This is a genomic window from Nonomuraea sp. ATR24 (assembly GCF_041950485.1).
In the GTDB taxonomy this organism is placed as follows: domain Bacteria; phylum Actinomycetota; class Actinomycetes; order Streptosporangiales; family Streptosporangiaceae; genus Nonomuraea; species Nonomuraea ceibae.
The window spans coordinates 1-55,596 of record NZ_JBGNUU010000031.1 but is presented as its reverse complement, the minus strand read 5'-3'; the positions used below and the strand labels follow the sequence as shown (position 1 = coordinate 55,596).

Genomic DNA, 55,596 nt, shown 5'->3' with positions numbered 1-55,596 from the left:
CACCCTCACGGGCCGCACCGCGTACACGGCCCAGGTGGGCCGCACCCCGGCGGCGGTGCCCTGCGGCGACCGGGCGTACCTGGCGATCCTCGCCATGACGGAGCCGGCCGCCGCCAACGGCCCCCAGATCCGCGAGGTGCCCGTGGACGGCCCGCCGTGCCCGACCCGCACCCCCGCCACGCCGTCCCCGTCGCCCGCCACCACCCACCCGACGCCGGAGGCTGCCCCGGCCACCGGCTGAGGCCGGGCACACAGCAGGATGCGGCGGCGCGCCCGGACGCCGGATGCTGGGAGCACGACCAGCTCAGGGGAGGCCAGTGTGAGGCTCGGCAACGTGCTGATTCCCGTCACCGATCTGGACCAGGCGATCGCGTTCTACGGGCTGCCGGTGCGGTTCCGGGACGGCGACAGGTTCGCGGCGCTGGACGCGGGCGGGGTGACGATCGCGCTGGCCGGTCCGGCCGAGCACGTCACCGCGTCGGCCGCGCCCTCGTACCGGGTGGACGACACGGCGGCGGCGGTGGCGGAACTGGCGGCGCGCGGCGCCGAGGTGGTGCGGGAGCCGGAGGCGGGGCCGCACGAGACCCGGGCGGTGCTGCGCGACCCGTCGGGCAACGTCTTCGTGCTCTATTCGCCGCTCTGAGCGGCGCCCCGGACCGGCAGCCCGTCGCGCACCCAGGCGGCGGGGGTGACGAACAGCCCGGCCGCCTCCACGAGCACCGTGCCGTCGGGCGCGCTGATGCGGCCGCCGGCCCAGTTCTTGCGGCCCTCCGACCGCGTGTGCTCGGCCGTGGCGACGACGGGGGCGCCGTACGGGACCATCGCCCGGTAGGTCATGGTGAGCGAGACGGTCACGCCCGCGAACCCGGCGGCGGCGTTGGCCTGGCCGAGCAGGTGGTCGAGCACCATCGCGCTGATGCCGCCGTGGACTCCGCCGGGCGGCCCCTCGTGCAGCGGCCGGAACGTCACCTCGGCCCGCACCCCGGCCGCTGTCCGCTCGACGACGAGCGGGAGGGCGAACGGGTTCGCCGCGCCCACGACGGCGTTGCCGAGGGCGCGCAGGCTGCCGTCGGGGGCGATCTCGTACGGGTGCGGGGCCTGGCCGCCGGATCCGCCGAGCCGCCCGGTCAGGGCCTCCAGCTCGGCGGCGACGGCGGCCAGCTCGTCCGGGGGCGCGCCGGTGGTGGCCACGGCGTCCATGAGGCGTCTGGTCCGCTCGGCCAGCTCGGTCAGCGCCTCAGCTCTGGCTCCGTCGGTGGCGGCCTCGATCGTCATGATGGTCCACGCTACCGAATTCCGTTCTAAACGGGAACGACACGCCCGGTTCGGTAGATCTTTTGAGGTTTTATCACCTTTGTCGTGACACTTCCGTAACATAGCTGACCTGCGGTATCGGCCATGGGCAACGGATGGCAGTGTCTTTGCGCGTGCTTGACCTGCCGTTACGTGCCGGTAGCCTCCTGCATCACGGACGAACACAGGTCTCCGGTTCGTCACGACCGTCCCAGGACTACCCCTGGTACCCCGGGACGCTCGTGCCGAAACCGGCCCGGCTCGGAAGGGTTCCCCCGCACTTCCATGACGACCCCAGAGATGAAGAAGTTCATCGATCTTCTCGAGAGCCAGCTCGGCTACTCGGAGAAGGCCGGCGCGTACACCAAGTTCGGCGACTGGTACGGCTCCAACGTCGAGTTCGACGCCGACTACACCGGCGCGCCCTGGTGCGACATGTTCCTCTCCTGGGCGGCCACCAAGCTCGGGTACGAGGAGTGGATGGGGCAGTTCGCCTGGACCGTGGCGCACGCCAAGTGGTTCAAGCGGCAGGACGCCTGGGGCACCAAGCCGCAGCCCGGCGCGTTCGTCTTCTACGACTGGAGCGGCACCAACGACATCGACCGCATCGACCACGTCGGGGTCGTCACGCGCGTCGAGGGCGGCCGGATCTTCACCATCGAGGGCAACATCGACGGCGGCGTCGCCAAACGCAAGGAACGCGACACCAGCAAGGTCGTCGGCTACGGCTACCCGTGGAAGATCAAGGAACGGCTGGACGAGAAGGAGGCCCAGCGCGTCCTCAAGGAGGCCGGCACCCGATCCGCCGAGGCCGGCACCTACCAGCCGTCCGAGCAGCTCACGACGCTGATCCCGCGCGCCGAGAGCGACCTGCGCATCCCCCTCGCCGCCCCCACGCCCGGCGCCCGCACCGGCTCGCTGCAGAACCTGGAGATCGCCTCGCCCGACTCCGGGCGGACCGAGTCAGGGCGGGCCCAGCCCAAGACCGAGTCCCGCACGCGGCCCGACGCCCCCGCCACGGCCGCCAAGCCGGCCAAGGACGCCAAGGCCGCCACCGCGCCGCAGTCCCAGGTGGGAGCGCCGTCCACCGACGGCAAGGCCGCCTCCGCCGCGCCCAAGCCCGGCAAGCACGCCAAGCACTCGACCGCCGACACCAGCGCGGCCACCACCGGGCCGATGCCCGCCATCGTGGACGCCTCCATCGCCACCCCGGCCGCGCCCGCCGACTCCACCACGCTGGTCACCTCCGCCCTCGTCGCGGCGCTCGCGGTGCTGGCCATCGCCAAGACCAGGAGCCTGCGCCTGCGCCCGGCCGGCCGTGCCATCGCCGCTGTCGCCGCGCCTCCCGCCGCTCCGGCCCACCGCCGCCGCAAGCCGCGCAAGCGCGTCTCCCTGTCCGCCAGGCGCGACGCCGTCGAGCTGGCCGCGCCGCCCAAGCTCCTGGACGCCGCCGAGCCCGTCAGCGCGCTCCGCTCCCTCCAGGACACCGCCACGCCGGTCACCACCCCGCGTGAGCCCCTCGTCGTCGCCACCGCCGCACCGGCGACCACAGGGCCGTTCGAGCCCATCGTCATCCCGGTCACCGCCTCGGTCGCCCCCATCGTCATCCCCCCGGCGACGACCCCCTTCAACGCCTTCACCCGCCTCCCGGAAACCACCGGCGAGTTCGCCCCCATCCCGGCGACGACCGGGGAGTTCGGCCGCGTGCCGGCGACGACCGGGGAGTTCGCGCGGCCGGTGTTCTCGGACGGGGCCGCGCTCGTGCCGGGGGGCAGCGCCGATACGTTCGACGCGTTCGACGCGTTCGCCCGGCCGCCTGTCCGCCAGCACGGTTACGCCGGGCGGCGGCGGCGCTACGAGCACCCGATCGAGGAGCCGGGGTTCGCCGCCGACGCTCCCCCGCGCGGGCGCCGGCACCGCAACGGGGGCGTGTCGCCGCAGTACCTGGAGCCGTTCGCGCAGGACGCGCCGCTGCGTGGCCGTCGCCACCGTACGGCCGCCCAGCAGGCGCGTACGGCGGCGCACCAGCAGATGGCGCTGACGGGCCCGCCGCAGCGGCAGTCGTCGGAGGACACCGCCCCCTCCCGGGGCGGCGGCGCCCGCCGCACGGCCCACCAGCGCCGGGGCCGTCACCGCGCCTGACCGGACCCCCGGGCCGGAGGGCGGGCGACGGGCCCGCCCTATGCTCGGGAGGACCACGAGCCGCGAAGGAGTCTCATGTCCTACCCCGAACCCCGCTATTTCGGCGAGAGCGGCGAGCGGAACGCCGTGCTGCGCCCCGCCGACGCGCCGCCCGACCTGCAGATGGGCGGCGGAGGCGCCGCCCACTACCTGGGCACGGGCGCGAGCACGAACGGCGCGTTCGGGCTCTACCGGTGGGAGATGGGGCCCCGGCCGTCAGGCCCCGCGCCGCACTTCCACCGGACCATCACCGAGTCCTTCTACGTGCTGTCCGGCACGATCCGGCTCTACGACGGCACGACCTGGATCGACGGGAAGCCGGGCGACTTCCTGTTCGTGCCCGAGGGCGGCGTCCACGCCTTCCGCAACGAGTCCGGCGAGCCGGCGTCGATGCTGATCCTGTTCACGCCGGGCGCGCCGCGGGAGGCGTACTTCGAGGAGAGCGTGGCGCTGATGGCGAGCGGCCGGCAGCCCAGCGCCGAGGAGCTGGCCGACCTCTACCTGCGCCACGACCAGTACATGGTCTAGATGAGACCCAGGGCGAGCATCGCGTCCGCCACGCGGCGGAAGCCGTCGATGTTGGAGCCGGCGACGTAGTTGCCGGGCATGCCGTACTCGTCGGCGGTCTGCAGGCAGCGGCCGTGGATGTCGCGCATGATCTCCTGGAGCCGGTGCTCGGAGAACTCGAACGTCCAGGAGTCGCGGCTGGCGTTCTGCTGCATCTCCAGGGCGCTGGTGGCGACGCCGCCGGCGTTGGCGGCCTTGCCGGGGCCGAAGGCCACGCCCGCGTCAAGGAAGATCTTGATGCCTTCTGGCGTGGTGGGCATGTTGGCGCCCTCGCCGACGGCCAGCAGGCCGCCTTCGACGAGGTGGGCGGCGTCGCGGCCGGTGATCTCGTTCTGCGTGGCCGACGGCATGGCGACCTGGCAGGGCACCTCCCACACGCTGCGGCCGGGCACGAACGAGACGTGCTCGCCGCGGCGCTCGGCGTAGACGTCGAGCCGGGCCCGCTCGACCTGCTTGATCTGCTTGAGCAGCTCCAGGTCGATGCCCTTGTCGTCGAGGACGTAGCCGGAGGAGTCGGAGCAGGCCACGACCGTGCCGCCGAGCTGCTGGACCTTCTCGATGGTGTAGACGGCGACGTTGCCGGAGCCGGAGACGACGACCCGCTTGCCGTCGAACGACGTGCCGCGCGCCTTGAGCATCTCGTCGACGAAGAAGGCGCACCCGTAGCCGGTGGCCTCGGTGCGTACCTGGGCGCCGCCGTAGGCGAGGCCCTTGCCGGTGATGACGCCGGACTCGTACCGGTTGGTGATGCGCTTGTACTGGCCGAACAGGAAGCCGACCTCGCGCCCGCCGACGCCGATGTCACCGGCGGGGACGTCGGTGTACTCGCCGATGTGGCGGTAGAGCTCGGTCATGAAGCTCTGGCAGAAGCGCATGATCTCGCGCTCCGAGCGGCCCTTGGGGTCGAAGTCGGAGCCGCCCTTGCCGCCGCCGATGGGCAGCCCGGTGAGGCTGTTCTTGAAGATCTGCTCGAAGCCGAGGAACTTCACGATTCCCAGGTAGACGGACGGGTGAAAGCGCAGGCCGCCTTTGTACGGGCCGAGGGCGCTGTTGAACTCGACCCGGAAGCCGCGGTTGATGTGCACCTCGCCGCGGTCGTCCTCCCACGGCACGCGGAAGATGATCTGCCGCTCGGGCTCGCAAATACGCTCTATGATCTTCGATTCGGCGTATTCAGGGTGCTTGCCGAGCACTGGGCCGATGCTTTCCAGCACCTCGCGCACCGCCTGGTGGAACTCGATCTCCCCAGGATTGCGGCGCAGGACGTTGTCATAGATCGACGACAGTTTCTCGTGCAACACGGATTCTCCCCACTCATTTGCATTCGCCCCTCACCTTAAGAGGTGCGCATTTGTGAGAAGTCGCCGGGACCCCGAAACAGGTCGCACGCTGCGTGACGGACTCTTACTCTGTGTGGCGAACGCGAACCCCCACGAGGAGACACGATGATCCGCGACTTCGCCCTGGCCGCCCTCGCGGGCGCGGCGCTCGGCACCGCCTCCCCCGCGCAGGCGACCGACGTGCCCGCCTACACCTGCGACAACCTGCGCGGCGACCCGGCGACGACCGTGCTGTACGGCTCCTGCGAGGCCACTCCTGGGGCGGTCACCTCGGGTGAGTTCGCCGGCGAGGTGACCGGCCAGACCCGGCAGTACGCGATCCGCATCCGGTGCACCGGCGGCGGCCGGGCGGCGCTGCCGGGCGAGGTCCTGATGCAGGACTGCACCCGCGTCAGTTAGCCCCCGGCGTGGGCGCCCTCGACGGGCCGGCGGCCTGGCAGCAGCCGGACGAGCCCGCAGCAGGCCACGAGGGCCGCGGCGACCACCGTCAGCCCGGCGGTGACGCCGCCGGCGGTGTGGAGGTAGACGGTGGTGACGGCGGCGGCGCCGACGCTGTTGGCCAGTTGCTGGCTGGCCGACAGGGCGCCGCTGGCGCTGCCCGACTCCCTGGCGTCGACGCCGCCGAGCGTGACCTGGTAGACGCTGCCGAAGCAGGAGCCCAGGCCGAGCCCGATGACGAGGACGGGCGGGACGAGCGCCCAGACGGCCGGTCTGGTGCCCAGCGCGAGCAGCCAGAGCGCGCCGGTGAGCGTGATGAGCAGCCCGGTCAGGATGAGCCGGCGGCCGAGGCGGTCCAGCAGCCGGTGCGAGGCGACGGAGGCGACGACGATGCCGGCGGCGAGCGGCGCCAGGCTGGCGGACGCCTGGGTGGGCGTGCGGTGCAGCGCGTCCTGGAGGAAGAGCGCGAGCAGGAACAGCAGGCCGGAGACCGCGGCGTTGAACACCAGGCCGAGGGTCAGCCCGGAGACGAAGCCGCGGTTGCGCAGCAGTGAGGGTTCGATGAGCGGGCTCGGCGCGGTGCGCTGACGCCGTGCGAACAGGACGAAGAACACCGCTCCCGCCGCCAGGCAGGCGGCGGCCCGGGGCGTCCAGCCGTGGCCCGCGCCGTCGATGAGCCCGTACAGCAGGCCGAGCATGGCGGCGGCGAGCAGGCCGGAGCCGGGGCCGTCGACCTTGACGGCGCGCTCGCCCTCGTCGCGGGGCAGCAGCCGGACGGCGAGGACGACCGCCAGGCCGCCCAGCACGATGTTGATCAGGAACATGGCGCGCCAGCCGAGGCCGAGCAGGTCGGCGTCGATGAGGACGCCGGCCAGGATCGGCCCGCCGATGGACGCCAGGCCGAGGGCGGGGGCGAAGACGCCGAACGCCTTGCCGAGTTCCTCGCGGGGGAACACGGCGCCGAGGATGCCGAACCCCTGCGGGATCAGCAGCGCCCCGAGCGCCCCCTGGAGCAGCCGGAAGACGACGATCGAGACCGGGTCCCAGGCCAGGCCGCAGGCGACGGAGGCGAGGGTGAAGCCGGTGACGCCGACGAGGAACAGGCGGCGGCGGCCGTACTTGTCGCCCAGGCGGCCGCCGACCACGAGCAGGACTCCCATGGACAGCGCGTAGGCGCTGCCGAGCCATTGGATGAGGGGCTCGCCGCCGGACAGGTCGGCGGCGATGGTGGGCGCGGCGAGGTTGGTGATCGTCGCGTCGAGGAGGTCGAGGATGGCGGCGAACAGGACGACGGCCAGGACGGCCCAGCGTCTCCGGCCGGTGGTCACGGCTGTGGACAAGGGGGTTCTCTCGTTCAGCGCCGGGTGAAGGCCGCGGCGTTCTCGGCGGCCCACTGGCGGAAGGTGCGGGCGGGGGTGCCGAGGAGGGTCTGGGTGGTGTCGGCGATGGCGGCGGGCTGCCGGGAGGCGGTGGCCCACCAGGCGAGGAGCGATCCGGCGGACGCCGCCGGCATGTAGCGGACGAGCTGGCGCTCGGCCTCCTCGTGGGTGATCCGGACGACGGGGATCTCGTGCCCGGCGACCTCGGACAGGATGGCGAGCTGCTGCCTGAAGGTGAGCCCTTCGGGGCCGGTGAGCGTGATCGCGCGGCCCCGGAGCCGGGTGCCGGTCAGCGCCTCGCAGGCGACGTCGGCGATGTCGGCGGAGTGGATGGGCGCGAGTTCGGCGTCGGGGTAGGCGAGCTGGACCGGCCGGCCCTGGCTGATGTCGTACGCCCAGCCGAGGGCGTTGCCGGCGAAGGCGTCCGGCCGCAGGAACGTGCTCGGCAGGCCGGAGGCGGTCAGGGCCCGCTCGACCAGGAGGCTGTGGCTCGCCATGGGGTCGGTCTCGGCGTCGGGGCCCAGCACCGACGAGGACGACAGCAGGACGACGTGGCCGACGCCGGCGGACTGGGCGGCCTTGGTGAAGGCGTCGATGCCGTCGGGGTCGGGATAGAGGAAGACCTGCTCGACGCCGTGCAGGGCCGGGCCGAACGTCTCCGGCCGGTCGAGGACGACCTCGGCGGTCTCGATCCCGGCGGGGACGGTGAGCTCGGCGGGGCGGGCGCTGGCGGCGCGGACGGGCAGCCCGGCGGCGTGGAGGCGGGCGACGAGCGCCTGGGCGACCTGGCCGCGGGCGCCGGTGACGAGGATGGTCATGGCCACTCCATTCGTTGACTGAAGACACATGCATGACAGCATGCATATAAAATCCTGTCAACATGTGCCCTCGGAGGTACGATTTACAAATGACGGACGATGAGCTGCTCGACGCCGTGGGTCCCGCGTTCTCCAAGCTGAGGCGCACCTCGCTGCTGGAGGTCGAGAACCCGATCTCCGCCAAGGACCTCAGCCGGACGCTCGTGCTCAACGTCGTCCTGGAGCACCCCGGCGAGGAGGTCACCGTCGGCGGGGTGGCCGACCTGCTCGGCGTCGACCCCTCGGTGGCCAGCCGGATGGTCAGCGACAACATCAAGGCCGGCTACCTGGTCCGCGCCGCCTCCCAGCAGGACGGCCGCCGCACCGTCCTGCACCTCAGCCCGGAGGGCCGGGAGCTCATGGCCCGCTTCCGCCGCCACCAGCGGGCCGCCTACGAGTTCATCACCGCCGACTGGTCCGAGCGCGACCGGCTCGACTTCGCCCGCCTCATGCTCAAGTACGTCGACTCCCTGGCCACCCTCAGCGCCCGCAGGGCCCCGGACCCCCGGTAAAACCGCTGGCCGCGACGGCATCGGGCTGGCACACTTCCGACGATGCGCGCGTACGTCGAAGAGATGGCGGCCAGGCTGGCCGAGGTGCCCGGGGTGCGGGGCGTGATGCTCGGCGGGAGCCGGGCGCGCGGCGAGCACGGGCCGGGCTCCGACTGGGACCTGGGCGTCTACTACCGGGGCGAGCTGGATCTCGGCGCGCTGCGGGCGCTGGCCGGGCCGGGGGTCGAGGTGGCCGGGCCGGGCGGCTGGGGCCCGTGGGTGAACGGCGGCGCCTGGCTGACCGTCGGCGACGTCGCGGTGGACTGGATCCTGCGTGACCTGGACCGGGTGGAGCGGGTGTGGGCCGACTGCCGGGAGGGCCGCTACGAGGTGGCGATCCAGGCCGGGCATCCGCTGGGCTTCTGGTCGCCGTGCTATCCGGGCGAGGTGGCGCTGGGCCAGGTGCTCGCGGACCCGTCGGGCGAGCTGGCGCGGCTGCGCGCGGAGGTCGCCGTCTATCCGGAGCCGCTGCGGCTGGCGCTGACGGCGAGCGCGTGGGAGGCGGAGTTCCTGACCGGGATCGCGGCCAAGAGCGCGGCCCGCGCCGACGGGCTGCACGTGGCGCTGTGCCTGTCGCGGGCGTTCGGCGTGCTGGCCCAGGCGCTGTACGCGGCCGACCGGCGCTGGTGCCTCAACGAGAAGGGCGCGCTGGCGGTCGCCGGGACGCTCCCGGCCGCGCCCGAGGGGTTCGCCGGGCGGGTGCGGGCGATCCTGGGCGCGCTCGGCCAGGACGCGGAGCCGCTGGCTGCGGCGGTGGAGGAGGCGCGGGCCCTGGTGGCCGAGACCCGCGCCGCCCTGGAGTGAGCCTCAGACGGTGACGCGCTCGGGCTCGCGAGCGGGCTCGGCGGGCCGCTCGTCCTCCTCGCCCTCCACCGACAGGTTGGGCAGCAGCCGGTCGAGCCAGCGCGGGCACCACCAGTTCCACCGCCCGAGCAGCACCATGGTCGCCGGGACGAGGAAGCCGCGGATCAGCGTGGCGTCCACCGCGATGGCCACCGCCAGCCCCACGCCGAACGTCTTGACCATCGGGTCGGGGTAGGCGATGAACGCGGTGAACACCGCGACCATGATGAGCGCCGCCGAGGTGATCACCCGCCCGGTGGAGCCGAGCCCCTCGGCCACGGCGCGCCGGTTGTCACCATGCTTCAGGTACGCCTGCCGCACGGCCGTCAGCAGGAACACCTCGTAGTCCATCGACAGCCCGAACAGCACCGCGAACAGCAGCAACGGCACGTACGTCTCGATCGGCACGCTGAAGAACAGCGTCTCCAGGTACGAGGCGCCGGCCGGCGGGTCCATGCCGACGAGCCCGCTGCCGAGCCCGATGGAGAAGACGAGCGCGAGCGCCCCGAACGCGGTGCCGAGCGACACCAGGTTCATCAGCGCCGCCTTGATCGCCACGATGGGCGCCCGGAAGGCCAGCAACAGCAGCAGCGCGCTGAGCAGCACGACGACGGCGATGACCAGCGGCGTGCGCTCGGAGATGCGGTCACCGGCGTCGGCGAGCGCGGCCACCTCGCCGCCCACGTGCACCTCGAACCCGGGCAGGTCCAGCCCCCTGATGGCCTTGACGACCTCCAGGGCCTCCGGGTCGCTGGGCGCGTGGTCGGGGATGACCTGGACCATCATCACGGTGCCGGACTCGCCGATCTCGCCGTCGGACACGTGGCGGACGCCGTCGACGGTCTCGATCTCGTCCCGGAGCCGGTCCAGGTCGGCGTCCGTCGCCGCGTGCGGCACCGTCGCCACGACGCTGACCGGCCCGTTGCTGCCGGGCCCGAACCCGACCTCCATGAGCTCGTACGCGCGCCGTCCCGGATCGTCCTTGGCCCCGTAGCCCTCGTCGAGCGGCCCGAGCTGGAGCGACAGCGCGGGGGCGGCGAGCGCGCCGAGCAGCAGCACGCTGCCGATGAGCACCCGCCAGGGCCGGCGGGCCACCCACGCGCCGAGCGACCCCCACCCGGACGATTCGGGCCGCCTGCCCAGGAACGGCACCTTGAGCGCGTTCACCCGGTGGCCGAGCAGCCCGAGCTGGGCGGGGACGAGCGTGACGGCGGTGAGCACGGCGGTGACGACGGAGATGCCGGTGACCCAGCCGAGCGTGCGCAGCAGCGGGAAGCCGCCGAACATGAGCGCGCTGAGCGCGATGATGACGGTCCCGCCGGCGAACACCACGGCCCCGCCGGAGCTGGACACGGCGCCGCGCACGGCCTGCCGGACGGTGAGCCCGGTGGCGAGCAGCCGCCGGTGCCGCGACAGCAGGAACAGCGCGTAGTCGATGCCCACGCCGAGGCCGATCATCGTGGCCATGATGCCGGCCTGCTTGGGCACGTCCACGACGTGGCCGAGCAGCCCGATCACGCCCAGGCTGGAGGCGACGCTGACGAGCGCGGTGAAGATCGGCACGAGGGCGGCGGTGAGCGTGCCGAAGGCGAAGACCAGCACGAGCAACGCGCACACGACGCCGATGACCTCGCTGGGCCCGGTCTTGATCTCCTTGTCGGCGGGGTTGCCGCTGGCGGCGGCGACGACCTCCAGCCCGGCCTGCCTGGCGGGCTCGGCGGCGTCGGACAGCGCCTGCGCGGTGGCGGCCTGCTGGGTGCTGTCGTGGCCGCTCAGCCGGACGGTGATCAGGCCGATCTGCAGGCTGGGCGACATCCCGGCGGCGCTGTAGGGCGTGCTGACCTCGTCGACGTGCGGCTGCTCGCGCAGCCGGTCGAGCGCCCGCTCGACGGCCGCCTTGCGCGGCTCGTCCAGCAGCGACCCGTCCGGCGAGTAGACCAGGAGCTGTACGGTGCCGCCGACATCGTAGCCGGGGCCGAAACCCGCGCGCATGAGGTCGTGGGCCCGCTGGCTGTCGGTGCCGGGGATGGCCACGTCGTTGCTGACCGGGCTGCCGAACACGAGGCTGCCGCCCATGAGCGCGGCGGCGGCGATGACCCATAATGCCAGGACGAGCCGGCCACGCCTGGCACACCATTCGCCCAGCCGGCCCAGAAAACGTGACATCTCGCCTGTTCCCCCGTCCTGTACGCCCGTACAGGGATTTACGATAAAGCAGGCACGCCCCGGTGGAAATGAGACGATGACCACACCTGACGACACCCGCAGCCGCATCCTGGCCGCCGCCAGGGAGCTGTTCGCCGAGCGCGGCTACGCCCGCACCTCGCTGGCCGACATCGCCGCCGCCGTGGGCCTGACCAAGACCGCCGTCGCCTACCACTTCCACCCGAAGGACCGGCTGGCCACCGAGCTGCTCGCGCCGTGCGTGGAGGACATGCTCACGCTGCTCGGCACCGAGTTCGGCGGCGACAGGCGGGCCTTCGCCGAGGCGCTGACCGGGTTCGTGGTGCGCCACCGGGCGGTGGTCCGGCTGTTCATGGAGGACCTGGGCGGCGCCGACGACGCGCCGCCGGGCTCCACCGGCGAGGCGGTGCGCACGTTCCGCGACGAGCTGTTCGCCCGGCTGACCGGCCCCGACCCGGACGACGAGGCGCGGCTGCGCGGCTGGGCCGTGCTGGGCGCGCTGCAGCTCGGCGTCACGCAGACGATGGACCTGCCGGAGGAGCGGGTGCGCCGGTCGCTGGTGCGCGCGGTGCTGACGCTGGCCGGCTAGAGCCCGAGCACGTCGCGTTCGACCCGGTCGAGCGCGAGCCGCACCGCGCCCAGGGCCACGCCGTCGTCGCCGAACGTGGAGGTCACCACCTCGGGCCCGCTCAGGCACAGCTCGGCCAGGTGGCGGCGGAGCGGCGCCAGCAGCACGTCCCCGGCCTGGGAGTAGGCGCCGCCGATCACCAGCAGGTCGGGGTCCACGGCCAGCACGAGCGCCGAGGCGCCGATCGCCAGGTTCTCGGCGTAGCGGTCGACGGCGCGCAGCGCGGCCCGGTCACCGGCCACCGCCCCCGCGAACACCTCCTCGGCGCTGCCCTCCTTGACCAGGGAGGTCGCGGCCTCCTCCCAGCCGACCTGGCGCAGCGTGCCGATCTCACCGGCGGCGCCGGAGCGGCCGGGGTGCAGCCTGCCGCCGATCAGGATGCCCGCGCCAAGCCGGTGCCCGGCCAGGATGTAGACGACGTCGGAGGCGTGCTGGGCGCTGCCGCGCCAGTGCTCGGCGAGCGCGGCCAGGTTCGCGTCGTTGGCGGCCAGCGCGGTGCAGCCGAACCAGCGCCCGGCGATGCCCGCCAGGTCGACGCCGGTCCAGCCGGGCAGCGTGAGCGACAGCGACACCCGGCCCGAGCGGTCGACGATGCCGGAGGTGCCCGCCGCCAGCGCCCACACCCGGGTGCGGGCCACGCCGGCGCCGTCCACGCAGGCCAGGCAGGCGCGGCGGGCCACGTCGAGGCGTTCGGGGGCGGGCGCGCCGGCGGCGACGGGGACGCGCTCGCAGGCGACGACCTCGCCGTTGAGGTCGGCCAGCGTGACCACGACCCGGTCGCCGCTCACGTCCACGCCCACGACGTGGCCGGCGTCGGCGCGGAAGCCGAAGCGCCGGGCGGGCCGGCCCATCACGCCCCCGTCGGGCGGCACCTCCCGGACCCAGCCGCGCTCCCCCAGCTCGTCGAGCACCGCCTCCACGGTCTGCCGGGACAGCCCGGTGATGCGGCCGAGCTGGGTCAGCGTGGCCACGCCCTCCCGGCGCAGCGCGCGCAGCGTCACCTGGGTGTTGACCTTGCGCACCAGCGACGCGTCACCCGGCCGGAGGTCGGTCACTTACGAGACCTCTTTCCATAAGTTTCCTATTGACGAGTATGAGCCCGGATCCTAGCATCGGCCGACATACGTTAATCGGTTACATATGTGGAGGCGCACATGGTGACTCTCGCCGTCGTCGGCGCGGGTTCGCGGGGGAGCGCGTACGCCCGCCACGCCGTCGACTCGGGCCTGGCACGGGTGGTCGCGGTGGCGGACCCCGTGGCGAGCCGGCGCGACAGGTTCCCCGGCGCCGCGCCGTACGGGGACTGGCGCGAGCTGGCGGCGCTGCCGCGCCAGGCCGACGCGGTCATCATCGCCACCCAGGACCGCGACCACGTCGAGCCCGCGGTGCGCTTCGCCGAGCTGGGCTACGACATCCTGCTGGAGAAGCCGATGGCGGTCTCCGAGGACGACTGCCGGGCCATCGTCGCGGCGGCCGAACGCTCCGAGGCGATCTTCGCGGTCTGCCACGTGCTGCGCTACACGCCCTACACCCGGGCGCTCAAGGCGCTGCTCGACGCCGGGCGTATCGGCGAGATCGTCAGCGTCCAGCACCTGGAGCCGGTCGGCTGGTGGCACCAGGCCCACTCGTACGTGCGCGGCAACTGGCGCCGGGCCGACGAGTCCACGTTCATGCTGCTGGCCAAGTCCTGCCACGACCTGGACTGGCTGGTGCACCTGACCGGCAGGCAGGTGCGCAGGGTGTCGTCGTTCGGCGGGCTCAAGCACTTCCGCCCGGAGAACCGGCCCGCCGGGGCGACCGCGCGCTGCCTCGACTGCCCGGCCGAGCCCGGCTGCCCGTACTCGGCCCGGCGCATCTACCTGCCGCTGGCCGGGCAGGACCGCTGGCCGCTGTCGGTGCTCACCGACGACGTCTCCGAACAGGGGGTCCTGGAGGCGCTGCGGACCGGCCCGTACGGCAGGTGCGTCTACGACTGCGACAACGACGTGGTCGACCACCAGGTCGTGAACATGGAGTTCGAGGGCGGCGCGACCGCCTCGTTCACCATGACCGGTTTCACCCCGGCCGCGCACCGGCAGACCCGGATCTTCGGCACCCGGGGCTCGATCGAGGGCGACGGCGAACTGCTGACCGTGCACGACTTCGTCACCGGCCGCGCCGAGACCGTCGACACCCGGGCCACCGGCGACGGCACCGCCGCCGGCGGGCACGGCGGCGGCGACGAGGGCCTGGTCAGGGCGTTCCTCGCCGCCGTGTCGAGCAGGGACCGCACGCCGATCCTGTCGTCGCCGGGCGAGAGCCTGCACAGCCACCTCATCGCCTGGGCCGCCGAGAGGTCGCGGCTCGACGGCGAGACCGTCACGCTGGAAGGAACCCCCACATGAGAACACGGCAGATCACGGCCCTGCTGGCGCTCGGCGCGAGCCTCGTGGCCTGCGGCTCGTCCGACCCGGAACCGGCCGCGCAGGGCGGCGGCGACGGGCGCGGGCCGATCACGTTCGTCGGCGGCAAGTTCGAGGCCGAGTCGGTCCAGAAGATCGTCGACGCCTGGAACGCCGCGCACCCGGACGAGAAGGCGACCGTGGTGCTGCTGCCCGAGGCCGCCGACGAGCAGCGCAGGAAGCTCGTCCAGAGCGCCCAGACCAAGTCCGACACCGGGGACGTGATCCTCATCGACGCGGTGTGGACCAGCGAGTTCGCCGCCAACCGGTGGATCGACGAGCTCAAGCTGGACACCTCGGCGTTCCTGCCGCCCACGGTCGAGACCGGCAAGTACCGCGGCAAGCTGTACGCGATGCCGATGTTCACCGGCACCGGGCTCCTCTACTACCGGACGGACCTGGTCAAGAAGCCGCCGAAGACGTGGGACGAGATGAGGCGGATCTGCGACGAGGTCCTGCCCGAGCAGAAGGGCATGGCCTGTTACGGCGGCCAGTTCGACAAGTACGAGGGCCTGACCGTCAACTTCTCCGAGGCCGTGCACTCCGCGGGCGGCGAGCTGGTCGACGCCTCCGGCAAGCCGCAGGTCACCGGTGACGGCGCCAAGAAGGCCGCCCAGTTCCTGGCCGACGGGTTCAAGAGCGGGATGATGCCGAAGGAGGCGATCACGTACAAGGAGGAAGAGGGACGGGTCGCCTTCCAGGACGGCAAGCTGCTCTTCTACCGCAACTGGGCCTACGGCTACGAGGCCGCGCAGAAGACCGACGGGTCCAGCAAGGTCGCCGGCAAGACGGACGTGGCGCCGATCCCCGGGCTGGACGGGCCGGGCGCGGGCACGCTCGGCGGCAACAACCTGGCCGTGTCGTCCTTCTCCAAGAACAAGCAGACGGCCAGGGACTTCGTCGCGTTCATGACCAGCGCCGAGCAGATGCGGGCGTTCGCGCTGTCCAGCTCGATGCCGGTGGCCACGGCCGCCGTCTACGACGACCCGGAGCTGATCAAGAAGTATCCGTATCTGCCGGCGCTCAAGGAGGGCATCCTGGCCGCCAAGCCGCGCCCGAGCGCGGTCCGCTACGGTGACGTGACCGCCGCCATCCAGGAGTCGGCCTACGCCGTCGTGACCGGCGCCAAGCCCGTCGACCAGGCCATGACCGAGCTGCAGGCGGCGCTCGGCCCGCTGCTCCAGCCGTGATGAGCAGGCCGCGCGGGCAGTCGTGGCTGGCGGCCGCGATGCTCTCCCCCACGATGATCGTGCTGGCGCTGGTGGTGTTCTACCCGCTGGTGGCGGCGATGCGCGAGTCGTTCTACACCAGCGGGCAGACGCTGGACGCGGACGGCTTCGTGGTGGAGGGCGAGCGGTTCGCCGGCCTGGCCAACTACGCCGGCGTCGCGGGTGAGCGCTTCCTGAACGCGGCGCTCAACACGACGCTGTTCACCGTGGTCACGGTCGGCCTGGAGGTGGTGCTCGGCGTCGCGATGGCGCTGGTCATGCAGCGCGCCTTCCGCGGCCGGGCCATCCTGCGGGCCAGCATCCTCATCCCGTGGGCGGTGCCGACCGCGGTCGCCGGCCTCATGTGGAAGTGGATCTTCCAGGCCGACGGCGTGGCGAACGCGCTGCTCGGCACCGAGATCCTGTGGACGGCCGACGGCCCGTGGGCCAAGCTCGCCGTGGTCGTCGCCGACGTCTGGAAGACCGCGCCGTTCGTCGGCCTGCTCGTGCTGGCCGGGCTGCAGATCATCCCGTCGGAGGTGTACGAGGCCGCGCGGGTGGACGGCGCCTCGGCCGGGCAGCGGTTCCGCCGGATCACGCTGCCGCTGGTCAAGCCCGCGCTGCTGGTGGCCGTGCTGTTCCGGCTGATGGACGCGCTGCGGGTGTTCGACCTGCCGTACGTGCTCGTCGGGCCGCGCAAGCACTCGGTCGAGACGCTGTCGGGGCTGATCTGGGACGAGGCCACCCGGGTGCACTACGGGCCCGCCTCGGCGTACGGGACCGCGCTGTTCGTCTACATCGCGGTGATCGCGTTCGTGTTCGTCAAGCTGCTGGGGGCCGACCTGCTGAGCGACGTGCGGCAGCGGCGGAAGGAGGCCCGCGATGTGGGGTAGGGCCGGGATGATCGGCATCGCGCTGTACTGCCTGGTGCCGTTCTACTGGATGGTGGTGTCGAGCTTCCGCCGCACCTCCGACATTTACGAAATTTCGCCACTTCCCAGCCCGTGGTCGCTGGAGAGCTACGACGCGGTCTTCGCCGAGGGCATGGGGTTCGGCCGGTCGCTGGTCAACAGCCTCGTCGTCGCCGGCACCACGACCGCGGTCACGCTCGTCATCGGCACGCTGGCCGCCTACGCCCTGGCCCGGCTGCGCTTCCGGGGCAAGAACGTGATCCTGGCCCTGGTCATCGCGGTCTCCATGTTCCCCGGGGCGCTGCTCATCGTGCCGCTGCTCAAGCTGTTCACCTCGATCGGCTGGATCAACAGCTACCAGGCGATGATCGTGCCGTCGATGTCGTTCGCGCTGCCGCTGACCATCTGGAACCTGACCACGTTCTTCCGGCAGCTCCCCTACGATCTGGAGCAGGCCGCGATGATCGACGGCTGCACGCCGTTCGCCGCCTTCCGCCGGGTCATGGTGCCGCTGGCCGCGCCGGGCATCTTCACCACGGCCATCCTGGCCTTCATCGCCACCTGGAACGAGTTCATCATCGCGGTCACGATGGTCAACGACCAGGACGTCCAGACGGCCACCGTACGCATCGCGCAGTTCACCGGGGCGGCCAAGTTCGACACGCCGTTCGGCACCCAGATGGCCGCGGGCGTGCTGGTCACGATCCCGCTGGTGCTCATGGTGCTGTTCTTCCAGCGCCGCATCGTCTCCGGGCTCACCGCCGGGGCCCTCAAGTGACTCTGCTACCTTTGTCCACTTCTTTCTGTTAAGTCGGTTGTGGAGGTGCGGGGCATGCGGCGGCGGCACGGAACGGTCATCGGCGGCGTCCTGGCGGCCTGCCTGGTCGCGGGCTGCTCCGGACTGCCCGGCCCCGACCGGCCCGCCCGTCAGCAGCCCCCCTCCCCGTCCGCCGCCCCGGCGGCCGTGGTCTCCCCCCAGGAGGCCGCCGCCGTCCTCGACGACTACGTCAAGCGCAACAACGCCGCCAACAAGGCCAGGAGCGACGAACTGCTCGCCGCGTACGAGGCCGGCTCCAGCTACGCCATCGACCGCGCCGCCTACGCCTCCAGCCGCGCCCTCTCCAGGACGACCGAGTACGTGCCCTTCGGCTACACCCGGCCTGCCTTCCACGCGCCCACGCCCACCTGGTTCCTGACCACCGCCCTGTGGAAGGGCCGGACGAAGACCGCCGACACCCCCACGTACCTGCTGTTCACCAAGGAGGCGGACGGCTGGCGCCAGGTGTACGCGCCCGACGTCTTCTCCGGCATCGGCGGCGCCCCCGAGCTCGCCACCCCCGCCGCCGAGGTGAAGCCGGCCGACGCGACCGGGCTGCTCATGTCACCCGCCGACTTCGCCAAGAGCTACGCCGCCCACCTCGGCGGCAGGAGCTCCACCCGCTTCGCCGCCGACGAGCTCACCACCTCCGCCGCCAGGAACCGCCGCAACATGGCCCCGTACGCCAAGCTCAAGGAGGTGGTCCGGCCCGCGTCGCGCTACCCCTCGTACGCTCTGCGCACCGCCGACGGCGGCGCCCTCGTCTTCACCACCTTCCAGCGCGCCCGGCGCTACGACGTGCGCCAGGGGCCGCAGCGCAACTACGTGTTCCAGAAGGACAACGGCCTCATCAAGGGCAAGTTCTACACGTACATGAACGTCACGGACCTGCTCCAGGTGGCGGCCCACATCCCGCCGAAGAGCGACGAACCCGCGCAGGTCAAGGTGATCGCCTCCTACACCGGCATCATCACCGGCGACGGCCGCTGACCCCGCCCGGGGTTCAGGGCTTCGCCCGGGCCCCGGGGGCGGCCGTCGGCTTGTCGGCCGGCTTGCCGGTCGGCTTGCCGGTCGGCTCGGACGGGTCCGGGCCCGACTGCGGCGCCAGCCCCACCGTGACCACCACCGCCGCCCCCTTCCTGGCGCACCCGCCCGCCTCCAGCGACTGCGCGATGGCCAGGTTCACCTGCGACTCGTCCGCCACGACCTGGCCCTGCACCGTGACCTCGAACCCGGCCCCGCGCAGCGTGCCGGCCGCGTCCTCCCGCGACCGGCCGATCACCGACGGCACCTCGACGCCCCGCCGCGACACGGTAAGAGCCACCGGCGTACCGCCCGCGACCCGGCTGCCCGCCTCCGGCGAGGTGGACAGCACCCGGCCGTCCGGCTCCGGCCCGCACTTCCTCATCACCGGCCCCACCGCCAGCCCCGCACCGGCCACCGCCGCCTCCGCGGCCTCGCGGCCCATCCCGGCGAGCGACGGCACCGGCACCCCCGCCGACACCCGCAGCGACACCGCGGCCCCCTTCTCCACGGCGACGCCCGCCCCGGGCCGGCTCCCGAGCACGAGGCCGATCTTCCGCCCCGAGTCCACCAGCGACACCTGGCCCGCCACCAGCCCGGCCCGCTGGAGCGCCCGCACCGCCGCCGCCCGGCTCAGCCCCGCCAGCGGCGGCACCGGCACCCGCGCCGGCTTCGCCACCGGCGGATCCGGCTCCCCCGGGCCGCGCCGCCCCTCGTCCTCCGGCGGCGTGGCCTCCTCCACCGGCGACACGGTCGCCGCCGTCGCACCCGGCCCCGCCGCGCCGCCGCCCTGCGGCATCCGGTCGTCCCGGCTGAGCGCCGGCCCCAGCAGCATCCCGAGAATCGCCACACTCACCACCAGGGCGCCCGCCACCGCCACCCCGGCCCGCCGCGCCGCCCGCCGCCCGCCACCGGACGGCGCAGGGGCATCCGGGGTGACGGGCAGCCGGTAGCCGGAGGCCGCGCCCGTGGCCTCCGGCTCGGCCAAGGGCCTCGACCGGGCGACGCTCCCTCCCGTGGGTCCAGGTCCTTCCGGTCCTTCAGGTCCCGAGATGTCCGTACGGGGCGCCGGGACGGCCACGCCCGAGGCGCTCAGGACGTGGGCCGGCGGCGACCGGAGGACCGAATCGGGCAGCCCTCCGGAGTCCCCCAGCAGCGCCAGCAGGAGGTCCCTGCTGCTGGGCCGGTTACGCGCGTCCTTGTCGAGACAGGCGGCGACGAGCACGCGGAGCTGCCCGTCGAGCAGCCCCAGCTCGGGCGGCGCGGTGAGGATGCGGTGCAGCACCGGCGCCACCGAGTCCTGCCCGAACGGCGCGGCCCCGTTGGCGGCGAAGCACATCGTCGCCCCCCACGAGAACACGTCCGCCGCCCCCGTGACCGCCGACGCGGTGATCTGCTCGGGCGCCATGTACGCGGGGGTGCCGACGCCCCGCCCGCTCACGGTGGCGGCCGCGTCCAGCGCCCTGGCGAGACCGAAGTCGATCACGCGCGGGCCGTCGGAGCCCAGCAGCACGTTCTGCGGCTTGAAGTCGCGGTGCACGATCCCGGCCCGGTGGATGGCGGCGATGGCGGTGGCGGTGCCGACCGCGAGCCGTTCGAGCGCCCCGCCGCGCCGCGGCCCGGTGAGCATGACCTCGCGGGCCAGCGACGGCCCGTCGACGTACTCGCTGACGATGTACGCCCTGCCCTCGTCGAACCCGGCGTCGACCACCTGGGCCGTGCAGAACCTGGCCACGTGCTTGGCCAGCTCCACCTCACGCAGGAACGCCGCCCGCTCGTCCCCCACGGGGCCGTGCAGCAGCTTGACCGCGTAGGTGTCGTCGTCCCTCGTCCCGAGGTACACCACACCCTGGCCGCCCTCGCCCAGCCTCCCGGCCAGCGCGTAGGGGCCGAGTGTGCGCGGGTCCCCCGTTCTGAGGGGCTGCGCCGTCGGCACGGGTAGCCTCCCCTCGCCGCCACCCCTGTTTCCCTTCCACTGAAGGCAACCGGTGCCGGGGAGTCAACGGTGACCGCGCCATCGCCGCCTGACCGTGACACTCCGGCTCACGGAGTGCGCGAGACCGTGCCCGAATACGTCACATCATGCTGTCCCTGGCGGATGACCGAGATGCCCATCCGGTCGGCGTCGGAGGTGGGCAGCAGGTGGAGGGTGCCGGGGTGGCACTCCTTCCCGGCGACGTCGCCCAGCGTGAACACCAGGCCGCGCGAGGTCGGGCTGAGCTCCCCGGTGCAGTGCAGGTCCGCGCCCCAGCGCATGCGCGACTCGCGCTCGCCGTCCAGCCTGATCTCCACGGGGAACACCCGGCCGGCCGTCGGGTGCCGCGCCGACCCGGTCCAGGTCCCGTCCACGGGGGTCGCGCCGTCCATCCCCATCCAGTACGTGACCCCGGCGGCGGCGAGCACCACGGCGGCCACGCCGATCCCCCACCGCGGCCAGCGCCCCTTCCGCCCCCGCTTCCCCACAGCCGGGAACCCCCCGGCGGACCCGGAACCACCGGCGGACGAGCCGCCCGATCCGTCCCCCCGCACGAACCCACCTGAGGCAGCCCCACCCGACGCGGACCCACCCAGCGCGAGACCGCCCGACGCGGCGTCCCCGGCCGCATGTCCGCCCGGCCCGCCGCCATCGCGCGCAAAGCCCCCCGAGGAGGCCCCGGACGCGGCCCCCGAAGGAGCGACCCCGGGCAGCGGCGCGGTGGGATCGACCAGAGCGGCCAGCGCGCTGCGCCCGGCCCCCCGCCGGCTCCGCCCGCCCGGCGTGCGCCCGCCCTCCGTCACCTGCGCCCCCGACAACGCCCCGCCGGCCGGCCTCAGGGCCGACCCCGTCAGCGACCCACCACCCGACCCCGAAGCCGGCCCCGTCAGCGGCCCGCCACCCGACCCCAGGGTCGGTCCCGTGCCCGGGTCCGTCGTGTCGTCGGGCATCTGCCATTCGAGGGTCTTCCCGTCCGGCTCCGGACGCACCCCCGGGTCGACGGCGGCCATCGCGCCGGTGGTGAGCACGTCGCCGCCGGTCAGGTCCTGGCCGAGCAGCAGCCCCAGCACCTCCTCGGCGCCGGGCCGGTCGGCCGGGTCGCGGGCGAGGCAGGCGTCCACGATGTCACGGAGCCGTCCGGACAGGTTCCCCAGGTCGGGCCGCCCGTACAGGATCCTGGCCAGCACCTCCTGGTGGGTCCCGCCGGCGAAGGCGTGGCGGCCGGTGGCGGTGTAGGCGACGGTGAGCGCCCAGGCGTACAGGTCGGCGGCGGGCCCGGCGGGCAGGCCCTCGATGCGCTCGGGCGCCAGGTAGGCGGGCGTGCCCATGGGGATGATGCCGGTGGTGGCGGTGCCGTCGGCGAGCCGGGAGACGCCGAAGTCGATCACGCGGGGCCCGTCGAGGCTGAGCAGCACGTTGCCGGGCTTGAAGTCGCGGTGCACGACGCCGGCCCGGTGGATGGCGACCAGGGCGGTGGCAGTGCCGATGGCCAGGCGGTGCAGGGAACCGCCGGTGCGCGGCCCGGCGGTGAGGACGTGCTCGCGGAGGGAGACGCCGTCGACGTACTCGCTGACGAGGTAGGGCTGGTCGCCTTCGAGGTCGGCGTCGAGGAGCTGGGCGGTGCAGAAGGGCGCGACGCGGCGCAGCGCCTCGACCTCGGCCAGGAACCGGCGGCGCACCACCGGGTCGGCCGACAGGCTGGCGTGCAGCAGTTTGACGGCCACCTTGGTCCCGTCGCCGGAGTGGCCGAGATAGACGACGCCCTGGCCGCCCTGGCCGAGCCGCCCGGAGATCCGGTACGCGCCCAGCCGGCGCGGATCATCGGCACGGAGCTCGGACATAGCCCGCCATTATGACAGGGGTGAGATAAGCCTCGCGTACTCGCCCTGAGCCGCCTCACAATCGGGAAGCCCGGGGCGTCGGGGCTGCCACGGGCTGCCACGGGCTGCCACAGGGCATCCCACGGGGCGCGATAGCCTCGGGGGCGTGCTGGAAGAGATCGCGGCGACGCGTTACGTGACGCCGCTGCGCGAGGGCGGCTCGCTGCCGGGGGTGGTCGAGGCCGACGACCTCGGCACCTATGTCGTGAAATTTCGTGAAGCAGGCCAGGGCCGCCGGGTGCTCGTCGCGGAGATCATCTCCGGCGAGCTGGCCCGCCGCCTCGGCTTCCGCACCCCCGAGCTGAAGGTCATCGACCTCGACCCGCAGCTCGGCGTCCGCGAGCCGGACGAAGAGGTGCAGGACCTGCTCAACGCCAGCACCGGCCGCAACCTGGCGGTCGACTTCCTGCCGGGCGCGCTCGGCTTCGAGCCGCTTGCCTGGCAGCCCGATCCGGCGTTCGCCGCCGACCTGATCTGGTTCGACGGCCTGATCCACAACGTCGACCGGAGCTGGCGCAACCCCAACCTGCTGCTCTGGCACCGCGACATCTGGCTCATCGACCACGGCGCCGCGCTCTGGTTCCACCACAACTGGAAGGGCGCCGACCCGCAGCGCCCGTTCGACGCCGGTGACCACGTGCTGGCGCCGTTCGCGGGCGACCTCGGCCGGGTCGCCCTGCACGAGCGCGTCACCCGTGACCTGCTCGAAGCGGTGACCGCCCTGGTGCCCGACGACTGGCTCGACGACGAGCCCGGCTTCGCCTCCGCGCAGGCCGTCCGCGACGCGTACGTGGAGCATCTGCTCCAGCGCGCGCACGGCCCGCGCGCGTGGCTGGTGCGCGGCGAGCCCGCGACGGTCCGCCCCGGCCCCGGCTCGGTCGGCGAGTTCTGGCGAGGAGGCCGCGCGTGACCAGGGACGTCTACGAGTACGCGATCATCCGCGTGGTGCCGAGGGTGGAGCGCGGCGAGCAGATCAACGCCGGCGTGCTCCTCTACTGCCAGCCGCGCGCCTACCTGTGCGCCCGCGTCGAGCTCGACGCGGCCCGGCTGCGCGCGCTCGACCCGGCCGCCGACGTGGGCTGCGTCGAGCAGGCGCTGGGCGCGTACGAGCTGGCGTGCGGCGAGGACTCGGGCCCGCTGGCGCGCGAGTCGCTGGGCGGGCGGTTCCGCTGGCTGACGGCGCCGCGCAGCACGATCGTGCAGACCGGCCCGGTGCACGCGGGACTCACGGGCGATCCGGAGGCCGAGCTCGACCGGCTGTTCGGCAAGCTCGTCCGCCTCTGAGGGGTCAGGCGGGCCGGCGCACGGCGAACGTGCCGCGCCCCCTGACGGTCTCGACCAGCCCGGCCTCCTCCAGTTTGCGGATCGCCCGGTCCACGGCCGCCCGGCCGACCCCGTACTCCTTCCGCAGGGCGGGGCGGGACGGCAGCCGGGTCTCGCCGCCGGTCACGACGCGCTCGCGCAGGCGCTCCAGCACGTACTGCTCGGCGAGGCCGCCGTCGCCGCCGTCGCCGCCGCCGCCCGGATGGCGCCACGACGACCACGGGACGGGGCACGGCCCGGCGTGCTCGGGCTCGGGGCAGAGCAGCAGCTCGATCCGCTTCTGCAGCTCCCTGGCCTGCTCCTCGGTGGCGTAGACGTCCACCCCGACCTTCCACGTCGCTCTCGGCTCCGGCACGATCTTCCCTTCCTTCCGCGCAAGACCATTCTCGTATCCTGAGACGAGGCGTAGCATCCCGTTTATGGCGGTCCTGCATCCCCGGCGGGTGGCCTGGGAGGGCGCGCGCGTCTTCGTGGCCGCGGCCGGCACGGAGACCTACTGGTGGCTCAGCGAGGCGATCGGCCGCTATCTGGGCGTGATGTACGAGCTCCAGCTCGCCGAGACGCGGCTGCGGCTGCAGTCCGACGGGCGGAAGGTGACGCCGCTGCTCGAATCGGGCGCCTGGCGGGCTCGGCTGGACGAGCTGCTCGACGAGTGCCCCGGTTACGCGTCGATCCTCACCCAGCTCGTCGAGGAGACGGCGGCGCGGCTCAGAACAGCACGGACATGAACGTGTCGACCTCGCGGAAGCCGACCTTGCGGTAGACGGCCCGCGCCGCGTGGTTGTAGTCGTTGACGTACAGCGAGACGACGGGCGCGAAGCAGGCGAGGGAGGCTTCGACGACGGCGGCCATGCCCGCCACGGCGAGGCCGCGGCCGCGCAGCTCGGGGTGCACCCAGACGCCCTGGATCTGGCACGCCTGCGGGGTGACGGCGCCGATCTCGGCCTTGAACGCCACCCGGCCGTTCTCGATGCGGGCGTAGGAGCGGCCGATGCGGATCAGCTCGGCCACCCGGGTGCGGTAGAGGGCGCCGCCGTCGCCGAGGTTGGGCGAGATGCCCACCTCCTCGGTGAACATCGCGACGCACGCCGGCAGCAGCGTCTCGAACTCGTCGGGCCGCACCCGCCGCACCAGCGGGTCGGACAGCACGGGAGGCCGCTGCGAGGTCGCCATGACGGGCTGGGCCCAGCGGATGGCGCGGGCCGGGCCCCAGTGCGGCTCCAGCCGCTCCCACAGCAGCGACACCGCGTCGACCGGGCCCACGATGGACGAGCAGCGCCGCCCCTGCTTGCGTGCCCGGTCGGCGAACGCGTGCACCGCCTCGGGCCCGGCGGCGACCGGCACCAGGTTGGCTCCGGCATAGCAGAGCGAGGCGATGGCGCCGCGCGGCCCGAAGCCCCACATCTGCCCGCCGAGCCGCGCCGGGTTGAGCCCGACGCTGCGCACCCGGGAGGCGACGAAGACGTTCGCGACCGGGTCGGTGTCGAGCAGCGCGAGCACCTCGTCCCGGTCGCTGTCGTCGAGGACGCGCGACGCCGATGTACGCAGCATCACATGGTCAGACTACGCGAACACCCCTGGATTAGCTCATCTGGACAGCGCCTCGGTGAGCCTTTCGTGACCTCCCGTCCCGCCTGACAGCATGTGGGCGGCCGGACGGGGCTCCGGCACGGCCCGGCAGGTGGCCCCGTCGGCGGGCAGGGTGCCGTCGGCCAGGTACGCGGCGAGGTGGCGGTCGACGCACTGGTTGCCGCCCAGCGAGACGCCGTGGTTGCCGCCGGTGTCGACGACCATGCGCGCGGTGGCGAAGTGCCGCTTCATCGACATCGCGCCCGCGTACGGGGTGGCGGCGTCGTCGCGCGACTGGATCATCAGGACCGGCGGCAGCCGCCACGAGCCGTGCACCTTGACGGGGGTGCCGCCGGGCACCGGCCAGAACTTGCACGGCGCGTTGAACCAGGCGTTCGGCCAGGTCAGGAACGGCGCGTGGCGGTGCATCCGGGTCATGTCGGCATGCCAGGTGGCCCAGTCGCGCGGCCAGGCGGCGTCGCGGCACTGGATGGCCAGGTAGACGGCGTAGCCGTTCTCGTCGGCGGCGTCGTTCTTGCCGTGCTTCTCGTACGCGGCGAGCAGCGGCTTGGTGTCGCCCTTGCGCACGTACGCCGACCAGGCGGCGGCGAGCTCGGGCCACACGCGGTCGCTGTAGCCGCCCACGGTGAAGGTGTCGTCGAGCTCGCTGGCCCCGACCACCCCGCCCGCCGGCCGGTCGTGCAGCCGGGCGCGCATCGCGTTCCAGGCGAACCCGGTCTGCCGGGCGGTGCGGCCGAGCCGGTAGACCGAGTTGTGCCGGGCCGTCCAGTCGAGGAAGGCGCGGTGCCTGCGCTGGAAGGCGCGATCCTGGGCCAGGTTGTTGGCGTACCAGACGCCGTCGGGGTCGACCGAGCTGTCCATGACGAGGCGCTTGACCCGGCTGGGGAACAGCGTGGCGTACACGGCGCCGATGTAGGTGCCGTAGGAGTAGCCGAGGTAGCTGATCTGCTTCTCGCCGAGCGCGGCGCGGATGCCGTCGAGGTCCCTGGCCACGTTCTCGGTGGTCATGTGGGGCAGCAGCCACGACCAGAAGTCGCCGCACCGGTTGGCGTACTCGGCGGCCCGGCCGAGCAGCACCTGCTCCTCGGCGGCGGTGCGGGGCACCGCGTCGGGCCGGGGCGCCCGGTAGTAGGTCTCCGGGTCGACGCAGCGCATCGCCGGCCGGCTGGCGCCGACGCCGCGCGGGTCGAAGCCGACCACGTCGTAGCGGTCGCGCACGCCGGCGGGCAGCACGGCGGCGACGTACTGCGCGAGGGTGCGCCCGGACGCCCCCGGCCCGCCCGGGTTGACGAGCAGCGTGCCCAGGTGGTTGCCGTCACGCGGCACCTTGGCCTTGATCCGGTTGATCGACAGCTGGATCGACTGTCCCCACGGCTCCCGGTAGTCGAGCGGCACGCGTACGGTGCCGCACTCCATCGTGGCCGCCGCGGCCGTCTTGCGCTCGGCGGCCGGGCACTTCTCCCATCTGACCCTGTCGGCGGCGGCGGCCTGCCGCACCTCGGCGGTCACCGCGACCGGCGCCACCCCGACGACCAGCGTCGCCGCACCGGCGACCAACCCCACGAACCGTTTCACCCGGTCCCCTCCCCCACTTCATAGGCGAAGGGAATGCTCCCGTACGTAGCCGCCCGGTGACGGTGGGTATGGAGAAATACTTGCCATCCTGTGATCACTCCGTGGTGAGTGATCGCTCCTGGGCGTAGAGGTCGAGGCGGTCAAAGGCGGGCCGCCAGTCGTCGCGGTAGGCGGCGCGAACCTCGTCGGGCATGCCGTCGAGGATGCTCGCGGCGGCCTCGTCGGCGCGCCCGTCGAGGACCCACGGCAGGTAGGTGGTGTCGTCGTGGCCGATCCTGCGGCGGTGCGCCGCGCCGAACCCGGCCCACTGCTCGGCGGTCAGCACCGCGTCGACGAGGGCGAGCCCGTCGGCCTCCTCGTGGCGCAGGTGGCCGCGCAGGCCGGTGGCGAGCTCGTCGATCAGGCCGGCCAGCCGCTCGGCGCCGTGGTCGCGGTCGGCCAGCGCGGCGTCCACGGCGCCGAGCAGCGGGTCGATGGCGGCGTGCTCGGCCTCCATGGCGTCGAGCAGCAGGAGGTCGTCGGGGCGTGCGGCGAGCGCGGCGCGCATGGGGGGCCACAGCGCCTCATCCTCGGCGGCGTGGTGGACGGTCAGGAACCTCTTGAACAGCGACCACCCCGCCCCGGCGGCGAGGACCCGGCGGGGCTCGTCCCCCGCCCGGGCGGCGACCCTGGCGAGCCGTTCCAGCTCCCGCCGCAGCGCGTCGTGCATCGCGTTCATCATCGTGAAGTCGAGTGCCATGTCAGCGACCATAACCATCCACAGATTAATCGTCAACAAGCTAACTAACACTCCACCTAACCATCACAGGTCTCGGGTAAGCTGCCGCCCGGAGGTGTGATCGGTGACGGAAGGGACTCTCTCGGAGACGCTGCGCGGCTCCGTCGGAGCGCTGCTGCGCAGGGTGTATGCGCGCTTCACCGCCGAGGCGCTGGACGCCGACCCGGCCTCGCGCGACTACGTGGTCCTCGACACGCTCGCCGACCAGGACGCCGGCTCCCAGCACGACCTCGCGGAACGGCTCGGCATCAACAGGACGATCATGGTCCGCCTGATCGACCGGCTCCAGGACTCCGGGTACGTGACCCGCACGCGCAACCCCGCCAACCGGCGCTCGTACGTGCTGTCGATCACCCCCGAGGGCCGGGCGGCCCGCGACGCGATGCGGCAGGCGGTCGCCGAGCACGACGCGCGCATCACGGCCGCGCTGACCCCGGCCGAGCGGCGGCGGCTCGACGAGCTCCTGAGCCTGCTGCTCCCGGAGCCGGAGCCGCTGCGGACGACCGCCTACCTGGTGGCGCAGGCGCACTACCGGCTGCGGCGCATGGGCGACGCGCTGCTGGCCGACGTGGGCCTGCGCACCCGGCACTTCGGCTCGCTCGCCGCGATCGAGGAGCTCGGCCCCTGCCCCCAGCAGGCGCTCGCCGAGCGCATGCACGTCTCCGAGCCGACGGCCGCCCAGATCGTCGACGAGCTGGTGCGGCTCGGCCTGGTGGCCCGGGGCCAGGACCCGCGCGACCGCCGCCGCTACGCGCTGGAGCTGACGCCCCTGGGCCGCGAACGGCTGGTCGTGGTGCGCGACGCGGCGGCGCGGCTGCGCGAGGACGTCCGCGCCCTGCTCGGCACGGAGGCGACAGAGGAGCTGCGAGCGCTGCTCGGCAAGCTCCTCACGTCATGAGGAGTGCATCTCCTTGGTGGGCCAGGAGCCGTCGGGGGTGAACTGCGGCCCCCAGTAGTGGGGGTTGACCTCGCGCAGCGTGAGCGCGCGCCAGCCGCCTGCCCCGTCGGGCACGCCGACCTCGACGCCGGGCCCCCACAGCGCCAGCCGCTCCTGGCAGACGCCGCAGGGCGGCAGCACGAGCAGCGCGTCGCCCTCCCGGAAGACGCAGACGGAGGCGGTGACCTTCGCGTCGAGCGTGTAGGCCTGGCACAGCGCGCCGGTCTCGTGGCACAGCGACACGCCGCCGTTGAGGTTGTCGAGCCCGACGCTGGTGAGGATGCGGCCGTCGTCGAGGTAAACAGCGGCGGCGCCGCCCTCCTCGCCGGCCGGCCACCGGCGTTCGAGCTGGGCGACGGCCGCGTCGACGAGCTGCTGGTCGAGCCGCATCAGCCGACCGTCACCTGCACGCCCGAGCTCTCGTCGTCGTCCAGGTCGACCTCGACGCCCATCTCCTCGGCCAGGCGCAGCGCCTCCTCGATCAGGGTCTCGACGATCTGCGACTCCGGCACGGTCTTGATGACCTCGCCCTTGACGAAGATCTGGCCCTTGCCGTTGCCGGAGGCGACGCCCAGGTCGGCCTCGCGGGCCTCGCCGGGGCCGTTGACGACGCAGCCCATGACCGCGACCCGCAGCGGCACCTTCAGGCCCTCCAGCCCGGCCTGGACCTGCTCGGCCAGCGTGTAGACGTCGACCTGGGCGCGCCCGCACGACGGGCAGGAGACGATCTCCAGGCCGCGCTCGCGCAGGCCGAGCGACTCCAGGATCTGGTTGCCGACCTTGACCTCCTCGACCGGCGGCGCCGACAGGGAGACGCGGATGGTGTCGCCGATGCCCTCGGCCAGCAGCGCGCCGAACGCGACGGCGGACTTGATCGTGCCCTGGAAGGCCGGCCCGGCCTCGGTGACGCCCAGGTGCAGCGGGTAGTCGCACTTGGCGGCCAGCAGCCGGTAGGCGTTGATCATGACGACGGGGTCGTTGTGCTTGACCGAGATCTTGATGTCGCGGAAGCCGTGCTCCTCGAACAGCGAGCACTCCCACAGCGCCGACTCCACCAGCGCCTCGGGCGTGGCCTTGCCGTACTTCTGCAGCAGCCGGGGGTCGAGGGAGCCGGCGTTGACGCCGATGCGGATCGGCACGCCGTGGTCGGCCGCGGCCTTGGCGATCTCGCCGACCTTGTCGTCGAACTTCTTGATGTTGCCCGGGTTGACCCGGACGGCCGCGCAGCCCGCCTCGATGGCGGCGAAGACGTACTTGGGCTGGAAGTGGATGTCGGCGATGACCGGGATCTGCGACTTCCTGGCGATGATCGGCAGCGCGTCGGCGTCGTCCTGGGACGGCACGGCGACGCGGACGATCTGGCAGCCGGAGGCGGTGAGCTCGGCGATCTGCTGCAGGGTCGCGTTGACGTCGGCGGTCACCGTGGTGGTCATCGACTGCACGGAGACGGGTGCGTCGCCGCCGACGGGCACGCTGCCGACCATGATCTGCCGGGAGTGGCGGCGTTCGGCGAGCGGCTTGGGGCGGAGCGTCGGGATGCCGAGTGCTACAGAAGACATTTCAACCCTTGAGTGTCGACGACGTTGTCCAGTTTAGGTAGCTAGCGGGACTGCCCGGCCGCGAGCTCCGCCGCGCGGGCGCGGGCCCAGGCGTCGGCGGCGAGCACCTCCTCGACCGAGCCGGCCGGGGTGACCTCGTGCTCGTCCACGACGCGGGCGACGGTGTCGACGATCGCCAGGAACGGCAGCCGGCCGCCGATGAACGCCTCCAGGCACGCCTCGTTGGCCGCGTTGTAGACGGCCGGGGCGGTGCCGCCCTCGGCGCCCACGTGCCTGGCCAGCGCCACGGCGGGGAAGGCGGCGTCGTCGAGCGGCTCGAAGGTCCAGGTGTGGGCCCTGGTCCAGTCGACGGGCCGGGCGGCGCCGGTGACGCGCTCGGGGTGGCCGAGCGCGAGCGCGATCGGCAGCCGCATGTCGGGCGGGCTGGCCTGGGCGATGGTCGAGCCGTCGACGTACTCCACCATGGAGTGGATGATCGACTGCGGGTGGACGACGACCTCGATGCGGTCGAAGCCGATGTCGAACAGCAGGTGGGCCTCGATCACCTCCAGGCCCTTGTTGACCAGGGTCGCCGAGTTGATGGTGATCATGGGGCCCATGGACCAGGTGGGGTGGGCCAGCGCCATCTCGGGCGTGACGTCGGTCATCTCCGCGCGGGTCCGGCCGCGGAACGGCCCGCCGCTCGCGGTGACGACCAGCCGCCTGACCGCGTCGGGGTCGTAGCCGTGCGGCCCGGAGGCCCACAGGCACTGCTGCAGGGCGGAGTGCTCGGAGTCGACGGGCAGGATCTGGCCGGGCTTGGCCAGCCGCTTGACCAGCGGGCCGCCGATGATCAGGGACTCCTTGTTGGCCAGCGCGAGCGTGCGCCCGGCCTCCAGCGCGACGAGCGTGGAGGTGAGGCCGAGCGCGCCGTTGATGCCGTTGAGCACGGTGTCGCACGGCCGGGCGGCGAGCTCCGCGACGCCGTCGGGGCCGGCGAGCACCTCGGGGGCGGCGCCGAGCGCGGCCAGCGCCTCCTTCAGGGCGGGCACGGCGGCGGGGTCGGCCACGGCGACGGCCTCCGCCCCGGTCTCGGCGGCCTGCCGGGCGAGGAGGTCGACCTTGCCTCCTCCTGCGGCGAGCGCCGCGACCCGGAAGCGGCCGGGGCAGGCGGCGATGACGTCGAGGGCCTGCGTGCCGACGGAGCCGGTGGAGCCGAGCACGACCACGGAGCGGAGGGACTGTTCATGCACGGATCCATTGTCCCCTCCGCCCGGCCCGCGCGGGCACCGGGAGGCCCAGGTGGTCAACCGGAGTGACCCCAGAGCACCCAGTACGCAAATGCCGGAATATCCCCATATCCGAATCCGCATAAGCCGAGAAATCGCGATATTGCGCAGTTACCTTCCAACCCGAGATCCGGTCCCGGGAGGTAGACAAATGCACCGCGGAGTCACCCTGCTCGCCGCTTTGACCCTCGCCCTGCTCCCGGCCGCGCCCGCGCACGCGGAGCCCAGGCCCGCGCAACGGGCGGCGGCCGACTCCGACCGCGAGCGGCAGGCCGTCCTCGACTACTGGACACCGGCCAGGATGGCCGCGGCCCGGCCGCTCGACGTGGCAGCGCCGCACGCCAAGGCCGCCGCCACCGCCGGCAAGCCGACCGAGGGCGCCCCGTGGACCGCCCCGCCCACCGGCGCCTCCGGCGTGCAGCTGCGGCAGGCGCCCAACAGCGGCGGCCGCCCGTGGACCGGCGGCGGCGTGGTCGCCAAGGCCGCCGGCCGGGTGTTCTTCACCACCCAGGGGCGCAACGCCTCCTGCTCGGGCAGCGCCGTGACCAGCGCCAACAAGAGCGTCGTGCTGACCGCCGGGCACTGCGTGAAGATGGGCGGCGCCTTCCACACGAACTGGGTCTTCGTCCCGGGCTACGACGCCGGGCAGCGGCCGTTCGGCACCTGGCCGGCCACCCGGCTGCTGACCACCCAGGAGTGGAACGCCACCGAGGACATCAACTTCGACGTCGCCGCCGCCGTGGTCGCGCCCCTGGAGGGGCGCTCGCTGACCGACGTGGTGGGCGGCCAGGGCGTCGCGTTCAACCAGCCCAGGCGCCGGCAGATGTACGCGTTCGGCTACCCGGCGGCGGCGCCGTACGACGGGTCCGCGCTCGTCTACTGCAGCGGCCGGGCCTTCGACGACTTCCTGCTGAGCCAGGACCTCGGCCTGACGTGCGACATGACCGGCGGTGCGAGCGGCGGTCCGTGGATGCTGAATTTCAACGAGGCGACCGGTCTCGGCACGCAGAACTCGGTCAACAGCTTCAAATACAGCTTCGCCCCCAATTGGATGTTCGGCCCCTATTTCGGGACGGAAGCCCAATCCGTCTACGAGGCCGCCCAGAACACCGCCACGACCTGAGGTAATTTACCGAAAGTAGTCACAAGAACACATCTCGTGGTGCACACTCGGGGGGCATGACGCTGACCACCCCCGTGCTGGCGGCCGCGCCCCTGGTCGCCGGACTCCTGGGGCCCGCGCTGATCGGCGCCGCCCCCGAGCAGCACCCCGGCCGCCAGGTCGCCGTCCCCGCCGCGGCGCACGGCGACATCGTCGAGCACGTCGCCGCCCGCGGCCCGGCCGACCAGCGCCGGGTGCTCGACTACTGGACCCCGCAGCGCATGTCCAAGGCGCTGCCGATCAGCCTGCTCGGCCTGGTCACCCAGGGCGGCCTGCTGGGCGGCCTCACCGACGCCAAGGAGTCCGGCGGAACCAAGGGCCTCGGCGTGACGGAGCTGAAGAAGGACCTCACCGACCTCACCAGCTCCAGCAACCTCACCGGCACGCTCAACGGCCTGACCGGGGGCACGGGCCTCGGCGCCGCGCCCCAGCTGGCCAACCGCTCGATCGAGCTGGCCCCCGTCAAGCCGCGCCCGCAGCACCAGTCGTCCCGCCCGCTGGCCACCACCTCCGGCTCCCGGTGGGCCGTCGGCGGCGCGGTGGCCAGGACCACCGGCCGGGTCTTCCTCACCATGTCGGGCGTCGACTTCGTCTGCTCGGCCAGCACCGTGCGCAGCGCCAACCGCGACGTCGTCCTCACCGCCGGCCACTGCGTCAAGGACGGCACCGGCGCCTGGGCGCAGAACTGGACGTTCGTCCCCGCCTACGGCACCTCGGGCCGCAAGCCGTACGGGCAGTGGACGGCGCGCCGCATGTTCGTGGCGGGCCCGTGGTCGCGCAGCGCCGACGACAGCTACGACGTCGGCATGGTGGCGCTGGCCACGTCCGGCGGCAAGCACGTCGCCGACGTCGTGGGCACGCAGGAGATCGCCTTCAACGCCAAGCGCGGCGGCCACGCGTTCGGCTTCGGCTACCCGGCCGACCCGCCCTACGACGGCAGCCACCTGGTCTACTGCGCCGGCAAGCTGCGTGACGACCCCTACGGCGACACCCACGACCAGGGGCTGGGCTGCGACATGACGGCGGGCTCCAGCGGCGGGCCGTGGATGTCGGGGTTCGACAGCGCCACCGGCAAGGGCACGATCACGTCCCTGAGCAGCTTCAAGTACAGCAACGACCAGCGCACCATGTACGGCCCGTTCCTGGGCGAGGCGGCCAGGAAGCTGTTCCTCACGGCGGAGCGCGCCTGACCTCCGGGCGGCGCAGGTCGTCGACGTAGAGGGCGAGCAGCGCGCCCTCGTCGGGCAGGGCCGAGAACATGATCTGGCGACGGAGCTGCGCGATCGTCAGGAGCTTGTCCATCCCGGCCCACGACCAGCTGTACGGCGCGGGCTCCCACAGGTCGGGCAGCGACAGCTTCAGGTGCAGCTCCCGCAGGTCGTCCTGCGACCAGACCGGGCGCACGGCGACCAGGTCCACCAAGCTCTGCCATTCGGCGAGCGCGCACTGCGAGCGCCACAGCAGGGCGTAGCTGCGCCACTCGGTCACCACGTCCTCGTGTCCGGGCATGAACTCGCTGGCCCGCAGCTCGGGGGCGCACACGAGGGCGAGCACCATGAGGTTGGCCGAGTAGTAGGCGTATCGGCGCTGCGGCCCGGCGATCCACGGCCGGTAGGCGGCGATGGCGGAGTCCTCGCGCGCGTCCAGCTCCCGGAACAGCCGCAGCACCACCGCCCGCCACCGGTCGGGGTCGTCGGCCAGCTCCTGGAGGAACGAGACCACGGGCAGCCGTGAGGCCAGCGTCGCCCAGGACAGCACGGTGCGCAGCAGCCCGTCGTGCACGCCGGTGAGCACCAGGCTCGACTCCTGGGCGACCAGCTCGCGCAGCAGCGAGGCGACGAGCCTGGCGATGAGGAACTCGCCGAACGTCGCGTGCAGGAACTCGAAGGTGTGCAGCACCTCGCCGTCGCGCACGACCTGGGCGCGGTGCACGAAGAAGGACCTGGCCACGGCCTCGTGCCCGCCGCCGTGCCGCCGGACCGGCGCGGGCTCGCGCCGCCGTTCGGGCAGCAGCACCTCCAGGTCGGCGTCGACCTCCTCGACCGTGGCCCACTGCCGTCCCCGGTTGAACATGGAGGAGGCGACGAACGACAGCCGCAGCAGCTCCAGCTCCACCTGCCTGGCCACCTGCTCGCGCGGGTGGAGCTTCTCCAGCGCGCGTTCGGCGTAGCGGGTCATCAGCCGCTCGTACAGCTCGGCCTGCCCGAGGGTGCCCGGTTCGCGGCGCAGCGCGTTGCCGTCGGCGTCGTAGAAGGCCAGCATGAGCAGCAGCAGCGGTGAGCCCGCCAGGTGCCGCTGGGTCATGGCCACGTCCAGGGTGAACGGCTCCAGCCCGGCGGCCGGGAAGTAGTCGGCGTTGACGGCGTTCCACACCTCGAGCCAGCGCCGGGTGGCGTCGGGGCCGAACGGCTCCAGCCGGGTGACCACGGTGCCCTCGGGCAGCCCGGCACGGTTGGCGACGGCGGTGCGCGAGGTGACGACGACGGCGACGGCCCGCCCGGCGTCGGCCTCCTCGTGCTGGAACCTGGCGACCTTCATCAGGTAGTCCGACTGGCGCACGCCGGTGGCCTGGAGCAGCTCGTCGAACCCGTCCAGGATGATCACGGGCAGCGCGCCGCCGGCCGACCTGGCGATGGCCGGCCAGTCCTGGCGTTCGCCGCTCAGGTGGTGGACGGCCTCCTCGATCTGCTCCTGGATGCCCGCTCCGGCCGACACTTCACGCAGCGGCACCCGTATCGGCAGGAACGGCGCGTCGCGCAGGCGGGCGGCGAGCACCTTGCTCAGCACCGACTTGCCGGAGCCGGGCTGGCCGAGCACGAGGAGGGGCGCCTCGGCCGCCGCCGACGAGGTCAGGAACCCGGCCAGGAACACGGGCAGGTCGGAGCGGATCGGGTGCCCCTCCCACCAGGCGTCGCCGCTCGGGTCGTCGCCGGGCGCGATCCGCGCCGCCCTGAACTGCGGGGTCACGTACGCCTGCGCGAGCGTCGGCAGCCGCAGGCCGATCGGCAGGGCGCCGGTCTCGGCGATGGGCCGGACGAGCGCCGCCTGGTGCAGCCGGTCGAGCGCGGCGGCCCGCTCGGGCAGCGGCTCGCCGGTGGCGACGAGCGAGATGAGCCGCTCCAGCTCGGCCATGCCGGGCAGGCTCGGCTGGTGGTCGGCGATGCCCGCCCAGAACGCGAACTCCGGCACGTCCCTCGCCAGCGTGCGGAAGCGGTCGGTGTAGCGGAGCACGGCCATCTCGGCCAGCTCGTCCCCGTAGGCGGCGGCGGTCCACTGCCGGTCGTGGTCGCCGAGCCGCTCCCACAGGCCCAGCTCCCTGACGTGGGCGAGCAACTGCTGGCCGAGCCCGAGGTAGTAGCCGCGCACGACCGCCACGGTCTCGTCGAAGGAGGTGTGCGGCGAGGGGCACAGCGGCGCGGCCAGCTCCCAGTAGTGCCGCCCGCCGCCCTCGCCCGCGTGCAGCTCGCCGGGCGCGAACGGCAGGTCGAGCGTGTCGACGGCCTCGACGTAGGCGGTGACGACGAGCACGGCGTGCGCGGCCTCGAACCTGTCGGTACGGGAGCGCCAGGTGCTGCCGGGACGCCATTCGCGCCAGCGTCCCAGCAGCTCGGCCCCGAGTTTGACCAGCGCCCCACGGGCCTCCATCACCCCCGCTACGGGCAGGAGCGCGACGGTTCCGGTGCTGACCAGCGCTTCGAGCGCCGGATCAGCGCCGCCGAGTAATCGGACAGCATCGATGTACCGGTATTTGTCCCCCATGCAGCATCGCCGCCTTGGATGGGCCGTTGGTCAAAGGGTGATACCCGTCAATACCATCACTTTCTCGTAAGTAAGATCTTCCATCGCCGATCGCAGGCCCTCACGGCCGATCCCGGAGTCCTTGACCCCGCCGTACGGCATCTGGTCGGCCCGGTACGACGGCACGTCGCCGATGATCACACCGCCGACCTCCAGCTCCCGGTTGGCCCGGAAGGCGGCGTCCAGCGACCGGGTGAACACCCCGGCCTGCAGCCCGTAGGCCGAGTCGTTGACCATCGCGTACGCCTCGTCGATCGAGGCGGCCTTCTGCAGCACCATGACGGGGCCGAAGACCTCCTCGCGGGAGACCTTGGCGTCGGCCGGGACGTCGGCGAGCACGGTCGGGGCGATGGTGGCGCCCTCCCGGGTGCCGCCGGCCAGCACGCGGGCGCCGGCGTCGACGGCCTCGCGCACCCACTGCTCGACCCGTTCGGCGGCGGCCTCGGAGACGAGCGGGCCGACCTGCGTCTTCTCGTCGGCCGGGTCACCGGTGACGAGCCCGGCGACGGCCGGGAGCAGGCGCTCGACGAACGCGTCGTACACCGGCGCCTCGACGATCACCCGCTGCACGGCGATGCAGCTCTGCCCGGCCTGGTAGTTGGAGAACAGCGCCACCCGCTTGGCCGCCCAGTCGAGGTCGGCGTCGGCCAGCACCACGGCCGCCGCGTTGCCGCCCAGTTCCAGCGTCACGTGCTTGCGCGGCACCTGGTCGGCGATGGCGTAGCCGACGGGGGCCGAGCCGGTGAACGACACCACGGGCAGCCTCGGGTCGGCGACGAGCGCGGCGGCGCGCTCGTTCTCGATGGGCAGCACCGAGAACATGCCGGCGGGCAGGTCGGTCTCGGCCAGGATCTCGCCGAGCACCAGCGACGACAGCGGCGTGGCGGGCGCGGGCTTGACGATGACCGGCGCGCCGACCGCGATGGCGGGCGCGACCTTGTGCGCGACCAGGTTGAGCGGGAAGTTGAACGGCGTGATCGCCAGCACCGGACCCTTGGGCACGCGCGAGACGTAGGCCAGCCGCCCGGCGGCGGCGGGCTCGGTGTCGAGCCGCTGCACGTCGCCGGACCAGCGCCGGGTCTCCTCGGCGGCGAACCGGAACGTGGAGATGGCGCGGCCGACCTCGCCGCGCGCCCAGAAGATCGGCTTGCCGTTCTCGGCGGTGATCAGGTGGGCGAGCTCGTCGGCCCGCTCGGCCAGCCGCCGGGACACGTGCGCGAGCGCTTCGGCGCGCACGTGCACCGGCAGCGCGGCGGCCTCGCCGGCCACCGCCCGCGCGGCCGCGATCGCCTCCTCGACCTGCTCGCCGGTCGGCACCGAGTATCGGCCGACCTCGCGCCCGTCGAGCGGATTGGTCACGCTCAGCTCGGCGTCCCCGGTGGCGGGGCGTCCGGCGAGCCAGAAGGTACGCACGTCCATACCCACGACGTTATGCCAAGCGGACAGAGGGGGATTTACACCAGGCTGCACAAGACTCCCGCCTGGCCCCACCGTTACGTACAAGCCCTCTTGTATACCCACTGTGTAACAGAAGTAGGCCTAATTCAGGATGTTTACGATGCGGAGCGGTTTGAACGGTCTCTGCCCTGGCTAAGTCATCGATGCGGGTCCCTCAGCGCGGCGGGCCCCCGAGCAGAAAGGCGTGGGCCCATGACCTCCTCGGCGCCGCTTGGGCTCCAGGGCGCCTACCTGCTGGGCGAACGGGCCGGCCAGGACGAGCTTCGTTCCAGACTGCTGGACGTCGCGGTGAACCTGCTGGTCACCGACGGAGCCGACAGCCTCACGATGCGCAGGATCGCCACCGAGGCCGGCTGCACCACCACCGTCATCTACACGATGTTCGGCAACAGGGAGGGGCTGGCCGAAGCCCTCTACCTGGAGGGGTTCGAGCGCTTCCGGCGCATCCTCGACGCGGTGCCGCAGCGCCGCGACCCCTTCGAGCACCTGACGGCGCTCGCCCCGGCCTACCGGCAGGCGTGCCTGTCGGAGCCCGGCTACTACAGCCTCATGTTCGAGCGGGCGATCCCCGGTTTCGAACCCAGCGAGCGCGCCCGCACCCTCGCCCGGGCGGCGCTCAACATCTTCGACCGGGTGATCGCCGACTGCATCTCGGCGGGGCGGCTCGTCCCCACCCAGCCCCGCAAGATCGCCGACGCCCTCTGGGCCGCCGCCCAGGGCGCGATCAGCCTCGAACGCGCGGGCCACCTGCGTGACGGCCGCACCTTCGAGGCGGTGACGACGGCCACGATCTGCTGCTACCTGGTGGAGCGCGCCTAGCGCCTGGCCGCCTCCAGCGCGAACCACAGCTCGGCCCGCACCGCGGGGTCGTCGAGATCGCGTCCCAGCAGCTCGGCGACCCGCCGCATCCGGTAGCGCAGCGTGTGCCGGTGCACGCCCAGCCGCTGCGCCGCCGCGTCCCAGTGCCCGTTGCACTCCAGGTACGCGCGCAGCGAGGCGACGAGGTCGGGCCGCGCCCCGTAGGCGGTGAGCGGCCCCAGCAGCGCGGTCGCGAACGCCTGCGCCACGGCCGGGTCCAGCAGCCCGACGAGCCCCTGCCCGGCCAGCTCGGCGAAGCGCACCACGCCGCCCCGGCTCGCCGCGCGGGCCCGCACGGCCTGGTCGATCCCGGCCCGCAGCTCGCCGTAGCGGCAGGCGGTGCTCACCCCCACAGCCCCCTCGACCGCCCCGGCGACCTCGTCGGCAGCCCCTTCCTCCACCAGCACGACGCCGGCGCCACCGGCCGCCCCTTCCGCCACCAGCGCAACGCCGGCGCCACCGGCCGCCCCGCCTTCCACCGGCGCGCCGCCGCCCGCCGCCTGGGGCAGGCGGGTGGCGAACACCGTGGCCTCGACGCTCTCCAGGGCCTCCGCCGGGACGGCCAGCACGGCGAACGGCTCGCCGGGCAGCCGGCCGCCGAGCGCGTCCAGCACCGCCCGCGCCCGCTCGTCCTCCCCCGCCAGCAGCAGCTCCAGCACCGCCTGCCGGACCCGCCGGGCGGCCTCCCGCTGCGCGCCGCCCTGCTCCAGGGCGAGCGTGAGCAGCGACCCGGCCGCGTTGATCACCGTGTGGGCGACCGGCGTGAACGCCTCCCGCGCCCCCACGGCGAAGTAGCCGCGCGGCCGCGCCCCGCCGCCGAGCGGCTGGAGCACGACGTGGCCCTCGGGCCCGGACAGCGACAGGCTGGCGGGCATCCGCGTGCCGCGCAGCCGGCCGAGCTCCCCCGTCACCGCCTCGGCCCGCGCCCCGCGCGTGGCGTGGCGCACCTGCCCGGTCTCGTCCAGCAGCACCGCCCAGCCGCCGACCTCGGCGGCCAGCCGGTCGACGACCGCGTGCAGCCCCTCGGGCCGCAGCGCCGCCCGCGTCAGCCGCCCCTGCGCGGCGAACGCGCGGGTGATCTCCTCGTACTGCTCGGCGGCCAGCAGCTCGCCGACCGTCTTGCCGATGGCGATGAACGGCGTCTCCCGGGGCACCTCCAGCAGCGGCAGCCCGGCCTCCTCTGCGGCGGTCACGAGCGCGGGCGGCACCTCGTCGTGGGAGAGCCCGACTCCGAAGCCGAGCCCGGCCACGCCCCGCGCCACCAGCCGGGCAACATAGCCGGAAAAATCACCTTCCAGGCGCATCCCGGTGGTGAGCAGCAGCTCGTCACCCTCCAGGAACGGCGTCGGATCCTCCAGCTCGCTGACCGCCACCCAGCGCACGGCCGAGTCCAGCGGGCCGGCCAGCGACCGCAGCCCCATCCGCCGCACCACGGTCCGCAGCGAAGGCGCCATCGCGAGTTGTCCATTCCGGCAAAGGTGAGCACCCACAGTGTGCCATATCGCCCTATCGGAGCAGGCGGGCGGCCACCGTACCGTCAGAGCCATGAGCATTCCCCAGGAGCGTCGCCTCGTCACCGCCATCCCCGGCCCCAAGTCGCAGAAGCTGCTGGCCCGCAAGCAGGCCGCCGTCCCCCCGGGAATCGGCACCACGCTGCCGGTCTTCGTGACCCGCGCCGGCGGCGGCGTGCTGGAGGACGCCGACGGGAACTCGCTGATCGACTTCGGCTCCGGCATCGCCGTCACCAACGTCGGCAACGCCGCCCCCAAGGTGGTCGAGCGTGTCCAGAAGCAGGCCGCCGACTTCACCCACACCTGTTTCATGGTCACCCCGTACGAGTCGTACGTGCGCGTGTGCGAGAAGCTGAACGAGCTCACGCCGGGCGACCACGAGAAGCGCACGTTTTTGGTCAACAGCGGCGCCGAGGCCGTGGAGAACGCGGTCAAGGTCGCCAGGCTCGCCACCGGCCGCCAGGCGGTCGTCGTGTTCGACCACGGCTACCACGGCCGCACCCTGCTCACGATGACGCTGACGGCCAAGAACATGCCGTACAAGCAGGGCTTCGGCCCGTTCGCGCCCGAGGTCTACCGGGTGCCGCTGGCCTACCCGTTCCGCTGGCCGACGGGCCCCGAGAACTGCGCCGAGGAGGCCGCCGCCCAGGCCATCGACATGATCGGCAAGCAGATCGGCGCCGAGAACGTGGCCGCCGTGGTGATCGAGCCGATCGCCGGCGAGGGCGGCTTCATCGAGCCCGCCAAGGGCTTCCTGCCGAGGATCGCCGAGTTCTGCCGCGCCAACGGGATCGTGTTCGTGGCCGACGAGGTGCAGACCGGCTTCGCGCGCACCGGTGACCTGTTCGCCTGCGAGGACGAGGGCGTGGTGCCCGACATCATCTGCACCGCCAAGGGCATCGCGGGCGGCCTGCCGCTCGCCGCGGTGACGGGCCGGGCCGAGCTCATGGACACCGTGCACGCGGGCGGCCTCGGCGGCACCTACGGCGGCAACCCGCTGGCCTGCGAGGCGGCGCTGGGCGTGCTGGAGACCATCGAGGAGGAGGACCTGGTCGGCCGCGCCCGCCGCATCGGGGACGTGATGATCCCGCGACTGCTGGCCATGAGCGAGAGGTTCGACATGATCGGCGACGTCCGGGGACGCGGCGCGATGATCGCCGTCGAGCTCGTCGTGCCGGGCACCAAGGACCCGAACCCGGCCGCCGTCCAGGAGGTCGTCCGGCGCTGCCACGCGGAGGGGCTGCTGGTGCTGACCGCGGGCACGTACGGCAACGTGCTGCGCTTCCTGCCGCCGCTGGTGATGCCCGAGCACCTGCTTGAGGAGGGGCTCGGCATCCTGGAGAAGGCTTTCGCCAGCCTGTAGATAAACCCGCAAATCGGGCATCCAGCTTGTTGCTGGATGCCCGATTTTGTTGGTGTAAGACCTGTCGTCCGGGTAGAGAAATCACCTGGCCTTGACGCGAAGCTAGCGGAGCACGGACGCGGCCGGGGTTATAACGGATCCGACATGAAGCCGGGCGAGCGCCGCGGGGAGCGTGATGAACTGGGGTCCGACCAGAACGGCTGGGGAGATGTTGACGTTCGACCCTGAGGGCATGAGCTGGGCGCAGCGCCAGGGCGACGCCTGCGTCGTCTGCCACAAGCGGTGGCCGCGTCCGCGCGTGCGGGTGGGCCGCTTCCCCGACGACATGACGGCCCTGGCCTGCACCGACTGCGCCGAAGCCCTCATCCCGTCGCCGCTGGCCACCGTCGTGGCCTTCCCGTCACGCTGACCACGCCGCACTGACCAAGCCGCACTGACCACGCCACTGACCAGGCCGCACTGGCCACGCCAACACCGACCACGCACACAGCCCCCGTACGCGCCGGGGGCCGCCTCTCGGGAGACGAGACGCCCCAGGGCGGGTGGGACCGCCCGGGGGCGTCTCAGCAGGCGCGCTCAGCGGGGGGATAGGGCGCGCCCGCCGCGGGCGAGGTCACCGGCCGGCCGTCACTTCGCGAGCTCACGCCACCGGGCGGTCCAGGTGGCGTAGTCCACGCACTCTCCTTCCGGCGGACGGCAGTCGCCCGGCGGCCGCACCGCGAAGGCGATGCGGTCGAGCCGTGGTGACCTGGTCGCACCGTACGCCTCACAGACCGGTTTGGCGCGGCCTTTGCACGCCTTGGTATTGGCCGGCGCCAGCCCGAGCCACGCGGCGGCGTCACGCTGGGAGTCGGGGTCGGTCATCCGGTTGAGCCATAGGTAGGCGCAGCCCGTGTCGGTGACGCCGGAGCCGAGCATCCACGAGTCGGCCCACCCGGTGGCCTTGCGCGCGGGGACCGCCTTGACCTTCTTGCCGGCCTTCTCCAGCAGCATCCGGTGGTAGGGCGTCGCCTGGGCGTAGTCGATCGAGCCGGTGGCGAAGCCCTTGATCAGGTCGAGCGGGTTCTTCCAGTAGGTGCGGTCCTCGTGGCCCTCCAGCCCCTCCGCCACCCGGTCGAGCTGGGTGGCGGTCAGCTCGAACGGCCGGTCGACGGCGTCGTCGACGAGCGCCGCGTCGGCCAGCGTCAGCGGGCTGTCCTTGAGCATCACGCGCCCGGCCTTGAGCACCTGGCCCAGGTCGCCGCCCTTGACCCGCTCCGGGTCGTAGAGGAACTCGTGGTAGCCCCACAGGAACGGCACCCCGTAGGCCTTGCCGGAGTCGCTCACCAGCTCGCGCAGCGGCTCCAGCAGGTCGTCGTAGCCCTCGATCTCGGCCGTGTCGATGGGCTGCACCTGCTTGGCCTCGATCATGGAGGCCGCCAGCACCGGATCGGCGGCGATCACGTCGTAGGGCCGCTCGGCGACGCGGGCGGCCATCTCCTCGGGCGTGGAGACCGTGTCGAGCCGGGCCACCCGGCAGCCGGTCTCCTTCTCGAACGTGCCCGTCCAGTTGGCCTGCGGGCTGGTGCCGCCGTATTCGGCATAGCCCCGGTAGGCGAGGATCTGCAGGGTGCCGTCGCGCTGCGTGGGGCTCGTGGTGGGCTTGGGCGACGGCGTGGCCGCGCCGGTGCCGGCCAGCATCGCCAGGGCGGCCAGGGCCAGGGCGGGAGCGCGTCGGAGATCCACGCCCTGGAGCTTACCGGGGCCCCGGGCGGGCGGAGCCGAAGCCCGCCCGCCTGTGGACAACCTACTTGTTCGTCGGGAATCCCAGGTTGACGCCGCCGTGGGACGGGTCGAGCCAGCGGGAGGTGACGACCTTGCCGCGGGTGTAGAAGTGCACGCCCTCGGTGCCGTGGGCGTGCGTGTCGCCGAAGAGCGAGGACTTCCAGCCGCCGAAGCTGTAGAACGCCATCGGCACCGGGATCGGCACGTTGATGCCGATCATGCCGACCTCGATCTCGTTCTGGAAGCGCCGGGCTGCGCCGCCGTCGTTGGTGAAGATCGCGGTGCCGTTGCCGTACTCGCCGGCGTTGATGACCTCGACGCCCTCCTCGTAGGAGCCGACGCGGACGATCGACAGGACGGGCCCGAAGATCTCCTCGACGTGCACCCGCGAGCCGGGCCTGACGTGGTCGACGACGGTCGGCCCGAGCCAGAACCCGGGCGTCTCCGACGCCTTGCCGCCGCCGCGCACCGGCGTCTCGCGGCCGTCGACGACCACCTTGGCACCCTCCTCGACGGCCACGTCGAGGTAGGAGGCGACCTTGTCGCGGTGCGGGCCGGTGACGAGCGGGCCCATCTCGGAGTCGGGGTCGTCGCCGGGGCCGATGGTCAGCCGCTCGACCCGTTCGACGATCTTCTGCACGAGCTCGTCGCCGACGGGGTCGACGGCCAGCACGACGGAGATCGCCATGCACCGCTCGCCCGCCGAGCCGAACCCGGCCGACACCGCGGAGTCGGCCACCAGGTCGAGGTCGGCGTCGGGCAGCACGAGCATGTGGTTCTTGGCGCCGCCGAGCGCCTGGACCCGCTTGCCGTGGGCCGATCCGGTCTCGTAGACGTACCGGGCGATCGGGGTGGAGCCGACGAACGAGACGGCGCGCACGTCGGGGTGCTCCAGCAGCCGGTCCACCGCAACCTTGTCGCCCTGCACGACGTTGAACACGCCGTCGGGCAGCCCGGCCTCCTGCCAGAGCCGCGCCATGAGCAGCGACGCCGACGGGTCCTTCTCCGACGGCTTGAGCACGAACGCGTTGCCGCACGCGATCGCGATCGGGTACATCCACATCGGCACCATGGCCGGGAAGTTGAACGGCGTGATCCCGGCGACGACGCCGAGCGGCTGCCGGATCGAGTAGGAGTCCACGCGGGTGGACACCCCTTCGGAGAAACCGCCCTTGAGCAGGTGCGGGATGCCGCAGGCGAACTCCACGACCTCCAGCCCGCGGGCCACCTCGCCGAGCGCGTCGGAGTGGACCTTGCCGTGCTCGGCGGAGATCAGCGCCGCCATCTCGTCGCGGTGGGCGTACAGGAGCTCGCGGAAGCGGAACAGCACGTGCGCGCGCCTGACCAGCGACGTGTCACGCCACTCGGGGAACGCGGCCGCCGCGGCGGCGACCGCCGCGTCGACGTCGGCCGCCGACGCCATCGCGACCGTGCCGCTGACCTCCCCGGTCGCCGGGTTGAAGATCTCGCTCGTACGGGGGTCACCGTCGACGAGCTTTCCGCCGATCCAGTGCTTGACTGACTTCACTGCTGCGCCGCCTCCGCGTTGATGACTTCGAGCGCGCCGACGATGATGCCGAGCCCCTCGGCGGCCTCGTCGACGGTCAGGGTGAGCGGCGGCGCCATGCGGATCGCGGTGCCGTACAGGCCGCCCTTGCCGGCGAGCAGGCCGGCCTTCTTGGTCTCCTCCATGAAGCGGGCGGCCTGGGCCGGGCTCTCCAGCTCGACGGCGAACATCAGGCCCTTGCCGCGCACCTCCTTGACGATGGGCAGGCGGGCGGCGGCCTCGCGCAGGCCGTCGATGATGATCTTGCCGGTCCTGGCGGCGTTGGCCTGGAGGTCGCGGTCGAGGACGTAGTCGAGGGTGGCGTTGGCGGCGGCCATGGAGATCGGGTTGCCGCCGAACGTCGCCAGGCCGACGGCGGGCAGGACGTCCATCAAGTCGCCGCGCGCCACGACGCCGCCGACGGCGAACCCGTTGCCCAGGCCCTTGGCGAACGTCATCATGTCGGGCGTCACGCCGTGGTTCTGGATGCCGAAGAACGCGCTGCCGGTGCGTCCCCAGCCGGTCTGCACCTCGTCGGAGATGAACAGGATGCCCTGTTCGTCCAGGACCTCCTTGTAGGCGGCGAACAGCCCGTCGGGCGGCATGGTGAAGCCGCCCACGCCCTGGATCGGCTCGGCGATGAGCGCGGCGACGTCGCCCGCGACGGCGGTGGCGAGCACGTGGCGCAGGTCCTCGGTGCACGCGCGGATGTAGTCGGCGTCGGACAGGCCCTTGAACTGGGTCAGGTGCCGGTCGGTGCCGTGCAGGAAGTGCGCGTTGAGCGGGGAGAGCGAGTTGTTCTTCCAGGCCCGGTTGGAGGTGACGCCGATGGCGCCGAAGCTGCGGCCGTGGTAGCTCTGCCGCATGGCGAGCACCTGGTCGCTCTTGCGCGCGCAGGTGGCCAGGAGCAGGGCGGTCTCGTTCGCCTCGGTGCCGGAGTTGGTGAAGAACACCTTGGCGTCGGGGATGCCGGACAGCCTGGCGATCTTCTCGGCGAGCTCGACCTGGCCGCGCAGCAGGTAGACGGTGCTGGTGTGGACGACGCCGGTGGCGAGCTGGCGCTCGACGGCCTCGCGCACCTCCGGCACGTCGTAGCCGATCATGTTGGTCAGGATGCCGGCGAAGAAGTCGAGGTAACTCTTGCCGTCGGCGTCGACGACACGGTTGCCCTTGCCGCTGACGATCTCGATGGGCTCGTCGTAGTTGAGGCTCACCCAGGCGGGGATCACGGCCCTGTGGCGCGCGAGAAGCTCGGACATGTCTTGAGTATCGCTGTTGCCGCGACTTCCCCGGAACGGCAAGATGTCGGCCTGTCGCCGAATTGGCTTACATACTGTCGACCCGGGGCCGAGAAGAGGTTTCGTCGGGATGGGTGATGGTATGGCTACGTCTAGCAGGGAATATGTGAGATCGCCCCTCCAGGGGGAAGCCTTCTGGAGCACCGTCCAGAAGACGCGACAGGCGGTCTGGCGACCGTCGTAAGACCGCCGGATCGGGGGAACCCAATGCGCAAGACGCTCACGGGTCTGGGGCTGGCCTTCTTCCTGACGCTCGCCCCGGCCGCGGCCGCCACGGCGGACACACCCGTTCAGGCCGCGCAGAGCCAGGTCAATCCGTCACCTCAGCCGACCGACACCCGAGACGAAGGCGGCAGCAACGCCGGCCTGTGGGGCCTGCTGGGCCTGCTCGGGCTTCTGGGCCTGACCGGCATGCGCAAGCAGAAGAGCCAGGTCGGCACGGCCGAGCACATGACCAATCGGCCGCACCGCAACCCGTAAGGTCCTCGCGCGGGATCCCCGTGCCGGCGAGCCCGGCACGGGGATCCCCCGTCCCACCGGCCCCCGTCCCTTAGGGGATCACCCGTCCGCCTGCGGGCGTACGGCCGGCGTACGGGCTACGCCGCCGGAGGCACCCGCAAAGCCCACTCCCGGGCGACGACCGGCGCGGGTCCGGTCCGCCACCATCGGGTCATCACGACAGCAGACCCGAGGAGACCGGCATGACGCTCGCCCTGGACCACGCCCCCGCCACCACCCACCCCGGGCCGCCCAAGCTCGACCGCGACCAGCTCCGCCAGGCCCAGCAGGACACGCTCGCCACCCCGCGCATGAAGTACAGCCTGCTGGCCAGGATGATGTTCAAGCCCGTGGACCTCATGTACGGCAAGGAGGGCTCGTACACGAAGTTCGCCATGCTGGAGATCATCGCCCGGGTGCCCTACCAGGCGTGGGAGCGGATGGGCTACTGGGCGGTGCACCGCCACAGAGGCCGCTCGGCGCTGGCCCGCCGGGTCTTCGAGCGCATCGTCGAGGCCCGTGCCGACCAGGACAACGAGCAGTGGCACCTGCTCATCATGCAGGACCTGGTGCAGCGCTCCGGGCACCGTCAGGGCTGGCTGCTGCACCGGGCCGCGCCCTGGCTGATCGCGTTCTTCTACTACCACGTGTCGTGGGTGCTGTTCCTGGTCCGGCCCGACTGGAGCTACCGGCTCAACGCCGAGTTCGAGGACCACGCCGAGCACGAGTACATGACGTTCGTGGCGGACAACCCGGACCTGGACTTCGTCCCCGACCCGGGCGCCTACGCCGCCGAGTACGGCCGTTACCGCTCGGTGGCCGACCTGCTGCGGCAGATCGGCCACGACGAGCGGACGCACAAGCTCGACAGCCTGCGGAGCATGCGCGAGCCCCGCATCCGCTAGGCGCTCACCGGCTCGGGCGCGGTGTCCGGCGCGGTGGCGGCGGGCCGGAGCACGAGGAGCGCGAGCAGCGCCGCGGCCAGGCAGAACCCGGCGCCCACGAAGCAGCCGACGTGCATCGCGTCGGTGAACGCCGCCTTGGCCGGCTCGACCAGCTCGGGCGTCCGGAACGCGACGCCGATCGACTCCCTGGCCGCCTCGGGCGCGCCCGCCGGCATGGACGAGGTGAACACCCCGGCCAGCACGCTGCCCAGCACGGCGATGCTCAGGGCCAGGCCGACCTGCTGGACGGTGTCGTTCATGGCCGAGCCCACCCCGGCGTGCTCCAGCGGGATCGCGTTCATCAGCGACGCGTAAGCCGACGGCCCGGCCAGGCCGCCGCCGACGCCCATGAGCACGAGCCCGATCAGCAGCCCCAGGTAGCCGGTGGTGGTGGCCATCACCAGGAACCCGCCGGCCATGACGGCCAGCCCGGAGGCGATCAGCGTCCGGTTGGTGACCTTCTTGCCGAGCCCGGCGCCGACCCCGTTGAAGATCGCCGCGGCCACGGCGTAGGGCAGCAGGGCCAGCCCGGCCTTCGTCTCCCCGTAGCCCAGCACGAACTGCAGGTACTGCGTCAGCATCAGCATCACGGCCCCGGCCCCGAACGCCATGAGCAGGATCGAGAACGACGCCCCGCTGAAGTTGCGGTTCCTGAACAGCCGCAGCGGCAGCATCGGATGGGCCGAGCGCCGCTCCCACCACACGAACACGCCCAGCGTGACCACGGCCAGCGCGATGATCACCGGGTCGAAGACCCGCTCGATGATCACGTAGACGGCGGCGGTCAGCCCGACCACCGACAGCACCACGCCCACCGGGTCGATCGGGCGCCCGGCGCTGCGGGTCTCCGGCATCAGCACCAGCGCGGCCACGATGGCGATCAGCGCGATGGGGATGTTCAGCAGGAACACCGACCCCCACCAGTAGTGCTCCAGCAGGAAGCCGCCCAGGGTCGGCCCGATGATCACGCTGATCATCGCCACGCCGCCCCAGATGGCCATGGCCTTGCGCCGCTCGTCCGCGTCGAAGACCGTCATCAGGATCGACAGCGTCGACGGCATCAGGATGGCCCCGCCGACGCCCATGAGCGCGCGCGACCAGATGAGCTGCCACGGCTCCCCGGACAGCACGGCCAGCACCGAGGCCCCGCCGAACAGCGCCAGCCCGATGATCAGGAACTTCCGGCGGCCGAACCGGTCGGACAGGCTCCCCGCCGTCAGCAGCAGCCCGGCGAAGGCCAGCACGTACGAGTCCAGGATCCACTGGATGTCGGACGGCGTCGCGCCCAGGTCCTCGATCAGCGAGGGGATGGCCAGATTGAGCACCGTGCCGTCGACGGACAGCACGAGCAGCGACAGACAGAGTACGGCGAGGACCCACCAGCGACGGGGGTCTCGCACAGCGTTCGATTCCACTCGCACACTGTACGACAACACTCGTACAGTGTGCGAGTGGAATTATCCTGGGAGCATGACCAAGCAGTTCAGCACCGTCTGGCTCCGGGAAGCCCGTCCCGCCAAGAGCACCGGCCGCAGCCGCGACGAGATCGTCCACGCCGCCGTCGAGCTGCTCGACGCCGACGGCCTCGACGGGCTCAGCATGCGCAGGCTCGGCGCCAAGCTGAGCGCGGGCGCGACCAGCATCTACTGGTACGTGGCCAACAAGGAGGAGCTGCTGGAGCTGGTCTACGACGAGATCTGGGGCGAGCTGCGGCTGCCCGAGCCCACGGCGGAGACCTGGCGGGTCACCGCGTCGGCCTTCGCCCACGACATGCGCCGGGTGATCCTGCGCCACCCCTGGTCGGCCTCGCTCATCGGCCGCCTGCCCGCGCTCGGCCCCAACGCGCTCGGCGCCGCCGACACCCTGCGCAGGAGCTTCCACCTGGCCGGCTTCGAAGGGCTGGAGATCGACTACGCCAACACCACGCTGACCTCGTACGTGTTCGGCATCACGATCCCGGAGGTCGCCTGGGCCCAGAAGGTCGCCGAGACCGACTATCCCGACGAGAGCATCCGCGAGACGGTCGCCCTGCTGGCCGCCGACTATCCGGACCTGGCGAGCCGCATGAACGAGGTGCAGAGCTCCGACACTGACGCGGTGCGCGAGATGGCCTTCAGCTTCGGGCTCGACGCGGTGCTCGACGGGCTCTCGGCACGCCTCGTCGCCTAGCAGATTGTCAGCCTGCGCGGACTCGATCTTACAAGCTGATCGGATAGGCTCGGCTCGTGCTCCCCACCATCGCCGACATCCTCGCCCTGGAGAGCGTCCGCCGGGGCAACCCGCGCGTGGTCGCGGGCGCGGACCGGCTCGACACCCGCGTGCGGTGGGTGCACGTGGGCGAGATCGCCGACATCGCGCAACTGCTGCGCGGCGGCGAGCTGGTGCTCACCACCGGCGTGGCCCTGCCCGACGACCCCGACAAGCTGGCCGACTACATCGGCGAGCTGTCGTCCGTCGGCGTCTCCGGCCTCATCGTCGAGCTGGGCCGCCGCTTCGTCCACGAGCTGCCCCGCGCCGTGGTCAAGACGGCCGAGGAGCACGGGTTGCCGCTGGTCGTGCTGACCCGCGAGACCCCGTTCGTGCAGATCACCGAGGCCGTCCACGCCCGGATCATCGACATCCAGCTGGAGGAGCTGCGCGCCTCCGAGCAACTGCACGAGGTGTTCACCGAGCTGTCGGTCGAGGGCGCCTCACCGGCCGAGGTGCTGGCCCAGGTCTCCCGGCTGTCGGGCCGCCCGGTCCTGCTGGAGAACCTCGCCCACCAGGTGCTGGCCTGCGAGTCGGCGGGCCGCGACACCGGCACGCTGCTGGCAGGCTGGGAGACCAGGTCCCGCGCGGTCGCCCCGGCCGAGCGCACCGCCTACGACGCCGCCTCCGGCTGGCTCGTCACCACCGTCGGCGCCCGCGGCCAGGACTGGGGGCGCCTCATCCTGCTGTGCGACGCCCAGCCCTCTCCGCGCGAGCTCGTGCTGGCCGAGCGCGCCGCCACCACGCTCGCCCTCGGCCGCCTGCTGGAACGCCACCAGGAATCGCTCGAACGCCAGGCGCACGGCACGATCATCACCGGCATCCTCACCCACGCCTACGCCGACCCCGACGAGGCCGCCGCCCGCGCCAGGGCCGTCGGCGTCCCGCTCACCGGCCGCAGGCTCGTCAGCGTCGTCATCCGCCCGACCGACCTGGCCGAGCAGGCGCTCGACGGGCAGGCCGAGCTCGGCGAGCTGGCCGAGGCCACCGCCGCCGCCTGCCGCGAGGCCCGGCTGCCCGCCCTCGTGGGCGCCCTCGACCAGGACCGCGTGGGCGTGCTGCTGCCGCTGCCGCCGCGCACCGCCGTCGAGCCCGCGCTGACCTCGCTCGCCGAGCGGCTGCGCGCCCTGTCGAAGTCCGGCGGCGCGTTCGTGCTCGCCTCCGGCTCGGTCGTCGAATCGATCCGCGACGTGCGGCGCAGCTTCCTGGAGGCCGAGCAGGTGGCCGACGTCGCGGTCCGCCAGCCCGACGGCCGCCCCTTCTACCGGCTGCCCGACCTGCGGCTGCGCGGGCTGCTCCACCTGCTGCGCGACGACGCCAGGCTGCAGACGTTCGCCGAGCGCGAGCTGGGCGCGCTGCTGGCGCACGACGCCCAGCGCGGCGGCGACCTGACCCGCATCCTGCGCATCTACCTCGACGCCGGGCGCAACAAGGCCGTGGCCGCGCAGAAGGCCCACCTGTCCAGGCCCGCCTTCTACGACCGGCTGCGCCGCCTGGAGCGCATCCTCGACACCGACCTGGACGACTCGGAGTCCTGCCTGTCGCTGCACGTCGCGCTGCTGGCCCTGGAGTCGTTCCGCCGCAACGCCCGCCCCGAATGAGGTCGCGCCGCCTAGCGTCTGCGGTGTGCCCCTCTTCTACAACCCCCTGGAGGCGGCGGCCCACCGGCTGTCGCTCGTTCCCCCGATGTTCGACTACTTCGGCGCCCTGGGCGTGCACGCGATCGTCGCGGCGGCGCGGCTGGGCCTGTTCGACGCGCTGCGCGACGGGCCGCTGACCGGCGACGAGCTGGCCGCCGCCCGCGGCCTGGACGGGCGCGCCGCCCGGGTGCTGCTCGACAGCCTCGCCGCGCTCGGCTACCTGCGCCGGCGGCGCGGGCGCTACGCGCTCACGCGCGCCTCCCGCCGCTGGCTCGTCACCGGCTCGGCCACCAGCCTGCTGGAGGGGCTCACGTTCTGGGAGCGTACGGCGTGCGTGATCTGGCCGGAGACCGAGAAGGCCGTCCGCGACGGCACGCCGCCCGTCCCCCTCTACACGCTGACCGAGCAGGACCCGGAGCTGTCGCGCTCGTTCCAGGCGTGGACGGCGGCGCTCGCCGGGCAGCAGGCCCCGGCGGCGGCCCGCGCCATCCCCGTTCCCCGGCACGCCCGGCGGCTGCTCGACGTGGGCGGCGGCCACGCCCTCTACAGCGTGGCGCTGCTGCGCCGCCATCCGGCGCTGCGCGCCACCGTGCTCGACCTGCCGCAGGCGCTCCTGTCGGCGGCCGAGCACCCCCGCCTGACGCTGCGCGCCGGCTCGTTCCTGGACGGCGACCTGGGCGACGGCTACGACGTCGTCCTGCTGTTCAACGTCATCCACCTGCTGGACGACGCCGAGACGGCGGCGCTGCTGCGCCGGGTGTCCGCCGCCCTGAACCCCGGCGGCGTCGTGGCCATCGGCGACCAGTTCGGCGACCGCCTCTTACCCGGGCGGGCCAGCCGCGGCCTGATGCGGCTGCTGGACCTCAACTACCTCGTCGCCGGCGGCGGCCGGGTGCGCGCGTTCTCACAGGTCGCGGACCTGCTGCGGGAGGCGGGCTTCGAGCGGCCGCGCCACCGCCGCCCCTGGCGCTCCCCCGTCACCCAGCTCGCCCTCGCTAGAACCCCATCGCGGCACGTACCTCGTCCAGCGTCTTGATCGCCCGCTCGCGGGCCGCCGCGTTGCCGTCGCCGAGCACCTCCCTGGCCTCCGCCACGGTGTGCTCGCGGCGCCGCGCCCTGATCGGGGCCAGGAACTCGTTGACCGCCTCGGTCGCCAGCGCCTTGAGCCGCGACGCGCCCCCGTCGCCGATCTCGTCGGCGAGCTCCTGCTGTGTCCGCCCCAGGCACAGGGACGCCAGCGTGAGCAGGCTCGCCACGCCCGGCCGGTTCTCCGGGTCGAAGGTGATCAGCCGCTCGGAGTCGGTGGGCGCCTTGCGGATCAGCGCCGCCGTCTCGTCCTCGGTGGCCGACAGCGCGATCGCGTTGCCCCGGCTCTTGCTCATCTTGCCGCCGCCGAGTCCCGGCAGCAGCGGCTGCTCGCCCATCATGGCCTCGGGCACCGGGAACACCGGCCCGTACCGCTCGTTGAACCGCCGCGCCACCAGCCTGGTCGTCTCCACGTGCGGCAACTGGTCCTTGCCGACGGGCACCAGCGTGCCCTTGCAGAACAGGATGTCGGCCGCCTGGTGCACCGGATAGGTGAACATCAGCCCGCTCACCACCTGCTGGCTGCTGTGCGCGATCTCGTCCTTGACCGTGGGGTTGCGGCCCAGCTCGGCCACCGAGATCAGGCTCAGGAACGGCAGCATGAGCTGGTTGAGCTCTGGGATCGCGCTGTGCTGGAAGATCGTCACCTTCGCCGGGTCGATGCCGACCGCCAGGTAGTCCAGCAGCAACGCGTCGATGTTCTGCTGGATCGCCCCCGGCAGATCCCGATCGGTGATCACCTGATAGTCGGCGATCAACACATACATCTCGTACGTGTCCTGCAGCCGCACCCGGTTGGCCAGCGAGCCGAAGTAGTGGCCCAGATGCAGCGGCCCGGTCGGGCGGTCACCGGTGAGAACGACGTGGTTCATGCTCTGCTCCTCCTGAGGTGTTCATGCCGTCCCAGGGAGGAGCCCGTCGCGCCGGGCCGCCCTGAGGACGGCCCGTGCATGCGGATGTCAGTGGCCGTCTCGCGGCCACCACCACATGCTGATGCGCTTCATGCACCCATTGTATGGGCGGATCAAAGATGCCAGCCATACCCGGTGTCAATCTCGTAACCTCTTCCACCGTTTGGCGTGTTTCGAGGACCCCGGGACCAAGATCACGCCAGGATGGGTCGGATTGTTTTCCGCCCTCTGGAGTTCTGATGTCTCGACGCACCATCGTCGCCGGCTTGGCCATGGCCGCGACGTTCACGGTGACCACCGTGCCAGGCGCCGCCGCGGAGCAGGTGGCGGTGAAGTTCCCGTCGGCCAAGTTCCCGCTCGGCCCCCGCTCGGCGCCCACCAAGACCATGACCGCCGTCGCGCCCGGGATCGACCTGTACGACGTGAAGGCCGGCAGCGCCACCGACGGCTACACGGTGACCGTGCTCATGCCCAGCGGCCGCGACTACGGCACCCGCGCCACCGCGGAGGCCAGGGTGGCCGAGGTCGAGGCCGCCGGCGAGACCGCGAGCCTGCAGAAGGTCATCCGCCCGCAGGTCGCCGACGCGCCCGCCCAGGAGATCTACATGGTCCGCGTCGGCCTGTGGTCCTTCAAGGACAAGGCCGAGGCCGACAAGACGGCCAAGAAGCTCAAGGAAGCCGGGCTCAAGGTCAAGACCGACTACCTCGGCGACGACGGCCTCAAGACCACCGGCCCGTGGAACGTCAAGGTCGTCATGATCGACGCCCGCACGTTCCGTGGCTCGTACGCCGCCTCCCTGGGCACCAGCGTCGCCAAGCGGGAGACCGTCTCCGCAATGGCCAAGGCGCAGGGCGCCATCGCGGCCATCAACGGCGGCTTCTTCAACATCCACACCGCCAAGGAACTGCGCGGCGAGCCCGTCGGCGCCTCCGTGGTCGCGGGCCGCCTGCTCAGCGAGGCCGTCCCCGGCCGCTCCGCCGTCGTCCTGCGCGGGCGTACGGCCCGCATCACCGAGCTCAAGTCGGCCGTCACCGCCGTCTCCCAGGACGGCGCCCGCGCCCCGGTCGCCGGCGTCAACCGCGCCGCCGCCACCGACGAGCTCGTCCTCTACACCGAGGAGTACGGCGCCAAGACCCCCGCGAACGGCGGCGCCGACGTCGTCCTCGACGCGGCCGGCAAGGTCGTCGGCGTGCGCGCCTCCGGCTACGCGGTGCCCAAGGGCGGGCGCGTCCTGCACGGCAGCGGCGCGGCGGCCGACTGGCTCGCCGAGCACGCCGTCGAAGGCGGCAGCGTCCAGGTGCTGACCAAGCTCACCGACCTGCGCACCGGCAAGACCATCAAGCTGACGCCCGACCTCCACGTGGTCGCCGGCGGCGTCGGCCTGGTCCGCAACGGCCGCACCAAGATCACGGCCAAGCGCGACGGCCACGACTCAGTCAACATGATCCTGCGCCGCCACCCGCGTACCCTGCTCGGCACCACCCGCAACGGCAGCCTCATCCTCGCCACCATCGACGGCCGCAAGCCCGGCATCACGGTCGGCGCGAGCTTCACCGAGGCGGCCCAGCTCATGCGCTGGCTCGGCGCCACCCAGGCCATCAACCTGGACGGCGGCGGGTCGACGGCGATGGTCGTGGGCAAGAAGGTCGTCAACCAGCCGGCGGACGGCCGCGAACGCGCCGTCGGCGACGCGCTCCTCGTCCTGCCGCCCCGCTGACCACCCTTCGGCCCTGCCCCGTTCGGGGGGCAGGGCCGGTTCGTCCCCAGAACGCGAAAAGGCCCCCGGGAATACCCCCGAGGGCCTTCATGTCACACAACGCAGAGAAGGCCCCGACACAGAATGTCGGGGCCCTCTACTGAAAGATTGTCCGGCGGTGACCTACTCTCCCACACCCTCCCGAGTGCAGTACCATCGGCGCAGGGAAGCTTAACTTCCGGGTTCGGAATGTAACCGGGTGTTTCCTT

At 72.7% G+C, this 55,596-nt stretch carries 51 protein-coding genes and 1 rRNA gene (1 of these 52 only partly in view); 28 read left to right on the top strand and 24 right to left on the bottom strand.

The window, feature by feature from the left end; translation table 11 throughout:
- Window positions 1–241: the end of a protein kinase gene (locus ACBI99_RS42460; protein ID WP_375075040.1), read on the top strand. 1,472 nt of this gene lie to the left of the window's left edge; only the last 241 of its 1,713 coding nucleotides appear in the window; its start codon lies off the left edge, out of view; the stop codon is at window positions 239–241.
- 78 nt (window positions 242–319) lie between these two features.
- On the top strand, window positions 320–643 hold the full coding sequence (locus ACBI99_RS42455) for a VOC family protein (protein WP_357585405.1): 324 nt from the start codon (window positions 320–322) through the stop codon (window positions 641–643).
- Here ACBI99_RS42455 and ACBI99_RS42450 read toward each other — a convergent pair.
- Complete coding sequence (locus ACBI99_RS42450) at window positions 628–1,275, bottom strand: PaaI family thioesterase (RefSeq protein WP_357585407.1); 648 nt, start codon at window positions 1,273–1,275, stop codon at window positions 628–630. The genes ACBI99_RS42455 and ACBI99_RS42450 overlap by 16 nt on opposite strands.
- Window positions 1,276–1,578: 303 nt before the next feature.
- Between ACBI99_RS42450 and ACBI99_RS42445 the strand changes: the two genes are divergently transcribed.
- Both ACBI99_RS42445 and ACBI99_RS42440 read left to right on the top strand, forming a co-directional pair.
- Entirely contained in the window at window positions 1,579–3,435 is a 1,857-nt protein-coding gene (locus tag ACBI99_RS42445; protein WP_375075039.1) for a CHAP domain-containing protein, read from the top strand.
- 75 nt (window positions 3,436–3,510) lie between these two features.
- Window positions 3,511–4,002, top strand: coding sequence for a cupin domain-containing protein (locus ACBI99_RS42440; RefSeq protein ID WP_219509836.1), 492 nt, complete (start codon window positions 3,511–3,513; stop codon window positions 4,000–4,002).
- Here the strand turns inward: ACBI99_RS42440 and gdhA are convergent.
- Window positions 3,999–5,342 (bottom strand): NADP-specific glutamate dehydrogenase, encoded by a 1,344-nt coding sequence (gene gdhA, locus ACBI99_RS42435; RefSeq protein ID WP_219509837.1) that lies wholly within the window; start codon window positions 5,340–5,342, stop codon window positions 3,999–4,001. The genes ACBI99_RS42440 and gdhA overlap by 4 nt on opposite strands.
- Window positions 5,343–5,486: 144 nt before the next feature.
- On the opposite strand from gdhA, the gene ACBI99_RS42430 reads away from it, so the two are divergent.
- A complete protein-coding gene (locus ACBI99_RS42430; RefSeq protein WP_375075038.1) occupies window positions 5,487–5,780 on the top strand; it encodes a hypothetical protein in 294 nt (97 codons plus the stop codon).
- On the opposite strand, the gene ACBI99_RS42425 is transcribed toward ACBI99_RS42430, so the two are convergent.
- Together ACBI99_RS42425 and ACBI99_RS42420 are read right to left on the bottom strand one after the other, a co-directional pair.
- Window positions 5,777–7,159 (bottom strand): MFS transporter, encoded by a 1,383-nt coding sequence (locus ACBI99_RS42425; RefSeq protein WP_375075037.1) that lies wholly within the window; start codon window positions 7,157–7,159, stop codon window positions 5,777–5,779. The two genes, ACBI99_RS42430 and ACBI99_RS42425, sit on opposite strands and share 4 nt — an antisense overlap.
- A gap of 14 nt (window positions 7,160–7,173) precedes the next feature.
- A complete protein-coding gene (locus ACBI99_RS42420) occupies window positions 7,174–8,016 on the bottom strand; it encodes an NAD(P)H-binding protein (protein ID WP_375075036.1) in 843 nt (280 codons plus the stop codon).
- Between the two features lie 89 nt (window positions 8,017–8,105).
- On the opposite strand from ACBI99_RS42420, the gene ACBI99_RS42415 reads away from it, so the two are divergent.
- Window positions 8,106–8,567: a MarR family winged helix-turn-helix transcriptional regulator gene (locus tag ACBI99_RS42415; RefSeq protein WP_219509841.1), complete on the top strand. Its 462-nt coding sequence runs from the start codon at window positions 8,106–8,108 to the stop codon at window positions 8,565–8,567.
- Between the two features lie 42 nt (window positions 8,568–8,609).
- Complete coding sequence (locus ACBI99_RS42410; RefSeq protein ID WP_219509842.1) at window positions 8,610–9,410, top strand: DUF4037 domain-containing protein; 801 nt, start codon at window positions 8,610–8,612, stop codon at window positions 9,408–9,410.
- Between the two features lie 3 nt (window positions 9,411–9,413).
- On the opposite strand, the gene ACBI99_RS42405 is transcribed toward ACBI99_RS42410, so the two are convergent.
- Complete coding sequence (locus tag ACBI99_RS42405) at window positions 9,414–11,615, bottom strand: MMPL family transporter (protein WP_375075035.1); 2,202 nt, start codon at window positions 11,613–11,615, stop codon at window positions 9,414–9,416.
- A gap of 76 nt (window positions 11,616–11,691) precedes the next feature.
- On the opposite strand from ACBI99_RS42405, the gene ACBI99_RS42400 reads away from it, so the two are divergent.
- On the top strand, window positions 11,692–12,222 hold the full coding sequence (locus ACBI99_RS42400; protein ID WP_219509845.1) for a TetR/AcrR family transcriptional regulator: 531 nt from the start codon (window positions 11,692–11,694) through the stop codon (window positions 12,220–12,222).
- Here the strand turns inward: ACBI99_RS42400 and ACBI99_RS42395 are convergent.
- Window positions 12,219–13,316, bottom strand: coding sequence for an ROK family transcriptional regulator (locus ACBI99_RS42395; protein WP_219509846.1), 1,098 nt, complete (start codon window positions 13,314–13,316; stop codon window positions 12,219–12,221). The genes ACBI99_RS42400 and ACBI99_RS42395 overlap by 4 nt on opposite strands.
- Before the next feature lie 99 nt (window positions 13,317–13,415).
- Between ACBI99_RS42395 and ACBI99_RS42390 the strand changes: the two genes are divergently transcribed.
- The 5 genes from ACBI99_RS42390 to ACBI99_RS42370 are packed head-to-tail and all read left to right on the top strand — an operon-like array spanning window position 13,416 to window position 18,628.
- Window positions 13,416–14,645 (top strand): Gfo/Idh/MocA family protein, encoded by a 1,230-nt coding sequence (locus ACBI99_RS42390; protein ID WP_219509847.1) that lies wholly within the window; start codon window positions 13,416–13,418, stop codon window positions 14,643–14,645.
- The gene (locus ACBI99_RS42385) at window positions 14,642–15,892 is read left to right on the top strand and encodes an ABC transporter substrate-binding protein (protein ID WP_357593552.1); all 1,251 of its coding nucleotides are present in this window, start codon (window positions 14,642–14,644) and stop codon (window positions 15,890–15,892) included. Before ACBI99_RS42390 ends, ACBI99_RS42385 begins: the two co-directional genes overlap by 4 nt.
- Window positions 15,892–16,803 (top strand): sugar ABC transporter permease, encoded by a 912-nt coding sequence (locus tag ACBI99_RS42380; RefSeq protein WP_357593554.1) that lies wholly within the window; start codon window positions 15,892–15,894, stop codon window positions 16,801–16,803. The genes ACBI99_RS42385 and ACBI99_RS42380 overlap by 1 nt, the downstream gene beginning before the upstream one ends.
- Window positions 16,793–17,599 carry a carbohydrate ABC transporter permease gene (locus ACBI99_RS42375; RefSeq protein ID WP_219509850.1) on the top strand — a complete coding sequence of 269 codons (807 nt, stop codon included), beginning with the start codon at window positions 16,793–16,795 and terminating at the stop codon, window positions 17,597–17,599. The genes ACBI99_RS42380 and ACBI99_RS42375 overlap by 11 nt, the downstream gene beginning before the upstream one ends.
- A 54-nt stretch (window positions 17,600–17,653) precedes the next feature.
- A complete protein-coding gene (locus ACBI99_RS42370) occupies window positions 17,654–18,628 on the top strand; it encodes a hypothetical protein (RefSeq protein WP_219509852.1) in 975 nt (324 codons plus the stop codon).
- 13 nt (window positions 18,629–18,641) lie between these two features.
- On the opposite strand, the gene ACBI99_RS42365 is transcribed toward ACBI99_RS42370, so the two are convergent.
- Entirely contained in the window at window positions 18,642–20,597 is a 1,956-nt protein-coding gene (locus ACBI99_RS42365) for a PASTA domain-containing protein (RefSeq protein WP_375075034.1), read from the bottom strand.
- Between the two features lie 107 nt (window positions 20,598–20,704).
- The gene (locus tag ACBI99_RS42360; RefSeq protein ID WP_375075033.1) at window positions 20,705–22,477 is read right to left on the bottom strand and encodes a serine/threonine-protein kinase; all 1,773 of its coding nucleotides are present in this window, start codon (window positions 22,475–22,477) and stop codon (window positions 20,705–20,707) included.
- Window positions 22,478–22,622: 145 nt separating this feature from the next.
- On the opposite strand from ACBI99_RS42360, the gene ACBI99_RS42355 reads away from it, so the two are divergent.
- Together ACBI99_RS42355 and ACBI99_RS42350 are read left to right on the top strand one after the other, a co-directional pair.
- Window positions 22,623–23,426: a HipA family kinase gene (locus ACBI99_RS42355; protein ID WP_219509858.1), complete on the top strand. Its 804-nt coding sequence runs from the start codon at window positions 22,623–22,625 to the stop codon at window positions 23,424–23,426.
- The gene (locus tag ACBI99_RS42350; RefSeq protein WP_219509860.1) at window positions 23,423–23,800 is read left to right on the top strand and encodes a DUF3037 domain-containing protein; all 378 of its coding nucleotides are present in this window, start codon (window positions 23,423–23,425) and stop codon (window positions 23,798–23,800) included. The genes ACBI99_RS42355 and ACBI99_RS42350 overlap by 4 nt, the downstream gene beginning before the upstream one ends.
- A gap of 4 nt (window positions 23,801–23,804) precedes the next feature.
- Here ACBI99_RS42350 and ACBI99_RS42345 read toward each other — a convergent pair whose 3' ends face one another.
- Window positions 23,805–24,194 (bottom strand): GntR family transcriptional regulator, encoded by a 390-nt coding sequence (locus tag ACBI99_RS42345; RefSeq protein WP_375075032.1) that lies wholly within the window; start codon window positions 24,192–24,194, stop codon window positions 23,805–23,807.
- Window positions 24,195–24,258: 64 nt separating this feature from the next.
- On the opposite strand from ACBI99_RS42345, the gene ACBI99_RS42340 reads away from it, so the two are divergent.
- Complete coding sequence (locus tag ACBI99_RS42340; RefSeq protein ID WP_219509864.1) at window positions 24,259–24,567, top strand: hypothetical protein; 309 nt, start codon at window positions 24,259–24,261, stop codon at window positions 24,565–24,567.
- Here ACBI99_RS42340 and ACBI99_RS42335 read toward each other — a convergent pair.
- From ACBI99_RS42335 to ACBI99_RS42325, 3 genes are all read right to left on the bottom strand, one after another.
- Window positions 24,548–25,390 (bottom strand): GNAT family N-acetyltransferase, encoded by an 843-nt coding sequence (locus tag ACBI99_RS42335; RefSeq protein WP_219509891.1) that lies wholly within the window; start codon window positions 25,388–25,390, stop codon window positions 24,548–24,550. The two genes, ACBI99_RS42340 and ACBI99_RS42335, sit on opposite strands and share 20 nt — an antisense overlap.
- Before the next feature lie 36 nt (window positions 25,391–25,426).
- Window positions 25,427–27,004 (bottom strand): alpha/beta hydrolase, encoded by a 1,578-nt coding sequence (locus tag ACBI99_RS42330; protein ID WP_308125986.1) that lies wholly within the window; start codon window positions 27,002–27,004, stop codon window positions 25,427–25,429.
- 94 nt (window positions 27,005–27,098) lie between these two features.
- Complete coding sequence (locus tag ACBI99_RS42325) at window positions 27,099–27,743, bottom strand: hemerythrin domain-containing protein (protein ID WP_246646010.1); 645 nt, start codon at window positions 27,741–27,743, stop codon at window positions 27,099–27,101.
- Between the two features lie 103 nt (window positions 27,744–27,846).
- On the opposite strand from ACBI99_RS42325, the gene ACBI99_RS42320 reads away from it, so the two are divergent.
- A complete protein-coding gene (locus ACBI99_RS42320; RefSeq protein WP_219509866.1) occupies window positions 27,847–28,680 on the top strand; it encodes a MarR family transcriptional regulator in 834 nt (277 codons plus the stop codon).
- Here ACBI99_RS42320 and ACBI99_RS42315 read toward each other — a convergent pair.
- Genes ACBI99_RS42315 through dxr form a run of 3 tightly spaced genes read right to left on the bottom strand, consistent with a single transcriptional unit; the run spans window position 28,675 to window position 31,510 of the window.
- Window positions 28,675–29,109, bottom strand: coding sequence for a cytidine deaminase (locus tag ACBI99_RS42315; RefSeq protein WP_219509867.1), 435 nt, complete (start codon window positions 29,107–29,109; stop codon window positions 28,675–28,677). The genes ACBI99_RS42320 and ACBI99_RS42315 overlap by 6 nt on opposite strands.
- Entirely contained in the window at window positions 29,109–30,278 is a 1,170-nt protein-coding gene (gene ispG / locus ACBI99_RS42310; RefSeq protein ID WP_219509868.1) for a flavodoxin-dependent (E)-4-hydroxy-3-methylbut-2-enyl-diphosphate synthase, read from the bottom strand. Before ispG ends, ACBI99_RS42315 begins: the two co-directional genes overlap by 1 nt.
- A gap of 41 nt (window positions 30,279–30,319) precedes the next feature.
- On the bottom strand, window positions 30,320–31,510 hold the full coding sequence (gene dxr, locus ACBI99_RS42305; protein ID WP_308125987.1) for a 1-deoxy-D-xylulose-5-phosphate reductoisomerase: 1,191 nt from the start codon (window positions 31,508–31,510) through the stop codon (window positions 30,320–30,322).
- 187 nt (window positions 31,511–31,697) lie between these two features.
- On the opposite strand from dxr, the gene ACBI99_RS42300 reads away from it, so the two are divergent.
- Entirely contained in the window at window positions 31,698–32,669 is a 972-nt protein-coding gene (locus ACBI99_RS42300; RefSeq protein WP_219509870.1) for a serine protease, read from the top strand.
- 56 nt (window positions 32,670–32,725) lie between these two features.
- The gene (locus ACBI99_RS42295; protein ID WP_375075031.1) at window positions 32,726–33,898 is read left to right on the top strand and encodes a trypsin-like serine peptidase; all 1,173 of its coding nucleotides are present in this window, start codon (window positions 32,726–32,728) and stop codon (window positions 33,896–33,898) included.
- On the opposite strand, the gene ACBI99_RS42290 is transcribed toward ACBI99_RS42295, so the two are convergent.
- Both ACBI99_RS42290 and ACBI99_RS42285 read right to left on the bottom strand, forming a co-directional pair.
- Complete coding sequence (locus ACBI99_RS42290; RefSeq protein ID WP_375075030.1) at window positions 33,879–36,467, bottom strand: NACHT domain-containing protein; 2,589 nt, start codon at window positions 36,465–36,467, stop codon at window positions 33,879–33,881. The two genes, ACBI99_RS42295 and ACBI99_RS42290, sit on opposite strands and share 20 nt — an antisense overlap.
- A gap of 30 nt (window positions 36,468–36,497) precedes the next feature.
- Complete coding sequence (locus ACBI99_RS42285) at window positions 36,498–37,925, bottom strand: aldehyde dehydrogenase family protein (protein ID WP_375075029.1); 1,428 nt, start codon at window positions 37,923–37,925, stop codon at window positions 36,498–36,500.
- A gap of 231 nt (window positions 37,926–38,156) precedes the next feature.
- On the opposite strand from ACBI99_RS42285, the gene ACBI99_RS42280 reads away from it, so the two are divergent.
- The gene (locus tag ACBI99_RS42280) at window positions 38,157–38,783 is read left to right on the top strand and encodes a TetR/AcrR family transcriptional regulator (RefSeq protein WP_219509874.1); all 627 of its coding nucleotides are present in this window, start codon (window positions 38,157–38,159) and stop codon (window positions 38,781–38,783) included.
- Here ACBI99_RS42280 and ACBI99_RS42275 read toward each other — a convergent pair.
- Window positions 38,780–40,276 carry a PucR family transcriptional regulator gene (locus tag ACBI99_RS42275; protein WP_357593564.1) on the bottom strand — a complete coding sequence of 499 codons (1,497 nt, stop codon included), beginning with the start codon at window positions 40,274–40,276 and terminating at the stop codon, window positions 38,780–38,782. The genes ACBI99_RS42280 and ACBI99_RS42275 overlap by 4 nt on opposite strands.
- 91 nt (window positions 40,277–40,367) lie before the next feature.
- Between ACBI99_RS42275 and gabT the strand changes: the two genes are divergently transcribed.
- Window positions 40,368–41,696: a 4-aminobutyrate--2-oxoglutarate transaminase gene (gene gabT, locus ACBI99_RS42270; RefSeq protein ID WP_375075028.1), complete on the top strand. Its 1,329-nt coding sequence runs from the start codon at window positions 40,368–40,370 to the stop codon at window positions 41,694–41,696.
- A 232-nt stretch (window positions 41,697–41,928) separates the two neighbouring features.
- Entirely contained in the window at window positions 41,929–42,105 is a 177-nt protein-coding gene (locus ACBI99_RS42265) for a hypothetical protein (RefSeq protein WP_246646013.1), read from the top strand.
- Window positions 42,106–42,323: 218 nt separating this feature from the next.
- Here the strand turns inward: ACBI99_RS42265 and ACBI99_RS42260 are convergent, their stop codons facing one another.
- The 3 genes from ACBI99_RS42260 to ACBI99_RS42250 all read right to left on the bottom strand — a co-directional run bounded on the left by ACBI99_RS42260 (window position 42,324) and on the right by ACBI99_RS42250 (window position 46,265).
- Window positions 42,324–43,421 carry an extracellular solute-binding protein gene (locus ACBI99_RS42260; RefSeq protein WP_357593568.1) on the bottom strand — a complete coding sequence of 366 codons (1,098 nt, stop codon included), beginning with the start codon at window positions 43,419–43,421 and terminating at the stop codon, window positions 42,324–42,326.
- 61 nt (window positions 43,422–43,482) lie between these two features.
- Window positions 43,483–44,988 (bottom strand): CoA-acylating methylmalonate-semialdehyde dehydrogenase, encoded by a 1,506-nt coding sequence (locus tag ACBI99_RS42255; RefSeq protein WP_375075027.1) that lies wholly within the window; start codon window positions 44,986–44,988, stop codon window positions 43,483–43,485.
- Window positions 44,985–46,265, bottom strand: a complete 1,281-nt coding sequence (locus tag ACBI99_RS42250; RefSeq protein WP_219509880.1) for an aspartate aminotransferase family protein — start codon at window positions 46,263–46,265, stop codon at window positions 44,985–44,987. Before ACBI99_RS42250 ends, ACBI99_RS42255 begins: the two co-directional genes overlap by 4 nt.
- Window positions 46,266–46,511: 246 nt before the next feature.
- Here ACBI99_RS42250 and ACBI99_RS42245 point away from each other — a divergent pair, with 246 nt between their 5' ends.
- The gene (locus tag ACBI99_RS42245) at window positions 46,512–46,784 is read left to right on the top strand and encodes a WGxxGxxG family protein (protein WP_219509881.1); all 273 of its coding nucleotides are present in this window, start codon (window positions 46,512–46,514) and stop codon (window positions 46,782–46,784) included.
- A 221-nt stretch (window positions 46,785–47,005) separates the two neighbouring features.
- Window positions 47,006–47,707, top strand: a complete 702-nt coding sequence (locus tag ACBI99_RS42240) for an alternative oxidase (protein ID WP_375075026.1) — start codon at window positions 47,006–47,008, stop codon at window positions 47,705–47,707.
- Here the strand turns inward: ACBI99_RS42240 and ACBI99_RS42235 are convergent.
- On the bottom strand, window positions 47,704–49,146 hold the full coding sequence (locus ACBI99_RS42235) for an MFS transporter (protein WP_308125988.1): 1,443 nt from the start codon (window positions 49,144–49,146) through the stop codon (window positions 47,704–47,706). The genes ACBI99_RS42240 and ACBI99_RS42235 overlap by 4 nt on opposite strands.
- Window positions 49,147–49,216: 70 nt before the next feature.
- On the opposite strand from ACBI99_RS42235, the gene ACBI99_RS42230 reads away from it, so the two are divergent.
- The 3 genes from ACBI99_RS42230 to ACBI99_RS42220 are packed head-to-tail and all read left to right on the top strand — an operon-like array spanning window position 49,217 to window position 52,669.
- Window positions 49,217–49,915: a TetR/AcrR family transcriptional regulator gene (locus tag ACBI99_RS42230; RefSeq protein ID WP_375075025.1), complete on the top strand. Its 699-nt coding sequence runs from the start codon at window positions 49,217–49,219 to the stop codon at window positions 49,913–49,915.
- A 56-nt stretch (window positions 49,916–49,971) separates the two neighbouring features.
- Entirely contained in the window at window positions 49,972–51,594 is a 1,623-nt protein-coding gene (locus ACBI99_RS42225; protein ID WP_357593576.1) for a PucR family transcriptional regulator ligand-binding domain-containing protein, read from the top strand.
- A 25-nt stretch (window positions 51,595–51,619) separates the two neighbouring features.
- Window positions 51,620–52,669, top strand: a complete 1,050-nt coding sequence (locus ACBI99_RS42220; RefSeq protein ID WP_375075024.1) for a methyltransferase — start codon at window positions 51,620–51,622, stop codon at window positions 52,667–52,669.
- On the opposite strand, the gene trpS is transcribed toward ACBI99_RS42220, so the two are convergent.
- The gene (gene trpS / locus ACBI99_RS42215; protein WP_375075023.1) at window positions 52,629–53,591 is read right to left on the bottom strand and encodes a tryptophan--tRNA ligase; all 963 of its coding nucleotides are present in this window, start codon (window positions 53,589–53,591) and stop codon (window positions 52,629–52,631) included. The genes ACBI99_RS42220 and trpS overlap by 41 nt on opposite strands.
- A 278-nt stretch (window positions 53,592–53,869) precedes the next feature.
- Here trpS and ACBI99_RS42210 point away from each other — a divergent pair, with 278 nt between their 5' ends.
- Window positions 53,870–55,348 (top strand): phosphodiester glycosidase family protein, encoded by a 1,479-nt coding sequence (locus tag ACBI99_RS42210; RefSeq protein WP_375075022.1) that lies wholly within the window; start codon window positions 53,870–53,872, stop codon window positions 55,346–55,348.
- 149 nt (window positions 55,349–55,497) lie between these two features.
- Here the strand turns inward: ACBI99_RS42210 and rrf are convergent.
- Window positions 55,498–55,596 (bottom strand): 5S ribosomal RNA (gene rrf / locus ACBI99_RS42205); the annotation flags it as partial.

What these genes read in the sequence shown, in the direction of transcription:
- ACBI99_RS42250 (WP_219509880.1), bottom strand. Translation starts at nt 46,265, where the DNA reads ATGTCCGAGCTTCTCGCGCGCCACAGGGCCGTGATCCCCGCCTGGGTG.
- ACBI99_RS42440 (WP_219509836.1), top strand. Translation starts at nt 3,511, where the DNA reads ATGTCCTACCCCGAACCCCGCTATTTCGGCGAGAGCGGCGAGCGGAAC.
- ACBI99_RS42280 (WP_219509874.1), top strand. Translation starts at nt 38,157, where the DNA reads ATGACCTCCTCGGCGCCGCTTGGGCTCCAGGGCGCCTACCTGCTGGGC.
- ACBI99_RS42405 (WP_375075035.1), bottom strand. Translation starts at nt 11,615, where the DNA reads ATGTCACGTTTTCTGGGCCGGCTGGGCGAATGGTGTGCCAGGCGTGGC.
- ACBI99_RS42430 (WP_375075038.1), top strand. Translation starts at nt 5,487, where the DNA reads ATGATCCGCGACTTCGCCCTGGCCGCCCTCGCGGGCGCGGCGCTCGGC.
- ACBI99_RS42315 (WP_219509867.1), bottom strand. Translation starts at nt 29,109, where the DNA reads ATGCGGCTCGACCAGCAGCTCGTCGACGCGGCCGTCGCCCAGCTCGAA.
- ACBI99_RS42380 (WP_357593554.1), top strand. Translation starts at nt 15,892, where the DNA reads ATGAGCAGGCCGCGCGGGCAGTCGTGGCTGGCGGCCGCGATGCTCTCC.
- ACBI99_RS42275 (WP_357593564.1), bottom strand. Translation starts at nt 40,276, where the DNA reads ATGGCGCCTTCGCTGCGGACCGTGGTGCGGCGGATGGGGCTGCGGTCG.
- ACBI99_RS42290 (WP_375075030.1), bottom strand. Translation starts at nt 36,467, where the DNA reads ATGGGGGACAAATACCGGTACATCGATGCTGTCCGATTACTCGGCGGC.
- ACBI99_RS42385 (WP_357593552.1), top strand. Translation starts at nt 14,642, where the DNA reads ATGAGAACACGGCAGATCACGGCCCTGCTGGCGCTCGGCGCGAGCCTC.
- gabT (WP_375075028.1), top strand. Translation starts at nt 40,368, where the DNA reads ATGAGCATTCCCCAGGAGCGTCGCCTCGTCACCGCCATCCCCGGCCCC.
- ACBI99_RS42400 (WP_219509845.1), top strand. Translation starts at nt 11,692, where the DNA reads ATGACCACACCTGACGACACCCGCAGCCGCATCCTGGCCGCCGCCAGG.
- ACBI99_RS42335 (WP_219509891.1), bottom strand. Translation starts at nt 25,390, where the DNA reads ATGCTGCGTACATCGGCGTCGCGCGTCCTCGACGACAGCGACCGGGAC.
- ACBI99_RS42450 (WP_357585407.1), bottom strand. Translation starts at nt 1,275, where the DNA reads ATGACGATCGAGGCCGCCACCGACGGAGCCAGAGCTGAGGCGCTGACC.
- ACBI99_RS42370 (WP_219509852.1), top strand. Translation starts at nt 17,654, where the DNA reads ATGCGGCGGCGGCACGGAACGGTCATCGGCGGCGTCCTGGCGGCCTGC.
- ACBI99_RS42285 (WP_375075029.1), bottom strand. Translation starts at nt 37,925, where the DNA reads ATGGACGTGCGTACCTTCTGGCTCGCCGGACGCCCCGCCACCGGGGAC.
- ACBI99_RS42360 (WP_375075033.1), bottom strand. Translation starts at nt 22,477, where the DNA reads ATGTCCGAGCTCCGTGCCGATGATCCGCGCCGGCTGGGCGCGTACCGG.
- ACBI99_RS42295 (WP_375075031.1), top strand. Translation starts at nt 32,726, where the DNA reads ATGACGCTGACCACCCCCGTGCTGGCGGCCGCGCCCCTGGTCGCCGGA.
- ACBI99_RS42420 (WP_375075036.1), bottom strand. Translation starts at nt 8,016, where the DNA reads ATGACCATCCTCGTCACCGGCGCCCGCGGCCAGGTCGCCCAGGCGCTC.
- ACBI99_RS42445 (WP_375075039.1), top strand. Translation starts at nt 1,579, where the DNA reads ATGACGACCCCAGAGATGAAGAAGTTCATCGATCTTCTCGAGAGCCAG.
- ACBI99_RS42245 (WP_219509881.1), top strand. Translation starts at nt 46,512, where the DNA reads ATGCGCAAGACGCTCACGGGTCTGGGGCTGGCCTTCTTCCTGACGCTC.
- ACBI99_RS42375 (WP_219509850.1), top strand. Translation starts at nt 16,793, where the DNA reads ATGTGGGGTAGGGCCGGGATGATCGGCATCGCGCTGTACTGCCTGGTG.
- trpS (WP_375075023.1), bottom strand. Translation starts at nt 53,591, where the DNA reads ATGAACCACGTCGTTCTCACCGGTGACCGCCCGACCGGGCCGCTGCAT.
- ACBI99_RS42230 (WP_375075025.1), top strand. Translation starts at nt 49,217, where the DNA reads ATGACCAAGCAGTTCAGCACCGTCTGGCTCCGGGAAGCCCGTCCCGCC.
- ACBI99_RS42410 (WP_219509842.1), top strand. Translation starts at nt 8,610, where the DNA reads ATGCGCGCGTACGTCGAAGAGATGGCGGCCAGGCTGGCCGAGGTGCCC.
- ACBI99_RS42390 (WP_219509847.1), top strand. Translation starts at nt 13,416, where the DNA reads ATGGTGACTCTCGCCGTCGTCGGCGCGGGTTCGCGGGGGAGCGCGTAC.
- ACBI99_RS42210 (WP_375075022.1), top strand. Translation starts at nt 53,870, where the DNA reads ATGTCTCGACGCACCATCGTCGCCGGCTTGGCCATGGCCGCGACGTTC.
- ACBI99_RS42300 (WP_219509870.1), top strand. Translation starts at nt 31,698, where the DNA reads ATGCACCGCGGAGTCACCCTGCTCGCCGCTTTGACCCTCGCCCTGCTC.
- ACBI99_RS42415 (WP_219509841.1), top strand. Translation starts at nt 8,106, where the DNA reads ATGACGGACGATGAGCTGCTCGACGCCGTGGGTCCCGCGTTCTCCAAG.
- ACBI99_RS42265 (WP_246646013.1), top strand. Translation starts at nt 41,929, where the DNA reads ATGAGCTGGGCGCAGCGCCAGGGCGACGCCTGCGTCGTCTGCCACAAG.
- ACBI99_RS42240 (WP_375075026.1), top strand. Translation starts at nt 47,006, where the DNA reads ATGACGCTCGCCCTGGACCACGCCCCCGCCACCACCCACCCCGGGCCG.
- ACBI99_RS42325 (WP_246646010.1), bottom strand. Translation starts at nt 27,743, where the DNA reads ATGGCACTCGACTTCACGATGATGAACGCGATGCACGACGCGCTGCGG.
- ispG (WP_219509868.1), bottom strand. Translation starts at nt 30,278, where the DNA reads ATGTCTTCTGTAGCACTCGGCATCCCGACGCTCCGCCCCAAGCCGCTC.
- ACBI99_RS42340 (WP_219509864.1), top strand. Translation starts at nt 24,259, where the DNA reads ATGGCGGTCCTGCATCCCCGGCGGGTGGCCTGGGAGGGCGCGCGCGTC.